Origin of the sequence: Phytohabitans aurantiacus (assembly GCF_027923225.1) — a bacterium.
Taxonomy (GTDB): Bacteria; Actinomycetota; Actinomycetes; order Mycobacteriales; family Micromonosporaceae; genus Phytohabitans; species Phytohabitans aurantiacus.
In genome coordinates this window covers 1-56,783 of the sequence record NZ_BSDI01000031.1, presented here as the reverse complement: position 1 = coordinate 56,783, position 56,783 = coordinate 1, and the positions used below count along the sequence as shown (strand labels likewise).

The 56,783-nt window shown below is 70.2% G+C and carries 51 protein-coding genes (1 of these 51 running past the window's edge); 22 read left to right on the top strand and 29 right to left on the bottom strand.

Going from position 1 to position 56,783, the window contains the following annotated elements:
* From QMG73_RS27565 to QMG73_RS27555, 3 genes are all read left to right on the top strand, one after another.
* Positions 1-770, top strand: partial view of a tyrosine-type recombinase/integrase gene (locus tag QMG73_RS27565; protein WP_281900408.1) — the 3' portion only. Its footprint begins 349 nt before the window's first position; 770 of the gene's 1,119 nt are visible here — the last part of the coding sequence; its start codon lies off the left edge, out of view; it ends in the stop codon at positions 768-770.
* A gap of 286 nt (positions 771-1,056) precedes the next feature.
* A complete protein-coding gene (locus QMG73_RS27560; RefSeq protein WP_281900406.1) occupies positions 1,057-1,800 on the top strand; it encodes a site-specific integrase in 744 nt (247 codons plus the stop codon).
* Between the two features lie 22 nt (positions 1,801-1,822).
* On the top strand, positions 1,823-2,476 hold the full coding sequence (locus QMG73_RS27555) for a class I SAM-dependent methyltransferase (RefSeq protein WP_281900405.1): 654 nt from the start codon (positions 1,823-1,825) through the stop codon (positions 2,474-2,476).
* Here the strand turns inward: QMG73_RS27555 and istA are convergent.
* From istA to QMG73_RS27520, 7 genes are all read right to left on the bottom strand, one after another.
* Positions 2,401-3,300: an IS21 family transposase gene (istA, locus tag QMG73_RS27550; protein ID WP_281900404.1), complete on the bottom strand. Its 900-nt coding sequence runs from the start codon at positions 3,298-3,300 to the stop codon at positions 2,401-2,403. The genes QMG73_RS27555 and istA overlap by 76 nt on opposite strands.
* Positions 3,301-3,722: 422 nt before the next feature.
* The gene (locus QMG73_RS27545) at positions 3,723-4,556 is read right to left on the bottom strand and encodes an alpha/beta fold hydrolase (RefSeq protein WP_281900403.1); all 834 of its coding nucleotides are present in this window, start codon (positions 4,554-4,556) and stop codon (positions 3,723-3,725) included.
* Between the two features lie 27 nt (positions 4,557-4,583).
* Positions 4,584-5,006, bottom strand: coding sequence for a DoxX family protein (locus QMG73_RS27540; RefSeq protein WP_281900402.1), 423 nt, complete (start codon positions 5,004-5,006; stop codon positions 4,584-4,586).
* A gap of 103 nt (positions 5,007-5,109) precedes the next feature.
* On the bottom strand, positions 5,110-5,955 hold the full coding sequence (locus QMG73_RS27535) for an ABC transporter permease (protein WP_281900401.1): 846 nt from the start codon (positions 5,953-5,955) through the stop codon (positions 5,110-5,112).
* Positions 5,952-6,917 (bottom strand): ATP-binding cassette domain-containing protein, encoded by a 966-nt coding sequence (locus QMG73_RS27530; RefSeq protein ID WP_281900399.1) that lies wholly within the window; start codon positions 6,915-6,917, stop codon positions 5,952-5,954. The genes QMG73_RS27535 and QMG73_RS27530 overlap by 4 nt, the downstream gene beginning before the upstream one ends.
* A 103-nt stretch (positions 6,918-7,020) precedes the next feature.
* The gene (locus QMG73_RS27525; RefSeq protein ID WP_281900398.1) at positions 7,021-7,662 is read right to left on the bottom strand and encodes a PadR family transcriptional regulator; all 642 of its coding nucleotides are present in this window, start codon (positions 7,660-7,662) and stop codon (positions 7,021-7,023) included.
* Between the two features lie 137 nt (positions 7,663-7,799).
* A complete protein-coding gene (locus tag QMG73_RS27520; protein WP_281900396.1) occupies positions 7,800-8,015 on the bottom strand; it encodes a hypothetical protein in 216 nt (71 codons plus the stop codon).
* A 176-nt stretch (positions 8,016-8,191) separates the two neighbouring features.
* On the opposite strand from QMG73_RS27520, the gene QMG73_RS27515 reads away from it, so the two are divergent.
* A complete protein-coding gene (locus tag QMG73_RS27515; RefSeq protein WP_281900394.1) occupies positions 8,192-8,884 on the top strand; it encodes a hypothetical protein in 693 nt (230 codons plus the stop codon).
* Positions 8,885-9,473: 589 nt separating this feature from the next.
* Positions 9,474-9,878: a hypothetical protein gene (locus QMG73_RS27510; RefSeq protein WP_281900392.1), complete on the top strand. Its 405-nt coding sequence runs from the start codon at positions 9,474-9,476 to the stop codon at positions 9,876-9,878.
* Between the two features lie 284 nt (positions 9,879-10,162).
* Here QMG73_RS27510 and QMG73_RS27505 read toward each other — a convergent pair whose 3' ends face one another.
* Complete coding sequence (locus QMG73_RS27505) at positions 10,163-11,206, bottom strand: LacI family DNA-binding transcriptional regulator (RefSeq protein WP_281900390.1); 1,044 nt, start codon at positions 11,204-11,206, stop codon at positions 10,163-10,165.
* A gap of 246 nt (positions 11,207-11,452) precedes the next feature.
* Between QMG73_RS27505 and QMG73_RS27500 the strand changes: the two genes are divergently transcribed.
* The 4 genes from QMG73_RS27500 to QMG73_RS27485 are packed head-to-tail and all read left to right on the top strand — an operon-like array spanning position 11,453 to position 16,492.
* On the top strand, positions 11,453-13,000 hold the full coding sequence (locus tag QMG73_RS27500; protein ID WP_281900388.1) for an ABC transporter substrate-binding protein: 1,548 nt from the start codon (positions 11,453-11,455) through the stop codon (positions 12,998-13,000).
* 17 nt (positions 13,001-13,017) lie between these two features.
* Entirely contained in the window at positions 13,018-13,959 is a 942-nt protein-coding gene (locus tag QMG73_RS27495) for an ABC transporter permease (RefSeq protein WP_281900386.1), read from the top strand.
* On the top strand, positions 13,956-15,659 hold the full coding sequence (locus QMG73_RS27490; RefSeq protein ID WP_281900384.1) for a dipeptide/oligopeptide/nickel ABC transporter permease/ATP-binding protein: 1,704 nt from the start codon (positions 13,956-13,958) through the stop codon (positions 15,657-15,659). Before QMG73_RS27495 ends, QMG73_RS27490 begins: the two co-directional genes overlap by 4 nt.
* Entirely contained in the window at positions 15,656-16,492 is an 837-nt protein-coding gene (locus QMG73_RS27485; RefSeq protein WP_281900382.1) for an ATP-binding cassette domain-containing protein, read from the top strand. Before QMG73_RS27490 ends, QMG73_RS27485 begins: the two co-directional genes overlap by 4 nt.
* A 657-nt stretch (positions 16,493-17,149) precedes the next feature.
* Here QMG73_RS27485 and uidA (QMG73_RS27480) read toward each other — a convergent pair.
* From uidA (QMG73_RS27480) to uxaC, 7 genes are read right to left on the bottom strand one after another with little or no spacing between them, the layout of a single operon-like run.
* Positions 17,150-18,925, bottom strand: a complete 1,776-nt coding sequence (uidA, locus tag QMG73_RS27480) for a beta-glucuronidase (protein WP_281900380.1) — start codon at positions 18,923-18,925, stop codon at positions 17,150-17,152.
* 5 nt (positions 18,926-18,930) lie between these two features.
* Positions 18,931-19,953: a Gfo/Idh/MocA family protein gene (locus QMG73_RS27475; protein ID WP_281900379.1), complete on the bottom strand. Its 1,023-nt coding sequence runs from the start codon at positions 19,951-19,953 to the stop codon at positions 18,931-18,933.
* 57 nt (positions 19,954-20,010) lie between these two features.
* Positions 20,011-21,846, bottom strand: coding sequence for a beta-glucuronidase (gene uidA / locus QMG73_RS27470; RefSeq protein ID WP_281900377.1), 1,836 nt, complete (start codon positions 21,844-21,846; stop codon positions 20,011-20,013).
* 14 nt (positions 21,847-21,860) lie between these two features.
* Entirely contained in the window at positions 21,861-22,676 is an 816-nt protein-coding gene (locus tag QMG73_RS27465) for an SDR family NAD(P)-dependent oxidoreductase (protein ID WP_281900375.1), read from the bottom strand.
* Positions 22,658-25,285, bottom strand: coding sequence for an alpha-L-rhamnosidase (locus tag QMG73_RS27460; RefSeq protein WP_281900374.1), 2,628 nt, complete (start codon positions 25,283-25,285; stop codon positions 22,658-22,660). The genes QMG73_RS27465 and QMG73_RS27460 overlap by 19 nt, the downstream gene beginning before the upstream one ends.
* Entirely contained in the window at positions 25,282-26,640 is a 1,359-nt protein-coding gene (locus QMG73_RS27455) for a mannitol dehydrogenase family protein (protein WP_281900372.1), read from the bottom strand. Before QMG73_RS27455 ends, QMG73_RS27460 begins: the two co-directional genes overlap by 4 nt.
* Positions 26,637-28,058 (bottom strand): glucuronate isomerase, encoded by a 1,422-nt coding sequence (uxaC, locus tag QMG73_RS27450; protein WP_281900370.1) that lies wholly within the window; start codon positions 28,056-28,058, stop codon positions 26,637-26,639. Before uxaC ends, QMG73_RS27455 begins: the two co-directional genes overlap by 4 nt.
* Before the next feature lie 99 nt (positions 28,059-28,157).
* Here uxaC and QMG73_RS27445 point away from each other — a divergent pair, with 99 nt between their 5' ends.
* The gene (locus tag QMG73_RS27445; RefSeq protein WP_281900368.1) at positions 28,158-29,390 is read left to right on the top strand and encodes a lactate racemase domain-containing protein; all 1,233 of its coding nucleotides are present in this window, start codon (positions 28,158-28,160) and stop codon (positions 29,388-29,390) included.
* Here the strand turns inward: QMG73_RS27445 and QMG73_RS27440 are convergent.
* Entirely contained in the window at positions 29,291-30,388 is a 1,098-nt protein-coding gene (locus QMG73_RS27440) for a LacI family DNA-binding transcriptional regulator (protein ID WP_281900367.1), read from the bottom strand. The two genes, QMG73_RS27445 and QMG73_RS27440, sit on opposite strands and share 100 nt — an antisense overlap.
* Before the next feature lie 105 nt (positions 30,389-30,493).
* On the opposite strand from QMG73_RS27440, the gene QMG73_RS27435 reads away from it, so the two are divergent.
* Positions 30,494-31,165, top strand: coding sequence for a TetR/AcrR family transcriptional regulator (locus QMG73_RS27435; protein ID WP_281900366.1), 672 nt, complete (start codon positions 30,494-30,496; stop codon positions 31,163-31,165).
* Here QMG73_RS27435 and QMG73_RS27430 read toward each other — a convergent pair.
* On the bottom strand, positions 31,049-32,377 hold the full coding sequence (locus QMG73_RS27430) for a glycoside hydrolase family 1 protein (RefSeq protein ID WP_281900364.1): 1,329 nt from the start codon (positions 32,375-32,377) through the stop codon (positions 31,049-31,051). The genes QMG73_RS27435 and QMG73_RS27430 overlap by 117 nt on opposite strands.
* 222 nt (positions 32,378-32,599) lie before the next feature.
* On the opposite strand from QMG73_RS27430, the gene QMG73_RS27425 reads away from it, so the two are divergent.
* Positions 32,600-33,928: an erythromycin esterase family protein gene (locus QMG73_RS27425; protein WP_281900362.1), complete on the top strand. Its 1,329-nt coding sequence runs from the start codon at positions 32,600-32,602 to the stop codon at positions 33,926-33,928.
* A 73-nt stretch (positions 33,929-34,001) separates the two neighbouring features.
* On the opposite strand, the gene QMG73_RS27420 is transcribed toward QMG73_RS27425, so the two are convergent.
* Positions 34,002-34,979, bottom strand: coding sequence for a helix-turn-helix domain-containing protein (locus QMG73_RS27420; RefSeq protein WP_281900360.1), 978 nt, complete (start codon positions 34,977-34,979; stop codon positions 34,002-34,004).
* A gap of 33 nt (positions 34,980-35,012) precedes the next feature.
* On the opposite strand from QMG73_RS27420, the gene QMG73_RS27415 reads away from it, so the two are divergent.
* Together QMG73_RS27415 and QMG73_RS27410 are read left to right on the top strand one after the other, a co-directional pair.
* The gene (locus QMG73_RS27415; protein ID WP_281900359.1) at positions 35,013-35,789 is read left to right on the top strand and encodes a class I SAM-dependent methyltransferase; all 777 of its coding nucleotides are present in this window, start codon (positions 35,013-35,015) and stop codon (positions 35,787-35,789) included.
* Positions 35,790-35,843: 54 nt separating this feature from the next.
* A complete protein-coding gene (locus tag QMG73_RS27410; protein ID WP_281900357.1) occupies positions 35,844-36,449 on the top strand; it encodes a dihydrofolate reductase family protein in 606 nt (201 codons plus the stop codon).
* On the opposite strand, the gene QMG73_RS27405 is transcribed toward QMG73_RS27410, so the two are convergent.
* Positions 36,410-36,688 carry a MarR family winged helix-turn-helix transcriptional regulator gene (locus QMG73_RS27405; RefSeq protein WP_281900355.1) on the bottom strand — a complete coding sequence of 93 codons (279 nt, stop codon included), beginning with the start codon at positions 36,686-36,688 and terminating at the stop codon, positions 36,410-36,412. The genes QMG73_RS27410 and QMG73_RS27405 overlap by 40 nt on opposite strands.
* A gap of 293 nt (positions 36,689-36,981) precedes the next feature.
* On the opposite strand from QMG73_RS27405, the gene QMG73_RS27400 reads away from it, so the two are divergent.
* From QMG73_RS27400 to QMG73_RS27390, 3 genes are all read left to right on the top strand, one after another.
* Entirely contained in the window at positions 36,982-39,738 is a 2,757-nt protein-coding gene (locus QMG73_RS27400; protein WP_281900353.1) for a helix-turn-helix transcriptional regulator, read from the top strand.
* Positions 39,739-39,851: 113 nt separating this feature from the next.
* Positions 39,852-40,505: a sigma-70 family RNA polymerase sigma factor gene (locus tag QMG73_RS27395; protein WP_281900351.1), complete on the top strand. Its 654-nt coding sequence runs from the start codon at positions 39,852-39,854 to the stop codon at positions 40,503-40,505.
* Positions 40,502-41,215, top strand: a complete 714-nt coding sequence (locus QMG73_RS27390) for an SDR family oxidoreductase (protein WP_281900350.1) — start codon at positions 40,502-40,504, stop codon at positions 41,213-41,215. Before QMG73_RS27395 ends, QMG73_RS27390 begins: the two co-directional genes overlap by 4 nt.
* 30 nt (positions 41,216-41,245) lie before the next feature.
* Here the strand turns inward: QMG73_RS27390 and QMG73_RS27385 are convergent, their stop codons facing one another.
* On the bottom strand, positions 41,246-42,394 hold the full coding sequence (locus tag QMG73_RS27385; RefSeq protein WP_281900348.1) for an AAA family ATPase: 1,149 nt from the start codon (positions 42,392-42,394) through the stop codon (positions 41,246-41,248).
* Positions 42,395-42,565: 171 nt separating this feature from the next.
* On the opposite strand from QMG73_RS27385, the gene QMG73_RS27380 reads away from it, so the two are divergent.
* Together QMG73_RS27380 and QMG73_RS27375 are read left to right on the top strand one after the other, a co-directional pair.
* Positions 42,566-43,888, top strand: a complete 1,323-nt coding sequence (locus QMG73_RS27380; RefSeq protein ID WP_281900346.1) for an extracellular catalytic domain type 1 short-chain-length polyhydroxyalkanoate depolymerase — start codon at positions 42,566-42,568, stop codon at positions 43,886-43,888.
* A gap of 31 nt (positions 43,889-43,919) precedes the next feature.
* Positions 43,920-44,747, top strand: a complete 828-nt coding sequence (locus QMG73_RS27375) for a PaaX family transcriptional regulator (RefSeq protein ID WP_281900345.1) — start codon at positions 43,920-43,922, stop codon at positions 44,745-44,747.
* A gap of 27 nt (positions 44,748-44,774) precedes the next feature.
* On the opposite strand, the gene QMG73_RS27370 is transcribed toward QMG73_RS27375, so the two are convergent.
* From QMG73_RS27370 to QMG73_RS27355, 4 genes are all read right to left on the bottom strand, one after another.
* Complete coding sequence (locus tag QMG73_RS27370; protein WP_281900344.1) at positions 44,775-45,353, bottom strand: GNAT family N-acetyltransferase; 579 nt, start codon at positions 45,351-45,353, stop codon at positions 44,775-44,777.
* A gap of 30 nt (positions 45,354-45,383) precedes the next feature.
* Positions 45,384-45,971 carry a hypothetical protein gene (locus tag QMG73_RS27365; RefSeq protein WP_281900343.1) on the bottom strand — a complete coding sequence of 196 codons (588 nt, stop codon included), beginning with the start codon at positions 45,969-45,971 and terminating at the stop codon, positions 45,384-45,386.
* Between the two features lie 150 nt (positions 45,972-46,121).
* Positions 46,122-46,637 (bottom strand): SgcJ/EcaC family oxidoreductase, encoded by a 516-nt coding sequence (locus QMG73_RS27360; protein ID WP_281900342.1) that lies wholly within the window; start codon positions 46,635-46,637, stop codon positions 46,122-46,124.
* Between the two features lie 109 nt (positions 46,638-46,746).
* Entirely contained in the window at positions 46,747-47,130 is a 384-nt protein-coding gene (locus QMG73_RS27355; protein WP_281900340.1) for a hypothetical protein, read from the bottom strand.
* Between the two features lie 644 nt (positions 47,131-47,774).
* Here QMG73_RS27355 and QMG73_RS27350 point away from each other — a divergent pair.
* On the top strand, positions 47,775-48,320 hold the full coding sequence (locus QMG73_RS27350; RefSeq protein WP_281900338.1) for an AAA family ATPase: 546 nt from the start codon (positions 47,775-47,777) through the stop codon (positions 48,318-48,320).
* A 71-nt stretch (positions 48,321-48,391) separates the two neighbouring features.
* Here the strand turns inward: QMG73_RS27350 and QMG73_RS27345 are convergent, their stop codons facing one another.
* Genes QMG73_RS27345 through QMG73_RS27335 form a run of 3 tightly spaced genes read right to left on the bottom strand, consistent with a single transcriptional unit; the run spans position 48,392 to position 51,546 of the window.
* Positions 48,392-48,991: a TetR/AcrR family transcriptional regulator gene (locus QMG73_RS27345; RefSeq protein WP_281900336.1), complete on the bottom strand. Its 600-nt coding sequence runs from the start codon at positions 48,989-48,991 to the stop codon at positions 48,392-48,394.
* A gap of 27 nt (positions 48,992-49,018) precedes the next feature.
* Positions 49,019-50,086: a hypothetical protein gene (locus tag QMG73_RS27340; protein ID WP_281900334.1), complete on the bottom strand. Its 1,068-nt coding sequence runs from the start codon at positions 50,084-50,086 to the stop codon at positions 49,019-49,021.
* Positions 50,083-51,546 carry an FAD-dependent monooxygenase family protein gene (locus QMG73_RS27335; RefSeq protein ID WP_281900332.1) on the bottom strand — a complete coding sequence of 488 codons (1,464 nt, stop codon included), beginning with the start codon at positions 51,544-51,546 and terminating at the stop codon, positions 50,083-50,085. The genes QMG73_RS27340 and QMG73_RS27335 overlap by 4 nt, the downstream gene beginning before the upstream one ends.
* Positions 51,547-51,656: 110 nt before the next feature.
* Here QMG73_RS27335 and QMG73_RS27330 point away from each other — a divergent pair, with 110 nt between their 5' ends.
* Positions 51,657-52,613, top strand: coding sequence for a hypothetical protein (locus tag QMG73_RS27330; protein WP_281900330.1), 957 nt, complete (start codon positions 51,657-51,659; stop codon positions 52,611-52,613).
* Positions 52,614-52,911: 298 nt separating this feature from the next.
* Here the strand turns inward: QMG73_RS27330 and QMG73_RS27325 are convergent, their stop codons facing one another.
* Together QMG73_RS27325 and QMG73_RS27320 are read right to left on the bottom strand one after the other, a co-directional pair.
* Complete coding sequence (locus QMG73_RS27325; RefSeq protein WP_281900329.1) at positions 52,912-54,381, bottom strand: leucyl aminopeptidase; 1,470 nt, start codon at positions 54,379-54,381, stop codon at positions 52,912-52,914.
* Positions 54,378-55,307 carry a DMT family transporter gene (locus QMG73_RS27320; RefSeq protein ID WP_281900328.1) on the bottom strand — a complete coding sequence of 310 codons (930 nt, stop codon included), beginning with the start codon at positions 55,305-55,307 and terminating at the stop codon, positions 54,378-54,380. The genes QMG73_RS27325 and QMG73_RS27320 overlap by 4 nt, the downstream gene beginning before the upstream one ends.
* A gap of 71 nt (positions 55,308-55,378) precedes the next feature.
* Here QMG73_RS27320 and QMG73_RS27315 point away from each other — a divergent pair, with 71 nt between their 5' ends.
* Complete coding sequence (locus tag QMG73_RS27315; RefSeq protein ID WP_281900326.1) at positions 55,379-56,272, top strand: LysR family transcriptional regulator; 894 nt, start codon at positions 55,379-55,381, stop codon at positions 56,270-56,272.
* Positions 56,273-56,783 lie beyond the last annotated feature (511 nt).

Here is a 56,783-nt window from a genome sequence, read left to right as displayed (position 1 = left end):
CCGGGACCGGGCCGTTGGTGAATCCGTTCCCGCTGGCCAGAGCCAAACGAGCGCACGCGCATCACAACCCGATGGATCGGTTCGAGCCGCAGCGTGCCGGTCTGTATCGGCCTCGGCAGCCCAAGCGGATTCCGCGGCAGATCCCGGATGAGGTTTTCAACGATCTGTTCGCGCGGTTATCCAGCGACCGGGACCGGGCCTTGGTCGCCTTCTGGGTGTCGACTGGGGCGCGGGCTGCGGAGCTGCTGGGTGTGCTGCGCAGCGGCGCGGATCCGGGCCAGCAGCTGATCACCGTGGTGCGGAAGGGATCCCGAGCGATGCAGCAGCTGCCGGCGTCGCCGGACGCGTTCGTCTGGCTGCGGCTCTACCAGCAGCAAATCCACGGTTTGGCGCCGGCGGGACCGGACGACCCGTTGTGGTGGACGCTGCGCAAGCCGTTGCGGCCGCTGACCTATCACGCGGCCAGGGCGATGTTCGTCCGAGCCAACGCGTTGCTGGGGTCGAACTGGTCGCTGCACGACCTGCGACACACGGCGGCCTACCGTCTGGCTCGCGACCCGGGCATGCCGATCACCGACGTCCAGTGGGTTCTCGGTCATGCGTCGTTGACCACCACCCAGATCTATACGACTCCGACCCCCGCGGACGTCATCGACGCGGTGGTAGCCCATCACCGGCGCCGAGCCGAGCCCCGGCCGTCTGCGGAACCCGAGCCGCTGGGCTATCGCAAGGAGAGCCTGGACGTGTTGTTCGGCCGGAGGGACTCGTGACCACAACCACCGTCGGCCTGCAGACGCCGCGGACCTGGCAGGTCAGCAGTGAAGCCCAAGCGCTCATGGAGAGGTTCCCGCCCCGCCCGGTTCCCGGCGCTTGGCCCAGGACTCGCGAGAGCCGGGTGGTTTGGTGGGACGCCACCGGCGCCGGCCGCGACGGCCAGCGCGCTGACCTTCATCAGCTCGAGGCAGTCGCCGATCGTCACGTTGCGAACCGGAACTGGCCGACGTGCTCTCCGCGATCGTCTGCCGGATCCGCAACCCTGACGGCAGCGTCCCCCTCGTGGTCGCCTACGACCACCACGAAAAGATCTGGAATCCACCGATCCCTCTGCTTTTCCAACGCACCATCGCCCTGGAAACCCGGCCCATCCCGATCTCCGGCATCCGAGTCCTGGTCAGTAACGCTCTTGCTCGCACCGGGCTCACCGACGTCACCGGCAAACCGCTGGACTTCGCACCCCACGACTTCCGTCGGATCTTCACCACCGACGCCATCATGAACGGAATGCCGCCCCACATCGCTCAGCTCCTCCTGGGGCACAAGGACATCAACACCACGATGGGCTACAAGGCCGTCTATCCCGAGGAGGCCATCAACGGCCACAGGGCCTTCATCGCCCGCCGCCGCGGCATGCGACCCAGCGAGGAATATCGGCACCCCAGCGACACGGAATGGGACGAGTTCCTCGGCCACTTCGAGCGCCGCCGCCTCGCCCTCGGCGACTGCGGACGCGCATACGGCACCAACTGCATCCACGAACACAGCTGCGTTCGCTGCCCACTCCTTCGCGTCGACCCTGCCCAGCGGCAACGCCTGCTCGACATCCGCGACAACCTCACCACCCGCATCGCCGAAGCAGAACGCGAAGGCTGGCTCGGTGAAGCCGATGGACTCCGGGTCAGCCTCGCCGCCGCGAAAGAGAAACTGGCCCAGGCTGACGCCAGCCTTCAACGCCGGGTCGTTGCTGTCGCGATCGGTATACCTAGCTTCCGTGATGTCGCGGCACGCACTGTTACAACGTGATCATCGACTACTGTGGCCGGTCATGAGCCCGGACAACTGGTTGGCCGATACCCAAACCTCCTACGACACGGTCGCCGTCAACTATGCCGACCTAGTTCGCAACGCGCTCTCCGAGCTTCAGTACCTACGCTCTGCTCTGGCGTTGTTCGCCGACGGCGTGCTTGCTGCGGGTGGCGGCCCGGTAGCGGACATCGGTTGCGGCCCCGGACACATCACCGCCCATCTGCACGAACGCGGTCTCGACGCCTTCGGCGTCGACCTGTCCCCGGGGATGATCGCCGTCGCCCGGCACGACCACCCGCACCTACGGTTCGAGGTGGGGTCGATGACCAACCTGAGCCTCCCGGCCTCCTCACTGGCCGGTCTGCTCGCATGGCAGTCGTTGATCCACATACCCGACGAGGACGTGCCAACCGTCTTCGAACACTTCCGTCGATCCCTACGCCCGGGCGGGCTGTTGCAGCTGCTGTTCCACACCGGCGACAGGTCGCGACTAATGACCGAGGGTTACGGCGGCCACCCGATGAAGGTTTACGTTCACCGTCGGCAGCCAGACAAGGTGACCGGCTGGCTGCGTGACACCGGATTCGCGGTCGAGGCTCAACTCCTGCTCAACAATCCAGACGGCGAGGTCTCACAAGCTGTTCTCTTCGCACGCCGCGAACTCGGCGTGTAGTTCAGAGAAGGGATAGGGACGAGGTGGTTCCGTCGGAACCAGCCGATCTGCCCCTCGACACCGCCCTTCTCGTGCGCACCTTGGATTCCGGGCTGGCAATAGAAGGCTTCGATGCCGTAGTGGGAACGGACGGCGGTCCACCTGTCGGCCTCGACCCGCTGGCGGGAGAACCCGATTACGCTCGCGACGGCGGCCTTGAGGTTGTCGTAGCGGATCTTCCCGGTCGGCACCCCGCCGAGCACCTTGAAGGCGTGGACGTGACCCTCGAAGAAGGCTTCCTGCCCAGCCGAGGCACTGACCCTGTGCACGGCCTTGCCCGAGTAGGAGAGCCGAAGGCTGAACAGCGCGCAGGTTACGAGCTCGCCGCGCAGGCGGATGGCGACGTCGCCGAAGTCAACCTCGGCCTCGCGGCCCGGGAGGTGCTCTTGCGGGATGAACGCGTTGGCAGGTTCCCGTCCGACCTCGACGCGAATCTCACGGCGTCGGGTGGCGACGTACTCGCGGACCATCCAGTACGACACCACCCCGGCCCCGTCATGTTCGTCAAGCAGGCGATCGAAGATCCGCTTCGCCGTGTGTCGCTGCTTCCGCGGCGCGTCGAGGTCCGAGCGCAGCCAGTCGTCGATCACCACTCGGTACGCGTCAAGCCGTGAGCCGCGTTTGGGCGGTTGCTTTCTCTCCTTCGGCCATGCAGATTCCAGCGCCGCTGTCACGGTTCGGAAGCCGACGCCGTGCTTGCGCTGCAGCGCGCGGTTGGACATCTCAGATCGGGCATCCCGTCGGATCGCCGCGTACAGGTCGACCCGGGAACGCGGCTGCGTCATCGGTGGCACTCCTGACGTGAGCACGCCGTGGGCACGACTTTCGGCACCGGGCCACCGCCCGGGAACGGTGACCGCATGCGACCACAGCCCGGAATGACTGGCCCCTACCGAGGTGCCTGGTCATGTGCTGCGCAGGGGTTCGGTGGGCGGTACTGAGGCGGCCCGGAGTGCGGGGTACGACCGACGACGGAGCCGATGAGCCGCGAGTAGGCCAGATCGAGTCCCACTGAAGCCCAGGTCAGTACGACGGCCCGGCCTTGCGTGGCGACGAAGACGTTGGTGACGAGCACGCCCAGGATCAGGCCTGTGATGCCGTCGACGACATCAACCTCGACACCACCTGTCCGCCCCGTGTCCCTGGCGCGACGAAGATCTGCTTGCGCGGTGCCTAATCGGTCTTCCCGCAACACCTCGCGGGCCCCTCAGTGTTCGCTGCTGAAGAACCGTAGCAACAGCGGGCCGACGGTCTGTGGGTCGACGACGTGATCCGGCCCCTCGAGGGTCTCCCGTTGAGCGTGGGGTAGTAGGTCTGCAAGCTCGTCGGCTGCGCGGTCGAAGAAGTCCGAGGGCAGGCCTGCCATATAAGGGACCGTGATCGGCCCTCCGGTGGTGACCAGGACCGGTTGGGTGACCGTTGCCAGTCGATCGGCCGGCAATTGGTAGTGGTTGAGGAAGACGCTGTCGTGGACCAGCGTGGGCGCGAGGGCGACCGAATCCGCCCAATGCGCCGTCTGCTTGCCTGCCGCTTTCCTGGCCGCGATGTTGTCGTCGGAGGCGCCGGTCATGCGCATGAACAGTTCGAGAACCTCCTCGTCTCGCCCGGCGTCGAAGGCGCGTCGGGTGTCTGCGATGTACTCCTCGAATCGCGGGCGTATGTCGTCCCCGACCGCGTAGGGCACCTCCCAGACGGCGATCGTGTCGATGGCTGACCCGGCTGCGGCGGCTTCCAGCGCCAGCGCGCCGCCTGAGGACGCCCCGAACAGGTGTGCCGAGCCGCCCGCCTCCGCGATCAACGCATCCAGGTCCTCGATCTCCCTTTCCACGGCGTACGGCTCGGTGAAGCCGCTCGCGCCGCGTCCCCGACGGGCATAGTTGTAGACCGTGAAGTGCTCGGCGAGAGCCGGCGCCAAGGGAGCGTTCTCCACCCCGTCGTCGAGTGCCCCGCCCACCAGAATGACGGCCGGACCGCTTCCTTCCCTGTCGTAGGCGATGGTGGTGCCATCGTTTGATGTCACGCGAAAGGCCATCTCGTTCATCTCACATCTCCGTTCGAGAGGTTTGTCTCAGCGCCTGAGCAGCGTGCCGACGACGGCCTCGGTGCGCGACCACCGCACCCTTGCGATCACGGCCGCCACGACGAGAAGGGCGAGCGGCAGCCAAGGGCTCTGCTCGAGCACGAACTGATCGGTGACGACAGCACCGGTCAGCAATGCCGCCAACCCGAGACTGGCCAGGCCCGCCAGAGCCGGGATCAGAAGTCCAACCCCTCCCGCGATCTCCAGCGCTCCGACCAGGTACCGGAGCCACTGGCCAGCCCCGATGTCGGCGAACATGTCCACCATGACGGGGTCGCCGGCGAGCTTCGAGATTCCGCCGCCGGCGATTATCGCCGCCAGCACGACTTGCAGAATCCAGACCCCGATGCTGGTCGCCCGCCCGGGCGTGTGCGCAACGGTTTCCGAGTTGTTCTTGGGGATGGTGCTCATTCGTCTCTCCTTGTCGTGTCCGGGCCTGGTACCGGTGATGGCGTTGGCCGAGTAGGCCGGGTTGTCGGAGTTGATTTCGACCAAGTGCTCGCGGTAGCGGCATCTACTTCTTGTTGCGGTAGAGGACCATGGTGATGGGACCGAAGACCGCGACGAGAAGTACGGACGAGACGAGCACCCAGCCGATTTCCCCGGCGGGCACCGAGCCGTGCATCAGGCCGCGTACCACGGTCGCCAGGTGGGTGATCGGGTTGACCTCGACGACCGCCTGCATCCACCCGGGCATCGTCTTCGGGTCCACGAAGATGTTGCTCACGAACGTCAGCGGGAACATCACCATCATGCTGACTCCCGCCACCGAGTTCGGCGTGCGCAGGATCAGGCTGAGCATCGTCCACAGCCACGACAGGCAGAACGAGAACACCAGCAGCAGCACCACCGAGAGCACCACGCCGACGGCGCCACCCTCCGGCCGGAACCCTAGGACCAGTCCGAGCGTGATGACGATCGCCGACCCGATCGAGTAGCGCACCAGATCGCCGAGCAGGGCGCCGACAAGCGGGGACGGTCGCCACACCGGAAGTGACCTGAACCTGTCGAACACCCCCTTCTGGATGTCGGTGTTCAGCGTTATGCCGGTGTTCATGGTGATCATGACGTTCGCCTGCACCAGGATGCCGGGCAGCAGGAACTGCAGGTACTCCTGAGTCGACCCGGCGAGCGCGCCACCGAACAGGTAGGTGAACATCAGCGTGAACATGATCGGGAACATGGTCACGTCGACGAGCTGCTCGGGCACGTGTTTGATCTTCAGCAAAGCGCGCCAGCCGAATGTCAACGAGGTGAGCACCGGGCCGGGGCTGGACGGCCGCTCGCCGGCCAACAGCACACTGCGCAGCGCGTCCTCGGTGACCGGCGCCGACGCCTGCTCCGCGGTCGTGGCATTCATGCGGCATCCTCCTCGGGTGTCTCCTCGGCGGCGTGTCCGGTCAGGGTGAGGAACACCTCGTCCAGGCTCGGCTGACCGAGCGCGAACTCGGTGACGTCGATGCCGCTGCGGAACAGCTCGGCCAGGGCGCGGGCGACCCGCTCGGGGTCGGAGATCCGCGCGGACAGCGCGGCCGGGTCGGCGGACGGCTCGGCCGGCACCTCGAGGACGCCGGCGAGGACCCGTTCGGCCTCGGCCCGCTGCTCGGGCGCACGTAGCCGTACGTGCAGCGAGCCGGCGCCGACCGATGCCTTGAGCTCGCCGCTCGAGCCCTCGGCGATCACCTTCCCGTGGTCGATCACCGCTATCCGGTCGGCCAGCTGGTCGGCCTCGTCGAGGTACTGCGTGGTCAGCAACACGGTGGTGCCCTCGGCGACCATGCCCCTGACGATTTCCCAGACCTGGTTCCTGCTGCGCGGGTCGAGCCCGGTCGTGGGTTCGTCGAGGAAGATCAGTTCGGGGGTGACGACCAGGCTCGCCGCGATGTCGATGCGCCGGTGCATCCCGCCGGAGTACTTCTTCACCTGCCGGTCGGCCGCCTCGGCAAGACCGAACGCGTCGAGCAGGTCGGTCGCCCGCTGCCTGCCTCGGCGGCGTGAGTAGCCGAGCAGCCTGGCGAGCAGCAACAGGTTCTCCACCCCGGTGAGGTCCTCGTCGACCGACGCGAACTGCCCGGTGAGGCCCACCCTGCTCCGCACCGCCTGGGCGTCACGCACGACGTCGTAGCCGAGCACTTGCGCCTCTCCGGCGTCGGGGCGCAGGAGCGTGGCCAGCATGCGGATCGTGGTGGTCTTGCCCGCCCCGTTCGGACCGAGCACGCCGTACACGCCCCCGGCGCTCACGGCCAGGTCCACACCGGCGACCGCGTGGGTCGTGCCGAAGCTCTTCTTCAACCCTCTCGTCTCGATCGCGAACTTTCCCATGGGTTCGATTCCTTCTCTCGGTGTTGCGAACGGATTGCTTGAGCTAGTCAAGTTTGACTACTTGGCCAGAGTGCACGAGGAGGAAACGTCTAGTCAAGGTTGATTAGACGGGCATCTTGAGGTGACCGGGGGCCGTTCGCCACGAACCCGGATCATCGGCCATGGTGTAGGCGCCCTCAGACAGTCGTTTGCTCAGGCTCTTCGCCCACTCCAGTTCGGTGCGTGCGTGTCCCGCCCACAGTTCGGCCTGATCGCGGACGTGTTCGGGAATGTCGGGGTTCGGGTTCTCCCACCCCTTGGCCTGCTCTACGAGCTCCGCTTCCAGGCGCGCGACCCGCTCGTTAACCTGCGCGATAGCATCTGTCCTGGTCAGCATGGGCAACATGGCGATGGCCGCGTCGAGCATGGTGGGGTCATGGGTGCGCCGCAGACCGTCGCGGACCAGTTCGACTATCTCGTCACGTCCCCGAGCTGTCGCGCGGTACAAAACGCGCTCCGGCCCAGAGTTGCCCGGCTCGGCGTGTTCGGTGAGGAGGCCATCAGCCGCCGCCTTCTTCAGCGCGTGATAAATCGAGCCGGGCTTGATCTTGGCCCAAATCTCCGCACCCCAGCTCTGCAGTTCGGACCGCACCTGGTAGCCATGCGCGCCGCCGGAGAGGTGCACGATACCGAGTACCAGGAGCTTCGTCGCCGACACGCGCCCACCTCCGCTCAACCCTCTCGTCTCGATCGCGAACTCTCCCATGGGTTCGATTCCTTCTCTCGGTGTCGCGAACGGATTGGTAGAGACTAGTCCAGTTTGACTACTCGGCCAGAGTACGCGAGGAGGAAACGTCTAGTCAAGGTTGATTAGACGGGCATCTTGAGGTGTCCGGGGACCGTTCACCACGAACCCGGATCATCGGCCATGGTGTAGGCGCCCTCAGACAGTCGTTTGCTCAGGCTCTTCGCCCACTCCAGTTCGGTGCGTGCGTGTCCCACCCACAGTTCGGCCTGATCGCGGACGTGCTCGGGGGCGTCCCGATTGGGGTGCTCCCGCCACTTGGCCTGCACTACGAGCTCCGCTTGCGCGCCCGCCAGGGTGGTGTCAACTCCCACCAACACTAGGGTGCCCTCCTGGTCCGGGTGGTGTCAGCACTGACCTACAAGCGGTGCTGGTGGGGGCCCCAAAGCCAGGTGGCTGAACAGTGCGACAGCCCATCCCGGTCGCGGTAGCCTCGCTCAGTCAACCAGGAGCACGTCTCGCCATGCTTCACACAGATGAGGGGCTCTCGATGAGTTTCGACCTCTATGTTTGGCACGAGCCCGCGGCGATCACGGCAGAGCTCGCGCGGACGAAGCTTGAGCGGTGGGCCGAGGGCGACACAGACGTCTTCCCGCCGCATCCTGCCGTACCGCTCATGCGTGACGCCCTCCTGGAACGCTTCCCCGCGCTGGAGTCACTCAGTGATGACGACATCGACGCCGGCGTCTGGAGTGTCACGCCGCAAACATCTGATTCACTGCTGGCATTGTCGTGCGTGTGGTCCCGAGCCGACGAGGTAGCCGCCGCCGTCCGGTGCCTGGCAGCCGACCACGGCCTGGTCTGCTACGAGCCCGGCTACCACATCCTCGACCCGAACGCCGCTGGCCACGTTCCCGAGTTCACTTTGACGTCCGCGACGCTGCCAACCGTGCCCGATCCGGACCAGCGGCGCGTCGAGTGGACCATCGGCAAGCTCGGCAGCGACAACCACTTCGCGATCCTCCAGCGCGCCGACGAATGGTATGCCCAGGTCGGCTACGGAGACCAGGTTGGCGCCCCGGCTGGAACGTACGTCTTGGAATACCGTGAAGGATCCGCCGACAGACACTTCCACACTCACACCCGTGACATTGTCGAGGCAACGCGGTTCCTGCAGGAGTTCCTCGCGGGCACGGAAAACTGGAAACGCCGTCATCTATGGCAACCGTTGACGGCACAGTAACGACCTCAAATGCGAGCAGCCGTCGAAGACCGCCCGCTCGGCCTCCTCGGCGATCAACTCGCGGAACCGCTTGACCTTGGGCGCTGTGATAGTCCTTCGGCGGGATGGAGCGGCCGGCGGGCAACTCCCGGTTGCTGAGGGTGGGGCTCAGTGCCAGCGTGTGCGCGCGCGGGACGCCTGCCAGGGAAACCCGCCACGGCATGGCGAGCACGCCGAGCGGGGCCTGTACCCGGACTCCTTCCGGGGTCGACTCAACCCGCGGCCAGCCGGCCCAGATGGCCGTCAGCTGAAGTCCGGTCGCCCCGACGCCCGCCAATCCCAGGGTCGTCGAGAACACGGGGGTCCAAGGCAGCGTCCACACTGGACAGCGTCCAGAACGGCGGCGCGATGCCGGGGAAGTCGCGGTGGCGGAGCAGGAGCGCCTTCCCTGCCAGCGTTTCGACTAGGCGAAATGGTTGCTTCGAATGCGCATTCTCACATGCCCCCTACGAATCATTGCGGCGAGCAGGAGCCCCTTCGTACCATTCCACGCAAGATCCATTAACGACCATTGTGGACACAGCCGTTCGTTCATGGGAGGAACACCATCATGTTCAAGTACAAGAGGGCTGCGGGCATCCTCGCCGGTGCCGCGTCCATGGTCGCCGTTCTCGCCGCGCCGGCGGCCGCGTTGGCAGACACCGTGACGTCGCCGATCGGCACGATCACCGCAGAGCAGTACCTCGGAAACTACTGCGATGACCACGGGGCCGACGTCCTGGTCACTGTCGCTGCTGGTCTCGCCGGAGCAACCTACACCGCCGACACCACCGGTGCACTCTCCGGTTCGGCGACCTTCGTTACCGACAGCAGCGGGAACGGCACCGTCCACCTGCACAACGTCAACACCGCAACCGGTGGCCTCAAGGGCATCGCCCAGGTGACCGTAAGCACCGCCGGCACGACCGTTACCGTTCCCGCCACCATCAGCTGCGAGAGCCAGCAGGGCGACTGACACACCGAACTACCGCGCGGACCGACCCACACCGGATCGGTCCGCGTGACCGTGAGGCGAGCTAAGGGCATGGCCGGCCAGCGGCAGACCCAGACGACAACCAGCCTCGGCTCGACCGCCCCATCGACCCGATCGGCAGGCGGCAACCGAGTCGAGCCCGTCCGCTGGCGCGAGCGTGTACAAGCTGCGGGTCACAGGTCAACGGCTGCCGCTCGCGGCCCTCGCTGAGGACGGCCGGGTCGAGAAGCCCGGCCCGGATAAACGAACAGCGCACGCGCCTTGTCTCATACGACCAGGGGCCGGCCGGGCGCCGCCGTCGACTCGCGCCGCACGAACTGGGCGCTGACACGCCGCGGCTCCGGGACGTCGCCCTCGCTGAGGGCCGCGACGATCTGGTGCACCGCCTCCTCACCGGCGAGATCGAGCGGCGTGCGGATCGTCGTGATCGGCGGTGAGGTGAAGTCGGAGCCGAAGATGTCGTCGAAGCCGACGATGCTCAGCTGCGACGGCACGTCGACGCCCGCGCAGCGGCAGGCGCGGAGCAGGCCGATCGCCATCAGGTCGTTGTAGGCCACCACCGCGCTGACGCCGGACGCCCGCACCCGCCGGAATCCCTCCTGTCCCCCATCGAGGGTTGGCGCGCCGGGACCGATTTCGACGATCGTCATGCCGCGGCGTGGCGCCTCGTCGAGCAGGGTCTCCCAGCGCACCCGGCTCATCCATGACACGCTCGGCCCGGACAGGTACGCGAGTGACGTGTGGCCCAGTACGGCGAGGTGGTCGAGCGCGTCGCGGATGCCGGGCACGACATCGGGAACCACGCCGGGCACGCCGTCGACCACGCGGTTGATCAGGACGAGGGGCTTGCGTTCCGCGAGCGCCCCTATCGACGCGTCGTCGAGGCGGGAGGCGACCAGGACCAATCCGTCGACGGATTGGAGCAACCGCTCCGCGCTCTCCGCCTCGAGCTCGCCGGACTCCTGCGACTCGGCGATGACGAGCGTGTAGCCGGCCGCGGCGGCGACCCGCTCCGCACCGCGTACGAGCGTGAAGTACACCGGGTTGGTGATGTCGGTGAGGATCAGGCCGAGGGTGTTGGTGCGGCCGGTGGGCAGGGCTCGCGCCATCGGGTTGGTCCGGTAGTTGAGCGCGGCCGCGGCTTCCCGGATGCGCTGTTCGGTCTTGGCGTTGACCCGCCCCGGTTTGTTGAGGGCACGCGAGACCGTCGACGGGCTCAGGCCGAGGTGCCGGGCGATGTCATAGATCGTGGCCGCTGGTTTCCGGTTGCCATGTCCGCGTCGCGCCGGGCCGGGCTGCTCCTGGTTCACCGCTCTCCCTCGATGCGCTGTGGGCTCCATGGTGGCGGGCCGCGCCCGGAATGGCAACCGGTTGGCAAAACGGCCCTGAACTCGTCTCGGCAACACCGTGCCTGATTATGGCAACCGGTTGACAGGAACGTCACGACATGCTGAGCTTGCGGCAACACGGGGGAAACAAGCGGGACCTCAGCTGGGTAATCGGGTCGCATGGCAACCGATTGCCTTGATGGCCCGTGTCCAGCCAAGGGAGTCTCGATGTCATCTACCGCTACGCGCGGCCGGGCGCTCCGCTCGGTCGCCTTCCTCGCCGCGACGGCCACCGCCACCGCCCTGGCGCTCACCGCGTGCTCGTCCGACGCCCAGGAGCCCACCGCCGCCGCCGCGCACAACCTCGCGCTCGCCGTCGTCACTCCCCCGAACTCGCTCGATCCGGCTCAACTCGCGGACGGCCAGCAGATGTTCGTGTGGGGGTCGGTCTTCGACACGCTCCTGTACAAGGAGAACAAGACCGGCGAGCTCAAGCCCAACGCGGCGGAGAGCTGGGAGTACAACGAGGACGGCACCCAGCTGACCCTCAAGCTCCGCAAGGGCATGACCTTCAGCAACGGCCGCCCCGTGACCGCGAAGGCCGTCGAGGCGACGATGCGGCGCACGATGACCACCCCCGGCGTCTTGAAGATCAAGTACTCGGCGGTGAAGTCTGTGACGGCCGTCGACGACAGCACGGTGCTGGTCGAGTTCACCCGCTTCGACCCGCAGTTCGTGCCGAACCTGACCCTCGGCGCGGGCGCGATCGGCGACCCGGACACGCTGGCCGACAAGCGCACCGCGACCGATCCGATCGGCTCCGGACCGTACACACTGGACACCGCCGCGACCGTGCCCGGGTCCAAGTACGTGCTGAAGAAGCGCAACGACTACTGGAACGCGAGCGCGTATCCGTTCACGACCCTCACCGTGCGCGTGCTGCAGGACCCGACCGCGTCGTTCAACGCGCTCCAGGCCGGCGAGATCAACGCCGGGACGGTACAGGCTCAGCTTCTCGGGCGCCTGGACAAGAACGCCTTCTCCACCACCAGGATCGAGGCGCAGGCGGTCATGTACGTCGACATCCTCGACCGCAAGGGCGAGAAGTGGCCGGCGCTCGGTGACGTGCGGGTGCGCCAGGCGATCAACTACGCCATCGACCGTGAGGGCATCCTGAAGGGCCTCCTGCAGGGCAACGGCAAGGTGACGAACCAGATCTTCAGCCCGTACGGGAAGGTCTACGACGCGTCGCTCGACAGCACGTACCCGCACGACGCCGCCCGTGGCAAGGAACTGGTCCGGGAGGCCGGATACGCGGGCACGACATTCAAGATCCCGAGCACGTTCCTGTCGACGTCTTTCGAGGCGAGCATCTCGCAAGCGTTCAAGGACATCGGCCTGGGTCTGGAGTGGGTGTCGGTGCCGCCCCAGCAGGCGCAGACGGCTCACCTGTCCGGCGACTACCCGCTCTCGTTCCAGATCACCGGGTTCAACTCCGATCCCGGCGACGCCAACCTCCACTTCGGACCCGACGGCTTCGCGAACCCGCGTCACTACAAGGACGCCACCACCGACGGCCTCTTCGGGACCATCAACACCACGGTCGACTTCGACAAGGCGCTGCCCGCGTACAAGCAGCTCAACGAGTACGCCGTCAAGCAGGCGTTCGAGGCGCCGATCGTCTTCACCGGCGGAACCTGGGCGACCGCCAAGGGAATCACGATGCTCGACGACGGCAAGGCCCCGTCGACCGCGAGACTGTTCGGCCTCGCCTAGCGCGATCGGGAGCGACAATGCTTGCCTACATCTCCCGCAGGCTCGCCGCCGGCCTGGTCCTGGCGCTACTGGTCACGCTCATCACCTTCCTGATGCTGAGCCTGTCGTTCCAGGATGTCGTCAGGACCATCCTCGGCCAGTCGGCGACGCCCGAGTCGGTCGACGCCATGACCAAGCAGCTCGGCTACGACCGGCCGGTACTGGTCCAGTACGGCGACTGGCTGCTGCACCTGTTCCGTGGTGACCTCGGCAGCTCGGTCTACACCTCGCTCCCGGTCGCCTCGTCGGTGCTCCAGCGGCTCGGCGTGACCCTGTCCATCATCGTCCCCGCCCTGATCATCACGGTGTTGCTGAGCACGTTCCTCGGTGTGTGGGCCGCCTCGCGCGGCGGCATCGCCGACCGCGTCGCGCAGGGCCTGTCGCTCGTGGGCTACATCGTTCCGGGCCTGCTGCTCGCGATCGCACTGGTCTACGTCTTGGCGGTACGGGCCAAACTGCTGCCGGCGACCGGGTACACGCCGCTCGCCGAGAACCCGGGAGCATGGCTGCGCAGCATCGCGATCCCGGTGGTCGTACTGGTCATCGGCGGCGTGGCGAACATGGCGGCGCAGGTACGCGGCCGCATGATCGACGAGCTGCGCCGCGACTACGTACGCACCCTGCGCACCCGCGGCATCTCCACCACGTCGATCGTGGTCAGGCACGCCCTGCGCAACGCCGCGAGCCCCGCGCTCACGGTGCTGTCGCTGGAGTTCATCCAGATGTTCGGCAGCGCGCTCATCATCGAGAACGTCTTCGCGCTCCCCGGCTACGGCAGCTACGCGTTCAACGCCTCCCTACAGGGCGACATCCCCGTCATCATGGGCATCACGATCTTCGGTGTGCTGCTGGTGACCGTCGTCAACCTCGGCACCGACCTGGCCAACGGCTGGCTCAACCCGAAGGCGAGAGTCCATTGAGCACTTGGCGCAAGCTGCTACGCGACCCGCAGGCCGCGGTCACCGGCTCCATCCTCATACTCATCTTCGCGGCGGGACTGTCGACGCCGCTCCTCGCGCAGCACGGCCCCAACGAGTCCGACCTCAGCATGGTCAACGCTCCGGCCGGCACACCCGGATACCTCCTCGGGGCCGACGAGAGCGGACGCGACATCCTCTCCCGGCTCCTGCACTCCATCAACACCAGCGCGGTCTCCGCGCTGATCGGCACCGGGGTCGCCCTCGCCGTGGGGGTGTCCGCCGGACTCGTGGGCGGCTACTTCGGCGCCCGCACCCGGGCGATAGCCGAGTGGGCGTTCAACCTCGTGATGACGTTCCCGGGCCTGTTGCTGCTCATCCTCCTGATGCCGGTGACCGGCGGCGACTACCGGTACACGATGCTGATCTTCGGGGTGTTGCTGTCGCCGGGCATCTACCGCATCGTGCGCAACCTCGTCCTCGGTGTGAAGAACGAGCTCTACGTCGACGCGGCCCGCGTATCGGGCCTGGGCAACGCGCGCATCCTCGGCCGCCACGTGCTGTCGGTGGTGCGCGGCCCCATCATCATCGCCGCGGCGTTCATGATGGGCGCGTCGATCGCCACCCAGTCCGGGCTCGCCTTCCTCGGCGTCGGGTCGAAGGAGATACCCAGCTTCGGCGACATGATCTCGTCCGGCTTCCGGAACCTCTACGTCGCGCCGACGCAGTTCCTCTGGCCCAGCCTGCTTCTCGGGCTCATCACGGCCTCGCTCGTGCTGCTGGGCAACGCCTTGCGCGACACCCTCGCGGGTTCGCGGCCCCAGCCGGCGAAGGTCGGCCAGGGGCAGCGCGCCGAGGTGACGCCACAACCGCCAGCGGCCGCCGACCCGGAGGCGCTGCTGGAGATCCGCGACCTCACGATCGCGTATCCCGGGCCCGGCGGGCAACCGCGCGAGGTGGTACGCGGGGCGACGCTCGCGATCCACCGTGGACAGACGGTGGGGCTCGTCGGCGAATCGGGGTCGGGCAAGACGCAGACCGCGTTCGCGGTGCTCGGCGTGCTGCCCGACGAGGCGGTCGTCACCCGCGGCTCCATCGTGTTCGAGGGGCGGGAGCTGATCGGGCTCTCCGACAGTGAGATGCGACCGCTGCGCGGCAAGCAGATCGCGTACGTCCCGCAGGAACCAATGTCCAACCTGGACCCTTCCTACACGGTCGGAGCGCAACTCGTCGAGGGCGTGCGGTCGGCCCTGGGCATCTCGAAAAGCGAGGCGAAGACCCGCGTCCTCGCGCTGCTCGAGCGTTGCGGCATCGCCGATCCCGAGCGGACCTTCGACTCGTACCCGCATCAGCTCTCCGGCGGCATGGCACAGCGCGTGCTGATCGCCGGCGCCGTCGCGAGCCGCCCCAAGCTGCTGATCGCCGACGAACCCACCACGGCCCTCGACGTGACCGTCCAGGCCGAGATCCTCGACCTGCTCCGCGACCTGCAGGCCGAGCTGAACATGGCGGTGCTGCTCGTCACGCACAACTTCGGCGTCGTCGCGGACATCTGCGAGCGCATCGCGGTAATGGAACGCGGCCAGATCGTCGAGTCGGGCGACGTGCTGGAGGTCCTGCGCGGTCCGCGGCACGAGTACACGCGGATGCTCCTGGACTCGATCCTCGACCACACCGCCCCGATCAGAGAGGCGAGCCGATGACCGGGCCGCTGCTCGACATCACCGACCTTCGGGTCGCGTTCCGTCCCCGCGGATTCCGCGCCCGCCCGCTGGAGGTGCTACACGGCGTCTCGCTCCAGGTCGGCGCCGGCGAGACCCTCGGCCTCGTCGGCGAGTCCGGCTCGGGCAAGACCACGATCGGCCGCACCGTGCTCGGCCTGGTGCGGGCCAGCGGCGGCAGCGTCCGCTTCGAGGGGCGCGAGATCGGCGGGCTGGGCGCGCGCCAGCGCCGCGCGCTCGCCAAGGACATCCAGGTCGTCTTCCAGGACCCGTACAGCTCGCTGAACCCGTCCATGACCATCGGCGACATCCTCACCGAACCGCTCGTGGTCCAGGGCGCGACCGCCAGGGAGGCCCGCACCCGGGTCCGCACCCTGCTGGACCAGGTCGGGCTCCCGTCCGACGCGGCCGACCGCCTCCCGCGCGAGTTCTCCGGCGGGCAGCGGCAGCGCATCGCCATCGCCCGCGCGATCGCCCCCGAGCCCAAGCTCATCGTCTGCGACGAACCCGTCTCGGCGCTCGACCTGTCGACCCAGGCGCGCGTGCTGGACCTGTTCATCGACATCCAGCGCCGCACCGGCGCCGCCTACCTGTTCATCTCGCACGACCTCGCGGTGGTGCGGCACATCAGCCACCGCGTCGCGGTGCTGTATCGCGGCGAACTCGTCGAGACCGGCCCCGCGGCCACGGTCACGAGCACCCCCGAGCACCCCTACACCCGCAGGCTCCTGCTCGCCGCACCGGTCGCCGACCCGATCGAGCAGCGCAAGCGCCGCGAAGCACGCCGCCAACTCACCCCCCACCCAACAACCTGACCCCGCCCCACCCCGCGCCGACCGGGCCGCGCCGGGCCGGCCGGGCCGCGCCGATCAAGGGCAATCGGATCGATCAAGGGCAAAAGCACGCGGAAATGAGATCCAACCGCGTGCGTTCGCCCTTGATCGGCGGAAGGGGCGTGGCGAGGCGACATGCCGTCACGGGCGCGCGGCAGCGCCGGGGGAAGGACCGGCGCGGGCTGGCTTGCCCCCTTTCACCCGCCTGCGGGGCAAGGGCTTCTTGATCGACGAGGCTGGGGCAAGGTCAACACCAGACCCGGGATCTGAGCTACCGCGACGTCCGCCGCGCGCATGACCGCTGCTCCCGCGGCCTCACCCTCCGCGACTCCACGACCAACAGCACATTCGGCGCGCGGCGGCGGCGGAATGGACATCGACATCGCCACGATCCACACCAAGCGTCGCCGCGGCGCGAGCAGCGCGCGGAGCGGAGTGAGGTCGCGCGTTGCTTTGCTCTGCTTCCGCGGAGGAAACACCTCGCGTCCGCTATCCGGACGCCGACCGCTTCCTATACGGAAGCAGAGCAAAGCAGGTCGCGACACCTGGCGACGGGGTGGGTTGTGGGGCCGCGGAGGGTGAGGCCGCGGGAGCAGCGGTCTTGCGCGCGGCGGGCGTCGCGGTAGCTCGGTGCTCGGATTAGATTTTCCGCCAGCGGCGGCGGATGGCGTGGGCGGCGGCCTTGGGGCGGCGGTCGCGGGTGAAGACGCCCTTCTTGTTGCCGTCGACGCGGATGATCGCCGTTTGGGTGGCGAAGTCGGCGAAGTTCCAGATGTGTTCGCCGACGACGGCGTCGACCCGGTCGAAAACGCGGTGGTACATCTCCAGCAGGCGGGTCTGGTACTCCTCGGACCATGGCGTGTCGACGACGGCGTGGAGGCCGGCGATGGCGTCCGCGCCGTACTCGCTGACGATGATGGGCTTGCCGTGCCGGTCGGCCCAGGCGCGCAGCTCGGCTTCCAGCGCGGGTTCGGCCAGTGCGAGGTCGCCGGTGTGCGCGTACCAGCCGTAGTACCGGTTGACCATGATGATGTCCGCGAGGTCGGACAGGGCGCACGTGTCCGGGCGGTCCGCGATCATGTTGGTGAACCCGACCGGTCGGGTGGGGTCGAGCTTGCGCGCCTCGGCGAACAGCGGCGCGAAGTAGTCGCGGGCCTCCTGGCCGGATGCGTCGGGCTCGTTGGCTACGCACCACATCACGACGCTCGGGTGGTTGCGGTCGCGGTCGATGAGCTCCCGCACCGCCTGGAGGTGGTTGCGCTGGGTCGCGGACCCGATGGTCTGCTCGGTGTACGTCGGGGGCATGTCGGTGCGGCCGTAGGTCACCAGCACGCGCAGGTTCATGCCGACGGCGGCGGTCTCGTCGATGACGACGATGCCGTGCCGGTCGGCGTAGTCCAGGACCTCTTCCGCGTACGGATAGTGCGCGGTGCGGAAGGAGTTGGCGCCGATCCACTCCATCAGCTCGAAGTCGTGCACCATGAGCGCGTCGTCGTGGCCCTTGCCCCGGATCGGCGCGTCCTCGTGCTTTCCGAAGCCGCGGAAGTAGAACGGCTCGCCGTTGATGAGAAACTCGGTGCCGCGTACCTGCACCGTGCGCACGCCGACGGGCTGGGTGTAGCTGTCGACGAGGTTGCCGTCCGCGTCGTGCAGGCTCGCCTCCAGCTCGTACAGGTAGCCGTCGCCCGGCGCCCAGGGGTGCACGTCCGGTACGGTCAGCGTCCCCTCGGCGCCCTCGGACTCGGCGACCTGGACGCCGTCGGCGTCGCGCAGGATCACGCGCGGCTCGGCGTTGCCCGTCTGCTGGATCGCGTACCGGACGGTGCCGGTGCCGCCGTCGAGCCCCGTGTCGACCGAGACGCTCGTGATGTGGGTCGGCGGCGTGGTGTAGAGCCAGACCGAGCGGTGCAGACCGGCGTAGTTGAAGAAGTCGTGGAAGTAGTTCTGGGTCCGCCCGTTGGCCGTCTGCTGCTGGATGCCCGGCGGCACGGACGCCCAGGAGAGCTCGTTGTTGACCACGACGGTGACGCGCACCGTGCCGCCCGGCCGCACGTGGTCGGTGATGTCGACCTCGAAGGGCGTGTAGCCGCCTTCGTGTTCGGCGACCGCGGCGTCGTCGACCCACACCACCGCGCGGTGCGTGGCCGCGTCGAACCGCAGGACGATCCGCTCCCCCGTCCAGCGCCGCGGCACCCGCACCGTCGTCTGGTACCAGGCGTCGCCGACGTGGTCCCGGACGGCGAGGTCGGGCACGATGTCGTTGTAGCTGGCCGGCACCGGCATCTCCCGGGCCTGGTCCAGCTTGGCGCGCCACCAGCCGGCGGTACGGCCCGCGCCCTCCGGGTCCAGCCGGAACGTCCACAGGCCGTTCAGGCACTTCCGCTCGCGGGTGGGACTGTCTTGGGGTCGAAGCATGGGCATCAGTAGGCCTCCGGCTCGTCCGTGCCAGCAAGCGGTTGCCGGCTGTTGCCGTCCAGTCGCGCGCGGATCGCGTCGAGGGTGCGGAAGACCTCGATGGTCGCGGCGGCGTCGTGGTCGGGGTGCTGTGGCCACCCGCGCTCGATGGCCTCGCTGACCGCGCGGAGCATCGGCACGAAGCCGTTGCCCTCCCGCGGCAGCTCCGTCGGTGGTGGGTTGCCGAACATCGCCTGCCACGAGCCGGCGTGCAGCGTGTACGAGGTCGTCGCCCAGAACATCGGTGGGATGCCGATCCAGCCCTGTGTGCCGTTGACCGCCGCGGACGGTTCCACGAACTCCACCATCGACGCGGCCAGGTGCGCGTAGCGGCCGCCGGTGTATTCGAGCGTGACGTGTTCGGCGACGTCGATGCCGTTCGCCAGCACCACGCCGGCCGCGTGTACGGCCTCGGGTGGCCCGAATACGGCGTGTGCGAGGGTCACCGGGTAGATGCCCTGGTCGAGCAGGGTGCTGCCGCCGCGCTCCGGATCCCACTTGCTGCCCGTGCCGTCGCCGGGCATCGGCAGGCCGAAGCCGGCGCGCACGCTGCGCGGCTCGCCGATGCGCCCCTCGGCGACCAGCCGGAGCACCTCCCGGAAGCCGGGGTTGAACTTCATCCACATCGCTTCCATGAGGAACCGCCCGCGCTCGGCCGCGAGGGCGAACAGGTCGGCCACCTCGGCGGCCGTGCGTGCGATGGGCTTTTCGACGAGTACGTGTTTGCCGGCTTCCAGTGCTGCTCGCGCCATCCGGTGGTGCGTCGCGAACGGCGTCGCGAGGTAGACGGCGTCGATGGCGGGATCGGCGAGCAGCGTGTCGTAGTCGTCGAACGCGGCCGCGATGCCGTGTTCGGCGGCGAAGGAGTCGGCTCTGGCGCGGCTGCGACCGAAGACCGCGGCGACGGCTGTGTCGGGCATCGAGAGCAGGTCGGGTACGAATCGTTGGGAGATCGTTCCGGTGCCGATGACGGCCCAGCGCACGGCCATGTGAGCTCCCTTGTTAGCTTGTTGGCAGTGGATTGCCAGGAATCGAGGGTGAGGTCGTCACGATGGGCGAACCGGTTGGCCTCGCTCCTCGCCTCGCAGCTGTCCACTCTGGAGATCACTCGACGGTTTGCGGCCGCCTAGTCGCTTCCAGCGCGCCCGCAGCGCGTGGGCGGCGGCCTTGGGCCTGCGGTCGCGGGTGAACACACCCTTCTTGTTGCCGTCGACCCGGTGGATGCCGTGCGAGGTCTGGAAGTCGGCGAAGTTCCACACATGCTCGCCGACGAAGGCGTCGATCCGGTCGAACACCCGGTGGTTCATGTCGAGGTAGGCACGCTGGTACTCCTCGGTCCACGGTGTGTCCCACACCGAGTGCAGCCCGGGCATGGTGTCGGCGCCGTACTCGCTCATCATGATCGGCTTGTGGTACTTCCCGGCCCAGCCGCGCAGGTCGTGTTCCAGGTACGCCTCCGCGGTCGCGAGGTCGCCGGTGGCCACGTACCAGCCGTAGTAGCGGTTGAGGCACAGCACGTCGAAGAGGTCGGCGATGCGGTCGTTCTCGTGCCGGGCGAAGATGACGGTCGCGTAGCACACCGGGCGGGTGGGGTCGAGCTTGCGGGTGAGCTCCACCAGCGGCTCGAAGTACTCGCGGGCACCGTCCTCATGAGACGACGGCTCGTTGGCGATGCACCACATCACGACGCTCGGGTGGTTCTTGTCGCGCGCGATCAGCTCCCGGATCGCGTCGGCGTGCGCCTCCCGGGTGGCCTCGCCGAAGGTCTCCGGCGAGAAGGTGGGGCGGGGCGGCACGCCGGTGAGCCCGCCCTCCACCGCCAGGTTGAGCCCGACCGCCGCGGTCTCGTCGATGACGACGATGCCGTGCCGGTCGGCGAACTCCATCACCTCCTCGGCGTACGGGTAGTGCGAGGTCCGGAACGAGTTCGCGCCGATCCAGTCCAGGAGCTGGAAGTCGTGGACGAGGTAGGCGTCGTCGTGGCCCTTGCCACGCACCGGAGTGTCCTCGTGTTTGCCGAATCCGGTGAAGTAGAACGGCTCGCCGTTGATGAGAAACTCCGTGCCGCGCACCTCGACCGAGCGCACACCGAACGGCTCGGTGTAGCTGTCGACCACCTGGTCGCCGTCGAGGACCTCGACGAGCAGGGCGTACAGGTAGGCGGCGCCGGGCCGCCACGGCGTCACGTCGGGGATCCGCAGGGTGCCGCTGGTCCCGTCCGCCGCCGCGACGGACGCACCGGTGGCGTCGAGCACGACGACCCGTACCGGGGCCGGCGCGCTGGTCTGTACCGAGTACTCGACCGTCCCGGTGCCCGCGTCGAGGCCGGTCACGATCGTGACGTCCTGGACGTGTGTGGCGGGCCGGCTGTAGAGCCACACCGAGCGGGCCAGGCCGGCGTAGTTGTAGAAGTCGTGCAGGTACGTCTGCTGGCGCCGGCCGTCCTGGGTGACCGTGATCGTGCCGGGCGGGATCGTCGTATTGGTCAGCTCGTTGTTGACGCCAATGGTGAGTCGGAACTCCTGCCCCGCGCCCACGTGCGCGGTGATGTCGGCTTCGAATGGCGTGTATCCGCCGACGTGCTCGGCCACCAGGACGCCGTCGACGTAGACCTTGCCCTCGTGGGTGGCGGCGTCGACGCGCAGCATCACCCGCTCGCTGGACCAGCCGCGCGGCACCCGCACCTCGCGCTGGTACCACGCCCAGCCGACGTGGTCGCGGATCGCGCTGTCGGTGAACAGGTCGTTGTAGCTGGCGGGTACCGCCGCCTCCAGCGCGCTGTCCAGCGGGCCGGTCCACGGCTGGTCACCGCCGACCGAGAAGCGCCACAGCCCGTCGAGGTTGACCAGCTCGCGGGTGGGGGTGGATCGGGGTTTCAACATCGAGCGAACTCCGTTCAGGCGGTGGTGCCGCCGTCGGCGAGCAGCGTGCTGCCCGTCATGAAGGTGGACAGGTCGGAGGCGCAGAACAGGACGACGCGGGCGATGTCGTCGGGTACGCCGGCGCGGCCGATCGGGCCGCTGAGCATGAGATCGGTCGGCGGGGCGTCGCCGAGCGGCAGGCCGGCGGCCGCGGCCGCAATCAGGTTGCCCTCGGTGGGTACGTAGCTCGGCGCGACGCCGAGCACGCGGATGCCCAGCGGGGCGAGTTCGAGGGCCATCTCCCGGGTGACGCCGCGGACGGCGTGTTTCGAGCCGACGTACGCGGCCAGACCCGGCGCGCTGGCGCGGAACCCGGCGGTGGAGACGATGTTCACGATGACACCACCGGTGCCGGCCGCCGCCATCCGCCGTGCCGCCTCGCGCGCGCCGAGGAAGACACCGCGGGCGTTCACGTCGAACACCTGGTCCCAGGTCTGCTCGCTCATCGCCAGCAGCGGGACGTTGGGGAAGATGCCGGCGTTGTTCACCCAGATCTCCAGGCCGCCGAGGTCGGCGAGCGCGCGGTTGGCCGCCGCGGCGACCGACGCCGGATCGGTGACGTCCATGGCGACGCCGACCGCCCGCACGCCGTGGCGTTCCGCGACGCGCTCGGCCGCGGTCACGGCGAGTCGCTCGTCGATGTCGCCGATCAGGATGTCGGCTCCCGCCTCGGCCAGCCGCGCCGCGATCGCCTTGCCGAGTCCGCGACCGCCGCCGGTCACGACCGCGCGCCGGCCCTCCAACGACACGAGCTGCGCCAGGGAGTGGCTCGCTACGTCCGCAGTGGACACGATGGTCTCCTTTCGTGAAAGCGACCCGGACCGGTACGGACGGTGCCGCCGTCCGGAAACCGGATCTGCGCTTCGGCGCCCCCGGGCACGTCGACCGAGATGTCGAAATGACCGTCCTTGATGGACCAGTCGACAGCGATGCGCCCCTGTGGACTGTCGAACGTGCCCCTGACCCACGTGACCGCCTCGTGGAGCACGGGAGCCACGACGAAGGAGGTCCACGCGACCGAGCCCGGTGCCTGCCGCAGGCCGAGGGTGTGGGTGTGCAGGAAGCGGACGACCGCGCCCTTGCTGTAGTGGTTCAGGGAAGCCGTGGCGGTGCCGTCGTCGGCGACGCCGTCCCAGTCTTCCCAGATGGTCGTCGCTCCCCGGTCGAGCATGCCCAGCCAGGACGGGGACGAGCGCCGCAGCAGCACGGCGTACGCGAGATCGGAGTAGCCGGCGTCGGCCAGGACCGGCAACAGGTCCGCCGTGGACAGGAACCCCGTGCCGAGGTGGCGGCCGGCGGCTTCGATCAGATCCGCGAGGTGCCGGGCCGTCCGTTCGCGCAGATCCTCGGGTACCAGGTCGAACGCCAGGGCGCGCACGTAGCTGGCCTGCGTGCCGGCTTTCGTCCGGCCCTCCTCATCGAGGAACTCGCGCTGCCAGGCGACGCGTACCTTCTCCGCCGTCTCGCGATAACCGGCGGCGTCACCGGTGTGCCCCAGCACGTCCGCGATCGCCGCGAGCGTGCGCACCGACCGGAACAGGTACGCCGTGCCCACCTCGCCCTTGTCGGCCATATACCAGGCGATCGGGTCGTCCGCGATGCGCTTCCCCGGCTCCAGCCACTCTCCCCAGTGGAAGGATCCGTCCCAGATGAACTCCTCGTGCGCGAGCGGCTCGGCCGAGCGCTCGACGCGCGACGGGTGCCTCGCGTCGCGGGCGGTCGCGAGGGCCCACTCGACCCATCGCCGCATCGCCGGCCAGTTCTCGGCAAGGGCGGTCGTGTCCCCGTACGTCTCGTAGAGCACCCACGGCACGAGCACGATGGCGTCGCCCCAACCGGCGGAACCGGTGATGCCGTCGACCATCGCGTCGTCGTGGACCTTCAGCCGGTTGGAGTCCGGTGAGGAGTTCACGATCCGGCCGTCGGGCAGCTGGTCGTCGCGGACCGAGCGCAGCCACTTGCGGCTGAAGCCGTCGACGTCGTACAGCCGTGCCGCCGTCGGCGCGAAGATCTGGTAGTCGCCCGTCCAGCCGAGGCGCTCGCGCGTCGGGCAGTCGGTCGGGACGTCGACGGCGTTGCCCCGAAAGCTCCAACGCGCCGCCTCATGCAGGCGGTTGAGGTCGTCGTCGCTACAGGCGAAGGTGGCGGTGGGTTCAAGGTCGGTGTGCACCACCCGCATGAGCACGCCCGCCGGGTCCAGGTCGCCGCCGTCGCGCCGGATCCGCGCGTACCGGAACCCGTGCACCGTGTGCCGCGGCTCGAAGACCTCGCCGGGGCGGCCGCCGGATACGACCTCGTCGCGCTGGACGAACGGGATCAGTGGCTCGCCCGGCTTCTGGCTGTCCAGATGCGCCGTCGTGAGGTCGCCGGTCGGGTCCAGGTGCTCGCCGTGGTCGATGACGGTGCGGGTGCCGGCCGGTCCCAGGTCGGTGAGGGCGATCCAGCCGGACGCGTTCTGTCCGAAGTCGACGATCCACGTGCCGCTGCCGTGCCGGGTCACTGAGCGCGGGGCAAGCTGATCGATTCGCCGTACCGGCGGCGCCGGTGACCAGCTGATCGGTGGGGCGGTGACGGCGTCCACGAGGACGGGGCGCGCGGACGCGGGTGGCGCCGTGAGGTCGGTCGTCTGGCCGTTCATGAGGTCGGCCGCGACGATGGTACTCGGACGCGAGGTCCAGCCTGGGCCGGTGCCGGCGACCACTTCCATGCCGTCGGCGTGGAGGACGTGGAGCTGGAGTCGCGCCCCGGTGGTGGTGCCCCACACGTCACGCCTGCGCCAGGTGCCGTTGGAGCCGCGGTACCAGCCGTCCGACAGCAGGATCTCCAGCTCGTTGGCTCCACTGTGGAGCAGCTCGGTGACGTCGGCGGCCTGTGCGTAGAGCGTGTCGCCGTACGATGTGGACCCCGGCGAAAGTTCCGTCGTGCCCACCCGCGTGCCGTTCACGAACGCCTCGTAGACGCCCAGGGCGGTGGCGTAGAGCCGTGCCCGCACGATGTCGTCGCGCAGAAGCACGTGTCCGGCCAGCACATAGGCCGGGCGGCCGCCCTCCTCGTGCGGGGAGATCCACCGTGCGGACCAGTCCTCGTCGAGCAGTCCGGCCTCGAACGCGTGCCATGGCGACCAATCCGACTGCCGCCCGCCGCTTCGTACCCGGACGCACCAGTCGACGGACTGCCGGCTCCGCAGCGGCGGCAGCGGCCACTCCACGAACAGGTGCCGGCCCGAGGCGACGTTCTCCACCGCGTGCTCGACGCCGTCGACGCGGATGCGAAGGTCGTAGCCGTCCTGGCCGGTCCAGGCGTGCGGCAGCTTCCACGACAGCGCCGGCCGCTGCTCCGCGACCGGGAACTGGTCGCCGCCGCTGGCGATCCGCAGATCGTAGGGAGCGCCGGCCGTCACGACGCCCCCCGCTCCCCGTCGAGCGCGGTCAGCTCGTTGTCGAGCGCGGTCACGAGCTCCCGGTCGGCGGCCAGCTGGGAGTCGAGCAGCGCGAGTACGTCCCGTGGGGAGCCGGCCGCGGCGGCGAACGGTGCCGCGCCGGCGTCGCGGATCGGCGTGGACCGGCCGCGCAGGTGCCCGATCCAGGCGGCCAGCACGTGTACGGCGCCGGCGGGCAGGTGTTCTTCGGCGCGGGACAGGCGCAGGACGGGCAGGATGCGGATCGGGATCTTCTGGGAGCCGTCCGCGGCGATCTGCGCCAGGCGGTGCTCGATGCGCGGGTTGGACCAGCGCTCCACGAGGGCGGCGCGGTACGCCGCGATCTCGGCAGCGGGCAGCGTCAGGTGCCGCGCCGCCTCGTCCCACCACCGCTCCAGGGCCCGCCGGCACACCGGGTCGGCCAGCGCCTGCGCCACGGTGGTGTGGCCGTGGGCGCCGCCCGAGTACGCCAGCAGCGAGTGCCCGCCGTTGAGCAGCCATAGCTTGCGCTGCTCGTGCGGCAGTACGTCGGTGACGAACCGGGCACCGATGGCGTCCCAGGCCGGGCGGCCGGCCGGGAAGTGTCCACTGAGGATCCATTCGTGGTAGGGCTCGGTGACGACCGGTACGGCGTCGGCGTTACCGGTCAGGCGTGTCACGGCGGCGAGGTCGGCCGGGGACGTCGCGGGCGTGATCCGGTCGACCACGGTCGTCACGAAGGACACGTTGTCGCCGATCCACCGGTCCAGTGCCGGGTCGGCGAGGCCGGCGAGCTCGTGCACGACCCGGCCGGCGACGTCGGCGTTGTCGGGCAGGTTGTCGCAGGAGACGATCGCGACCGGGCCGCCACCGGCCGCGCGCCGCGCCGCTAGCCCGGCGACCAGCCGGCCCGGCACGGTCCGCACGTCCCGCGGTTCGCCGGCGCGCAGGGCGGCGATGTCGTCCTGGACCGTGGCGTCGGTATCGTCCAGCCCGCCGTCGGCTCCACGCCGGTAGGCGGCCTCGGTGACGGTCAGGGTGGCGAGGGCGATCTCGGGCCGCTGCCAGAGCCGCCGCCACGCGTCGTGGTCGGTGCCGGCGTACACCTCGCTCAGCGACTCGGGCACCACCGTCTCATCGCGGTCGGGCCCGCGCACGACGAGGGTGTAGAGGGTGTCCTGGGCGCGCAGGATGTCAGCGAGCGCCGGAGAGCGCCCGGTGAACGCGGCGATGCCCCACCGTGCGGCGTCCGGGGCGGCGGCGGTGTACCAGGCCTGGTGGGCGCGGAAGAAGTTGCCGAGGCCGAGGTGGATGGCGCGGACGGGCGGCGCCGGTGTGGCGCGGCGCAGGGGCTTCACAGCTTGAACACCTTCCGTGGTTGTGCGCGGACGAGGCCGGTGAGGGTGTCCAGCGCCTCGTCCTCGTCGAGCCGGTGCGCGGCGACCAGCCCGGCCAGGTACCCGGCGTCGAGCCGGCGGGCCATGTCGTGGCGGGCCGGGATGGAGCAGAACGCGCGGGTGTCGTCGATGAACCCGGACAGCCGCCCGAACCCGGCGATCTCGGTGACCGACTCGTGGAAATGGCGGATGGCGGCCGGATTGTCGAGAAACCACCACGGCACGCCGGCGTACAACGACGGGTAGAAGCCGGCCAGGGGGCCGATCTCGCGGGCGTACACGGTCGGGTCCACGGTGAAAAGCACCAGGTGCAGGTTCGGGTGGGTGCCGAAGCGTTCCAGCAACGGCCGCAGCGCGCGGGTGAACTCCACCGTGGTCGGGATGTCGTGGCCGGTGTCCGGGCCGAACGCGGCGAGCGTGGCCGGATGGTGGTTCCGGTACACCCCCGGATGGAGGGTCATGACGAGGCCGTCCTCGCACGACATCCGCGCCATCTCGAAGATCATGTGGCGGCGGAACGCGGTCGCCGCCGCCGCGGTGACCTCACCGGCGAGGGCCTGGGCGTAGAGGCGGGCGGCCTCGGCGCGCTCCAGCGGGATCGCCGCCGCGTCGGCGTGGCCGTGGTCGGCGGATACCGCACCGTGCGCGACGAAGTACCGCCGGCGCTGTTCGAGCGCGGCCAGGTACCCGTCGTAGTGGCCGGTGTCGACGCCGGCGACCGCGCCGAGGTTTTTCACCGCGTCGACCCATCCGGCGCCGGCCACCTCCAGGTACCGGTCGGGGCGGAACGTGGGCGCCACGCGGGTCCGCACGGACGGGTCGGCGGCGAGCGCGGCGTGGGCGTCGAGCGGGTCGGCGGGATCGTCGGTGGTCGCGAGGAACGTGATGCCGAAGCGGTCCAGCAGCGCCCGGGGGCGGTTCCGGACATCGGACAGCTGGGCGGCGATCTGGTCGTAGAGGGCGTCGGGATCCGCGGTGTCCGGGCGGTCGGTGACGCCGAAGATGCCCGCGAGCTCGCTGGCGAGCCAGTACTGCACCGGAGTGCCACGGAACAGCGGCCAGTTGGCGCAGAACAGCCGCCACGCCTCGCGGGCGCGCTCCTCCGGCAACGGTCCTTCGCCGACACCCAGCCGGTCCAGCGCCACGCCACCCGCGTGCAGCAGCCGGGTCACGTAGTGGTCCGGCTGGATGAACAGCGCGGTCGGGTCGGTGAACGGCGTGTCGTCGCGCAGAATCCGGGCGTCGACGTGCCCGTGCGGGGAGATGATCGGCAGGTCACGCACGGCCGCGTAGAGCCGGCGGGCGATCGGGCGCACGGCGCCGCCGACCGGCAGGAGTCGGTCGGGGTGCGGCGTCAGGGGTACTCGCGCGGTCACCATGCCCGGAGCATCTGGCCCGGGCGGAGGCGGCGCCAAGCGGTTGCCACCTGTTGCCGGCGGTCCTTGCCTTGACGGCGTCGTTGTGGTCAAGGTGGGACGGTGGCGGTTGATGTTCTTGGCGGTGCCGGGCAGATCCTCGACGACCAGGCAGTGCGCGCCTTCGTCGCCGAGCGGTTGGCCGCGGCCGACCTCGACGGGCGCAGCGTGTGCCTCGTGGTCCCGGACGCCACCCGCAGCTGCCCGCTGCCGCTGCTGCTGGGCGCGGCCCACGAGGCGCTGCGCGGGCGGGCCGCACGGGTGACCGTCCTGGTGGCGCTCGGCACCCACGCCCCGATGAGCGAGGCGCAGCTGCGCGACCACCTCGGCGGCCCGTACCCCGGCTGGACGATCCGCAACCACGAGTGGTGGGATCCCGCCGCCCTGGTGTCGCTGGGCTTCATCGACGCCGACCGGGTGGCGCAGCTGTCCGAGGGCCGCATGAAACGCCCCGTCGAGGTGGTGCTCAACCGGGCCGTCGTCGAGCATGACGTGTGCATCGTGATGGGCCCGGTCTTCCCGCACGAGGTGGTCGGCTTCTCCGGCGGCAACAAGTACTTCTTCCCCGGCGTCGCCGGCCAGCAGATCATCGACTTCTCGCACTGGTTGGGCGCCCTCATCACCAGCGCCGCCATCATCGGCACCCGCGGCACGACGCCGGTACGCGCGCTCATCGACGAAGCCGCCGCCCTGATCCCGAGCCGGCGGCTCGCGCTGTGCCTGGTGGTCCGATCCGGCACCGGTACGCTGCACGCCGCCGCGTTCGGCCCACCGGAACAGGCGTGGGCGGCGTGCGCCGGCGTGTCCGCCGAGGCGCACGTCTCCTATATGGACACTCCGGTGCGGCGGGTGCTGTCGGTCATCCCGACCAAGTACGACGACATGTGGACCGGTGCGAAAGGCTTCTACAAGGTCGAGCCGGTCGTCGCCGACGGCGGCGAGGTCATCCTCTACGCCCCGCACATCACCCGGCTGTCGGCCATGCACCCCGAGATCGAGCAGATCGGGTACCACTGCCGCGACTACTTCCTCGGCCAGTGGGACCGGTTCGCCCACCACCACTGGGGCGTACTGGCCCACTCCACCCACCTGCGCGGCGCCGGCACCTGGTCGGCGGCGCACGGCGAACACGGCCGGGTCACCGTCACCCTCGCCACCGGCATCCCCGAACACGTCGTGCGCGGCGCCAACCTCGCCTATCGCGACCCGGATACCGTCAACCTCGACGACTTCGCCACCGACCCCGACACGCTCGTCGTCCCCCAGGCCGGTGAGGTCCTGTTCCGCCTCCGGTGAGCGGTCGACGCGCGCACGACGAGCCGGGACGGCAGCATCACCGGCTCCCGGGCGTGCGGCCTGGCACCGCGAATGACCGCGAGCAGGTTGCGGACGGCGGTGAGCCCCATCGCGTGCAGGGGCGCGGCCACGGTGGTGAGCGCCGGCGTCACCAGCTCGCCGGCGTACACGTTGTCGAACCCGACGACGCTGACGTCGCGCGGCACCGCTACCCCGCGCGCGGCGAGCGCCTGGATCAGGCCGATCGCGACGAGGTCGTTGTAGGCGATCACCGCGGTGCTGGGATGCCGCGACAGCTCCGCCGCGGCCGCCGCGCCGCCGCCGATCGTCGGCTCCAGCGGGCCGATCCGGCGCGCCTGCAGGCCCATCTCCGTCGCCGCGGTGCGCAGTGATCGCCAGCGCACGCCGTCCGCCCACGAGGCTTCCGGCCCGGCGGCGTACGCGATGCGCTGGTGTCCCAGCGCGGCCAGGTGCTCGACCGCGCGGCGCATGCCGCGCGGGTTGTCTGTGACGATGCACGGCACGTCCGCGATCGCCCGGTTGAGCGCGATCAACGGTCGCTGCTTGGCCATCGTGCGGATCGCCGCGTCGGGCATCCGCGAGGTCGCCAGCACGACGCCGTCGACGGTGGAGATCGACCGTTCCAGTACCTCGCGCTCGCGCAGGACGGACTCCTGCGCGTCGGCGAGCAGCAGCGAGTACCCGGCCTCGGCCGCGGCGGCGTGCGCGCCGTGGATGATCTGGTTGGAGAACGGGTTGGTGATATCCGAGATCACCAGCGCCATCATCGACGTGCGGCCCGCCGGCACCGCCCAGCCGATCGGGTTGGCGTGGTAGCCGAGCTCCACGGCGACACGCCGGATCCGCTCGGCGGTCTCGGCGCGTACCCGTCCGGGTCGCGAGAAGGTTCGGGACACGGTCGACGCGGCGACCCCCGCGACGCGGGCGACGTCGTAGATGGTGGGCGCCCGGCTGGCGCCGTTCGACTGGTCCGTCATCGCCCCAGCTAACCCGACCTCGCGGCTTTTGGCAACCGATTGCCAACAAACGAGGCTCGGCACGCCTAGGATGGGGCGGACAGGGCCGGTGAACGGGAGGTACGTGTGTCAGGCGGGCACGATGAGGTCGTCGGCCGTGCGGACGGCCAGACCCGGCAGGTGGGCCGGCCCCCCATAACCGAGCGGCAGAAGGCGGAGGTCCGGCGGGAGATCGCGCGGCAGGCGGTGCGGTTGTTCACCGAGAAAGGCGTGGCCGCCACCTCGGCCGAGGAGATCGCCGCGGCGGTCGGGATCTCCGTCCGGAGCCTGTGGCGCCACTTCCCCAACAAGGAACGCTGCGTGCTGCCGCTGCTCACCGAGCCGCTGGGGGTCACCGTGCGGGCGTTGGGCCGGTGGCGGCCCGGCGACGACATCGGCGAGTTCTACGAGACCATGGAGCGGGACACCGCCGACGCGATCGCCGCCGACCAGATGGGCGCCGACATCCCCGCCATCCTCGACCTGGTGCGGCTCACCCGCACCGAGCCCGGCCTGCGACTGGTGTGGCTGCACTCCCAGGACGACGCCGAGCCGCTGCTGGCCGAGGCGCTCGCCCGCCGCGCCGGCCGGTCCGCCCCCGACCTGACCATCCGGGTACAGGCCGCCACCATCAACAGCGCGCTACGGGCCGCCATGGAGCACTACGCGTTCAGCACCGACCCGGCCGACAGCGACCCGGTGGCTCTGCGCGACACCGTCCGCGACGCCCTGGTGATCGCCGCCCGCGGCCTGAACTGAAGCCGGCCCACTTCCGAGCGCGTTGCGGCCGGCCACCTCCCCCAGCCACGCCAGGCTCGGCTTCGGGGTCCGCGCGAACGTCTCCCGGTCGACCGCGATCAGACCGAACGTGGGCCCCCAGTGCCCCCACTCGTAGTTGTCGAGCAGGCTCCAGTGCAGGTATCCGCGCACGTCCACGCCGTCGGCGATCGCCGCTCCCAGGTGCCGCAAGGCCTCGCCCGTGTACGCGACCCGCCGGCCGTCGTCGCCGGTCGCGATCCCGTTCTCGGTGACCAGGACCGGGATCCCACCGGTCGCCTCCCAGGTGTGGCGCACCGCGATCCCGAGCGCGTCCGGCCGGTACGCGGTCCCGACCAGCGTGTTGTCCGGGCTCGGCGCGGCCGGCTCGATGCCGGTCTCGTTCACCCACTGGCTGGAGTACGACTGCACGCCGACGAAGTCGTCGCCCTTCGCGCCCTCCAGGTACAGGTCCTCCCGGACGTACTGGAGCTCCTTCAGCTTCTCCTCGCCGCCCGGCCGCGCGACCAGCGCCTGGCTCGCGACGGTCCAGCCGACCGCCGCGCCGGTGCGCTCCCGTACCAGGTCACGGACGGCATGATGCGCCTCGACCAGGCGGCGCCCGATCCGCGGGTCGGGGTCCGGGAGTACCGGCCGCACGCCCTCGTCGACGGTCGGGCTCTGCCACTGCGCCGCCAGCTCCGGGTCGGCGGCGAACCGAGCCATCATGGTCATCAGCGCGAGCATGTTCGGTTCGTTCATCGTGCACACCCACGGCACGCCGTCGAGAATCCCGGTCACCACCTCGACATAGGCACGGAACCGGTCGACCGCCCGCTCCCCCATCCAGCCGCCCTCGTCGGCGAACCAGCGGGGGTTGGTGAAGTGGTGCAGCGTGACGACGGGCGTCACCCCGAGTTCGAGCGCCGTATCGATCATGCGCCGGTAGTGGGCCAGCTCCGCCCGAGAGACCATGCCCGGCTCCGGCTCGACGCGGGCCCACTCGATGCCGAACCGGTAGGCGTTCAGCCCGGCGCCGGCCAGCAGCCGCATGTCCTCGGCGTACCGGTGATAGCTGTCGCAGGCGTCCCCGCTGCGCTCCATGCCCGGCACCCGGCCCTCGGCGAGCCAGAAGTCGCTGTTGACGTTGTTGCCCTCGATCTGGTGCGGTGCCGTGGCCGCTCCCCAGAGAAAGCCGTCCGGGAACGTCGTCATCGGTGTTCCTCCGTCGCGTGGGTGGTAGACCCATCCGACCGGCACCCGGAACACCGCGTCCACTGGTTGCCGCTTGTTGCCGTCCTCGTCGACGCGTCAGGTAGTGCTGTCACTACCTCGGATACGGGTAGTCGTGTCATTTCCCCTGCGCTCCGGCGCGGGCACGCTGGTGGATGTCCGTTTTCCACTTCAGAAACACCATCTGGGGGATCGATGGCATCCTTGTCAATACGACGTCCGTTGCTGGGTTTGGCTTCGCTGTGCCTGGCGGCGGCGGTGGTCGTCGCGCAGCCGGTCGCGGCGCACGGCCACACGGATGATCCTGTCGCCGCGCTCGGCCGGGACGCGCGACCGCTGCGCAGCATGGAGCCGCACGGGGATCTGCGTGACCTGCGGCCGTTGGGCGGGATGGTCGGCGACGCCACCGTGGTGGGGCTCGGTGAGGCCACCCACAACTCCCGCGAGTTCTTCACCATGAAGCATCGGGTCTTCCGTTACCTGGTGGAGGAGAAGGGGTTCACCACGTTCGCGTTGGAGACCGGCTGGAGCGGAGGCATCCGGCTGAACGAGTACGTGCTGTACGGGAAGGGCGACCCGGACCAGATCATGCGTGAGGAGTTCCAGGGCGCCTACCAGTTCTGGCGCACCACCGAGTACCGGGAACTCATCGCGTGGATGCGCGACTACAACGCCCGGTACGGTCCGCGGCTACAGTTCATGGGCAACGACCTCGGGTATGCCGGCCCGGAACTGTTCGATCGGGTCACCGGCTACGTCCGCGAACACCATCCCAGCCTGCTGCCGCAGTTTCAGGACGCGTACCGGGACGTGCGTCCCGCGACCGACGCCGGGACCTGGATGGCAACCTATCCCGGGCGGCCTTTGGCGCAGCGGCAGGCTTCCGCGGCGAAGGCACAGCGGGCACTGGACGCGCTGGCGGCCGTGAGCCCCGGCACGTCGCGTCACATGTGGACGGTCCAGCACGCGCGCGCCATCGCCCAGGTGGCGACTCTGTACGCGTTCGACCTGGACGATCCGGCGCAGGTGGCGCTCGCCATGCGCTACCGGGACCAGGTCATGGCCGACAACACAGCTTGGTGGCACGAGCAGACCGGTGCGAAGATTCTGCTCTCCGCCCACAACGCGCACGTGGGGTACGTGTCGGCCGATCCTGAACAGTATCCACGGATGCAAGGCGCCTTCCTGCGCGACCGGATGGGCGCCCGCTACGTCAGCATCGGCTTCACGTTCGACAGCGGCTCCTTCAACGCACAGGACGAGAACGACCAGATGGGCACGTTCACGGTCGGCCCGGCGGCACCCGGCAGCAACGAGTACACATTGGACAAAGTACGTCCGCGCGACTACCTGCTCGACATGCGCGGCGTCACCGCGCAGGCACGGGCCTGGCTGCGAGAGCCCCGGCCGACCCGCTCGATCGGAACAGGCTGGCCCGAGTCCGACAAACTGATCTCGCTCGGGAAGACTTACGACATCCTGATCCACCGCCACCACGTCCGAGCAGCCCGCCTCCTCATCGCGCCGAAGTAGGCGTCGGGAGCAAGGGACTGTCGTGGGTCAGCGGTCGATGTCGACGAAGAAGGCATCTCCGGCCGCAGCGCCGTCATGCCCTGGTGGGGCGTGTTTCGGTCTCGGCGCGCAGCACGGGCGCGAATGACGCCGAATGATCGTGCCCGCAGGCGCAGGCCCGTTGTGTTTCGGCGATGAAGATCCGCGGCGAGACGCCGGTGAGCCGGACGCACTCGCGGGTGAGGTGGGACTGGTCCGCGTAGCCGGTGCGCAGGGCGAGCAGTCCGAGCCCGTCGTCCGTCGCCGGGCGGCCCTGGGCGATCGCCTGCTGGACGAGTGCGAGGAAGCCCTGAAAGCGCAGCATCCGCTGCAGTGCCTTCGGTGCGAGCCCGATCGCCGTTCGGCAGCGACGCCGAAGCTGCGTCTCGGAGATGTGAAGAGACGCCCTCAGCGACGTCACGTCGACCGTGCGCCACGGCATGAGACCGCGCACCGCCTCGGACACCAGCGGGTCCCGGGGCTGGCCGGCGCTGGCGCGCTCCTGCGCGTACAGCTGCACGGCGGCGAGCGCTTCCTGGGGCGAGGCCGCCGTGCCGACCGCCTCGCCGAGGGCGGCGGCCGAGCGGCCCCACAGCTGTTCGGCGTTCAGCGTGAGTCCGGCGACCTCCGAGGCGGGCTGTCCCGCGACCACCGGGAAGGCGCCCGGCACGAAACGCAGGCCGACAATCGTGGTGCCCGGCTTGAGGATCTCGAGCAGCGGCTCGGTCAACGGGCCGATCACCTGCGGCGCCGCGCCGACCGTGCATACAAGTTCGACAGCGCCGTTGGGGATGCGCCGGTGGACGTACGGCGCGGCGTCGGGCTCGACCTGCTGTACCCATACCGACGAGAGGAGCTCGCGCAACGCCGGAGCGGGCGGGCGCTCGACGTAGCTCTGCCCGCCCGCGGCGGGGACGGAGGACGGGGCGCCGGTCACGTGACCCAGTATGTCGCGCGCCGGTTGGCCGGCCGCGAGAAAGACGCCCGGTTTGTTCAAGAGCGCGCGGCGGCTCCGCTCGTACGGTTTGGCCATGTTCAACTTCATACCCCTCCGCGGGAGCACACCGTGAACGCGAGCGTCCAGGGCCGGCTCTGGAGCAGCGATCCGCAGGGCTGGGCGGAGAGCGCGGAGGGCCGCATCCGGCCGCTGTACGAGCGGGTACTCGATCGCCTCGACCTTCGCCCCGGCATCCGGCTCCTCGACGCTGGCTGCGGCTCGGGCCTGTTCGCGGAGCTGGCCGCCCAGCGCGGCGCGGACGTCGTCGGGTTGGACGCGGCCCCGGGACTCGTGGAGTACGCCCGCCGCCGGCGCCCGGCGGCCCGCTACGTCGTCGAGGACCTTGAGCACATGCCCTTCAGCCACGGCGGCTTCGACGTCGTCACCGCGTTCAACTCGGTACTCTACGCGGCCGACCCCCGCCACGCGCTCGCCGAGATCGCGCGCGTGACCGCCCCCGCGGGCACCGCCGTCGTGACCGTGGGCGCCGGTCCCGAACAGGCCCAGAGCGCAGCACTGATCAATCCGCTGGCCCCACCCGACGAAGTACCCGACCGCGACACCCTCGATCTCACCGACACGGACGCCGCTCGCAGCGCCCTGCGCGACGCCGGGTTCGCGTCCGTGGCAACGACCGACGTCGCCTTCGACATCGAATTCACGAACCAGGACGAGGCGATCGCCGCCCAGCTGCCGGCCGGCCCGGTCGCCGCCGCGGTCCGCCACTCCGGCCGCGCGGCAGTCGAAGCCGCGCTGCGGTCCTTCTTCGCGGCGCGATCACGGGCCGACGGGACCGTACGCATGGGCCTGGTCTTCCGCTGCCATCTCGCGCAGCGGGCGCGATGACCGCGAGTTCGATGTGGACGGCCCGGCCCTACCAATGAGAAGGGAAACACGATCATGAAACTGACGACCACCACGCAGGTCTCCCTCGACGGAGTGATGCAGGCAAACGGCGGGCGGCATCCGATCCTCGACCCTGGAATGGAGCGCGGCGGATGGGCCCGGCCGCTTTTCGACAACGAGGCCATGACGTTCGTCGACCAGACGTACCAGCGCGCCGACGCGTTCCTGTTCGGCCGGCGGACCTACGAGCTGTTCGCCGGCTACTGGGGCGTGCGGAAAGATCTCGAAAACCCCATCGTCGGTGCCTTGAACACCAAGCCCAAGTACGTCGCATCGACCACGCTCACCGAACCGCAATGGGCGAACACGACGGCCCTCTCCGGCGACCTCGCGGCGGCCATCCGGGAGCTGAAAGCCAAGCCGGGCGGTGAGCTGCAGGTGCACGGCAGCGCCATCCTGACCCGGTGGCTACTTGAGAACGACCTCGTCGACGAGATGAACCTGCTCATCGTCCCGGTGGTCGTCGGCCAAGGCATGCGGCTGTTCCCCGATAACGGCCCAGACATCGCGCTGGACCTGGTCGACTCGCGAGCCTTCCCGAGGGGCATAACGCTCCACGTCTACCGGCCCACCGGGCGCCCGCAGTACGCCACCACCTGAAGCCGCTGCCAGCGAACGCCCAGCGGCTCGTAGTACCGGGCCACCCGCGCGACCCGCTCCGGCACAACGCGCACCAAAATCCGCCGCCGGTCCGCGGGATCCGGCTCCCGCCGCACGTACCCCGCCCGTTCGAGTCGGTCGACCAGGCGGGTCACCGCGCTGGTGGTCATGCCCATCAGATCGGCCAGCCGTCTCACCCCGGCCGGGCCGGTCTCCAACAGCGCCGCGAGCCCGTGCACATCGGAAACCGACCCACCCCTCCAACTCCGCCCGCGACAGTCGTCGCCCCGACCGTAACGATCAAACGCGAGATCGCCGCGCGCGCCACCCGCCCCTAAAAGTTGAGCTACCGCGGCGTCCGTCGCGCGCCATGCCGTTGCTCCCGCGGCCTCGCCGTCCGCGGCACAAGACCCGACCCCACCCCTCGACGGCCGTCCCGCCGTGGCGCTACCGGCACGCATCCTCGCAAGGCATGATGAGGGCTATCTGAGTCGATCACGGCCTGGCTCACTGACCCGCGCGGTGGTGATGGATGTCGAGCAGCGCTCCTCGGCGCGGGCTGCTGGGCAGGCGTAGCGAGTGCCAGGCGCTGGATCGGCTGGTGAGCGACGCCAAGGCGGGTCAAAGTCAGGTGCTGGTGCTGCGCGGCGACGCGGGGGTCGGCAAGTCCGCGCTGGTGGATCACCTCGTGGGTGCCGCGACCGGATGTCAGGTGCTGCGGGCGGCCGGCGTCGAGTCCGAGATGGAGCTGGCGTTCGCCGGGCTGCACCAGCTGTTCGTACCGGTGATGGGGCATCTGGATCGCCTTCCCGGACCGCAGCGTGACGCCCTGGCCACCGCGTTCGGACTGCGAGCGGGGAGCGCGCCGGACCGGTTCCTGGTCGGCTTGGCGGTGCTCAGCCTGCTGGCCGAGGTGGCCGAGGAGCGGCCGCTGGTCTGCGCCGTCGACGACGTGCAGTGGCTCGATCGGGTCTCCGCGCAGACGCTGGCCTTCGTCGCGCGACGGCTGCTCGCGGAGCGGGTGGCCATCGTGTTCGCGGTGCGGACGCCGGCGCCCGGTGAGGGCGACGACCCCCTGGCAGGGCTGCGGGAGCTCGAGGTACGGGGCCTGGGTGACGGCGACGCGCGTGCGCTGCTGGACTCGGTGTTTCCCGGGCGGTTGGACGAGCGCGTCAGGGACCGGATCGTGGCCGAGACCCGCGGCAACCCGCTGGCCCTGCTGGAGTTGCCACGAGGGTTGACAGCGGCGGAGGCGGCCGGTGGATTCGGGCGTCCGGACGCGCGCCCGCTGGCGAGTCAGATCGAGCAGAGTCTGCTGCGGCGCATCCGCTCGCTGCCGGCCGCGACGCAACGGCTTCTGCTGGTGGCGGCCGCCGAGCCGGTGGGCGACGTGTCGTTGCTGCGACGGGCGGCGGAGCGGCTCGAGATCGGGGCGGACGCGGCCGCGGAGGCCGAGGCGGCCGGGTTGATCGAGTTCGGTGCGCGGGTGCGGTTCCGCCATCCGCTGGTGCGTTCGGCGGCGTACCGCACCGCCAGCCCCGCGGAGCGCCGCGACGCGCACCGCGCGCTGGCCGCGTCGACCGATACCGAATCCGACCCGGACCGCCGGGCGTGGCACCGCGCGCACGCGGCCGTCGAACCCGACGAGGCCGTGGCCGGCGAGTTGGAGCGGTCAGCCGACCGGGCCCAGGCCCGCGGCGGAATCGCGGCGGCGGCCGCGTTCCTGAGGCGGGCGACCGAGCTGACGCCCGATCCGGCCAGGCGTGGAACGAGGGCGATGGCCGCGGCGCAGGCCACGTTCGAGGCCGGGGACCCCGACGCGGCGCTCGAACTCGCCGCCGCCGCCGAGATGGGCCCGCTGGACCCGCTCCACCGCGGGCGGCTGGCCCGGCTCCGCGCCCAGATCGCATTCGCCCGCAGGCGCGGCGGTGACGCCCTGCCGTTGCTACTCGACGCGGCAAGACAACTGGAGGCGCACGACGGCGAGCAGGCGCGTGAGGGATACCTTGAGGCGATCGGGGCATCGGTCTTCGCCAGCCGCCTCAGCGGCGGCTACGGAGCGCGGGAGATCGCCGAGGCCGCCCGCGCCGCACCGCGCGGACCGCGACCGCCACGGCTTGTCGACGCGCTTCTCGACGGCCTCGCGACGCGGTTCACCGAAGGCTATGTCGCGGCGGCGAAGCCGTTGACGCGCGCTCTGCGGATGATGCGGCGGGACGCCGACGAAGGCGACATCATGCGCTGGCTCTGGCTGGCCTGGCCGGTCGCCGGCGACCTGTGGGACGACGAGGCGTGGCATGAGTTGACCACGCACGGGGTCCGGACGGCCCGCGAGGCCGGCGCGCTCAACTTCCTCCCCCTGGCCCTGACCTACCGCGCCGCCGTACACATCCACGCCGGAGAGTTCGACGCCGCCTCGGCGCTGGTGGAGGAGGCCGACGCGATCACGGCGGCGACCGGCAACTCGCCCCTCGGCTACGGCCCGCTGCTGCTCGTCGCCTGGCGTGGCGAGGATCCCCAGGCGTCGGAGCTGATCCAGGCGAAGGCCGATTGGGCGACCACCTGGGGCGAGGGCCGCGCGATCGGGTTGGGCCACTACCTGACCGCGGTGCTCAACAACGGCCTCGGCCAGTACCAGGCCGCCCTGACCAGCGCGGAACGGGCGTGCGAGCACGACGACCTGTCCGTCTCCGGCTTCTGCCTGCTCGAGCTGGTCGAGGCGGGTGTGCGCTGCGAGGCGCCCGAGGCGGCTGCGGTCGCCCTGCGGCAACTGGCGGAACGAGCCACCGCCAGCGGCACGGACTGGGCCCTCGGCGTACTGGCCCGGTCGAGGGCGCTGCTCAGCGAGGGCGTGGCCGCCGAAGCCTCGTACCGCGAGGCACTTGAACGCCTGGGCCGCAGCCGGATCGCGGTTCACCTCGCCCGCACCCACCTGGTTTACGGCGAGTGGCTCCGTCGCGAGAACCGCCGCCTCGGCGCGCGCGAGCAGCTGCGCACCGCGTACGAGATGCTGCACGGTTTCGGCGCCAGCGCTTTCGCCCAACGCGCCCGTCGCGAGCTGCTGGCCACCGGCGAGACGGTACGCCCACGCGAGGTCGAGGCGCGTCCGTCGCTCACCGCGCAGGAGGCCCAGATCGCCCGGCTGGCCGCGGACGGAAAGAGCAACTCCGAGATCGGCGCCGAGCTGTTCATCAGTACCCGCACGGTCGAGTGGCACCTGCGCAAGGTGTACACGAAGCTAGACGTCAACTCGCGGAACAAGCTCCGTAGTGTGCTGACCGGCGCCTGAGTCACCCCAGGCCGCGATGGGCCACCGGTACGGGGGTACGGGGCCCGGGGACCAGTACCCCGACTACGGGTTCTACGGGCGCGAACGGGACCGAACCGCGGGACGGTGCTCATATGTTGAAGTCCGGCTCGTTGAGTGTGAGCACCAACGGGAACGTGCCTATGGCCGAGGCGACGGCCGCGTTCCAGAACGTTCGGTCCCGACTGTTCGGTATCGCCTACCAGATGCTGGGTCGGGTGAGCGACGCCGAGGACGTCGTCCAGGACGTGTGGATCCGCTGGCAGGGCACGGACCGGGCGCAGATCCGGGATCGGGTCGCGTTCCTGGTGACCGTGACGACGCGGATCGCCCTCAACACGACGACCTCCGCCCGTACGCGCCGGGAGATCAGTGCCGGCGGTCACCTGCTCGAGCACGACCTCGCGGCCGCCGATCCGGTGCTGGAGGCGGAACGCGGCGAGGAGCTCGAGGTCGCGGTCCACCTCCTGATCGAGCGCCTGTCTCCCGTCGAACGCGCCGTGTACGTGCTCCGGGAGGCGTTCGACTACCCGTTCCGCGACATCGCGGAGGCGCTGGCGATCAGCGAGGCCAACGCCCGGCAGCTGGCACATCGAGCGCGCCAGCGTCTTGCCGCACCGCGACCGGCCCCGGTCGATCCGGCAGAGCGAGACGGCCTCCTGAGTGCCTTCCTCCACGCCGCCCGAGCCGGCGAGATGGCGCGCCTGATCGACATGTTCACGAGTCACGGGAAAGGACGGACGCGATGAAGATGGCGGTGGCCGGGGGAACCGGCTGGGTCGGAAAGCTGGTGGTCGAGCGGGCGCGCGAGCGCGGCCACGAGGTCGTGGTGATCTCCCGGTCGGGCGGCGTCGACCTGATGACGGGTGCGGGACTGGATGACGCGCTGCGCGGTGTGGACGTCGTGATCGACGTGGCGAACGTGACGACGCTCAGCCGCAAGGCGTCGGTGGCGTTCTTCGAGACCGAGACCCGTAACCTGCTGGCGGCGGAGCAGCGGGCGGGCGTACGCCACCACGTGCTCCTGTCGATCGTCGGGGTCGACCGGGTCGACTCGGGCTACTACATCGGCAAGCGCCGCCAGGAAGAGCTGGCGCTGGCCGGCCCGATACCGGTGACGCTCCTGCGGGTGACGCAGTTCCACGAGTTCGCGGCGCAGATGCTCGACAAGGTGCCTGGCCCGGTGAAGGTGGCGCCGTTGATGTTGAGCCGGCCGGTCGCCGCCTCCGAGGTCGCCGCCGAGCTCGTACGCCTGGCCGAGGGGCCCGCCCAGGGCCGGGCGACCGAGCTGGCCGGCCCCGAGGTGCTGAAGATGTCGTCGATGATGCGCCGCCTGGCCAAGGGCAAACTGGTGCTGACGGTGCCCGTGGGCAGGGCGATGGCGAACGGTGGCGTGCTGCCGACCGGCGACTTCCGCACCGGGAAGATCACCTTCGAGCAGTGGGCGGCGTCCCGATGACGCGGGTAGCGCGTGTCGCCGGGTCTGGAGTCAGTTCGCTCGCGTGCCGCAGAAACTCGGCCACGGCTCATCGGCGCCGGCGGCACCGTGCGCCCGGTGCCAGGCGCGCCGATCGGGGTCGGTGGCGGGATCGGTCGCCGCGGCCAGGGCCCGGTGCACGTCGCGACGGTCGGCGGGCGTCGCCGCGCGGTAGACCGCCGACCGCACCAGCGGATGCCGGAACCGTACCCGCAGACCCAGCTCTATCAGCCCGGCCGCCTCCGCCGGCACGACCGCGCTCATCGAAAGGTCCAGCAGCTTCGTCGCGCGCAGCAGCACCGTCACGTCACCGACCGGTTCCGCCGCCGCCGTGAGCAGCACCTTCCGCGTCGGCGGTGGCAGCGATCCCGCCCGCGCGGCGAAGCTCCGCTCGATCCGGCTCCACTCCGGTCGTGGGTCTGGCCGCATGAATCCGCCGGCTATCCTGGCCGCGGTCAACCCGCGCGGCAACTCCAGTAGCGCCAGTGGATTGCCGCGCGTTTCGGCGACGATCCGATCCCGCACCCTTTCGTCGAGCCGCCCGGGGACGAGCGAGTCCAGCAGCGCGCGGGCGTCCTCGTGGGCCAAGCCGCCGACGACCAACTCCGACAGACCCTGCCACGCCACCCCGTTCGCAGGCTCCCGGATCGAGAACACCACACCGATCCGCTCGGCATGCAGACGCCGAGAGATGAACGCCAGCGCCTGCGCCGAACCCTGATCCAGCCACTGCGCATCGTCGACCACGCACACCAAGGGCCTGTCCCCCGACGCCATCGCCAACAGACTCAACACGGCCAACCCGACCAGGAATCTGTCCGGCGGACCGCCGGCGCTGTAGCCGAACCCGACCGCGAGTGCCTCACGCTGCGGCACCGGTAATCGATCGCGAAGGGCCAGCATGGGCAGGCACAACCGATGCAAAGCCGCGAACGGCAGCTCCATCTCGGATTCGACACCGGTGGCGCGCGCGACCCCGCATCCGGTCGAACGCCCCACGACGTAGTCGAGCAGAGCCGACTTCCCCACACCCGCGTCACCACGGACCAGCACGGCCCGCCCGTGGCCGGACCGTACCTCGGCGAGCATCCGGTCCAGGACGGCGCATTCCCTCGCCCGGCCGCGCAGCCCGTACACCCGGCCGGTGTTCGTCACGGCCATGACATGTCTCCTCGTCGGGCGTCGGGCCGGTATCGGTACAAGGACCGCGCGGCGCCGGGGCTTGTGACACCGGCCGCTTCGCGCCCGCGGTCCTTGATGTTGTGCACTCTGTTGACGGTCGTCGCTGTTTCTCCTACCGTTTTCAGCGACATCCTTCGATGGAGGTGGCTCATGAGACGGATCAAGGCCGCAATAGCGGCCGCCGCCACCGGCGTGCTCGCGACAGCCGCGGCCGTCGCCCTGTCCACGCCGGCGTCCGCGGCGTCGCTGGTCGAGGTGACGGGCTTCGGCAGCAACCCGGGCGGCATGCGGATGCACATCTACGTGCCGGACAATCGGCCCGCCAACCCGGCGATCGTGGTGGCGATGCACGGCTGCGGCGGATCAGGCCCCGGCTTCTACTCCGGCAGCGAGTTCGCGTCACTGGCGGACCGGTACGGGTACATCGCCATCTACCCGACCGCCACGCAGCAGGCGGGGTTCGGCAACTGCTTCGACGTCTGGTCGGAGGCGTCCAAGCGACGCGGCGGCGGCAGCGACCCGGTGTCCATCATGTCGATGGTCACGTACGCCCAGCAGCGCTACGGCGGCGATCCGAACCGGGTGTACGCGACAGGCAGCTCCTCCGGCGGCATGATGACCAACGCCATGCTGGCCCTCTACCCGGACGTGTTCAAGGCGGGCGCCGCGTTCATGGGAGTGCCGTTCAACTGCTTCGCCAACGCGGCGGACTTTCCACCCAGCAACAGCCAGTGCACCGGCGGCAACATGAACCGTACGCCGCAGCAGTGGGGCGACGCGGTCCGTCAGGCGTACCCTGGCTACACCGGCGCCCGGCCGAGGATGCAGCTGTGGCACGGCACTAACGACACGCTCGTGCCGTTCCAGCTGTTGCAGGAGGAGGTCGACCAGTGGACGAACGTCCACGGGCTGAGCACCACACCGACCACAACGGACAGTCCACAGTCGAACTGGACCCGGCGCCGGTTTGGCACCGCGGTCGAGGCGATCAGCGTCAACGGTGCCGGGCACAGCCTGCCGATGACCGGCATGGCCGCCCGCGCCATCACGTTCTTCGGCCTCGACGGAGGTACTCCACCGACCTCAGCCCCGCCGACCACACCTCCGCCTACCTCTGCCCCGCCGACCTCAGCGCCGCCCACGTCTCCCCCGCCCGGCGCGGCGTGCCGCGTCACCTACACGGCCAACAGCTGGAACAACGGCTTCACCGCCACCGTGGCCGTCACCAACAGTGGCGCGACCGCCATCAACGGCTGGACGGTGCAGTGGACCTGGCCGGGCAACCAGCAGGTGACCAACGCCTGGAACGCCACCGTGACGCAGAGCGGCAGCCAGGTCAGCGCCCGCAACGTCGCCTGGAACGGCACCATCGCCGCCGGCGCGAGCACCAGCTTTGGATTCCAGGGCACCCACGGTGGCACCAACAGCCCGCCGACCCAGTTCACAGTGAACGGTTCCGCCTGCGCTACCTGACCGCCGCCTCAGGGAGCCCTATCCTGGCTCGATGACGACCGCGCCGGCGCCCCCGGTGGGCATACGCCCACAGACGCTGATGCTGACGTTCCTCGGCAACGCCGTACTCGGCCGTGACATCGCGGTGTTCTCCGGCAGCTTCATCGCGGTGATGGAACGGCTCAACGTCGCCGAGCAGGCCACCCGGTCGACCCTGACCAGAATGGTCGACCGGGGCCTGCTCGCCCGCCACCGCCAGGGCCGCAAGATGTACTTCGGGCTCACCCCCCACGCGGCGGAGGTCCTCACCGAGGGCGAGCAACGGGTATGGCGGGCGGGCGCGGTCAACGGAGACGAGCGGCAACGCTGGACTCTGCTCGGCTTCTCCCTGCCCGAGTCCCGCCGCGACGACCGCCATCAGATCCGGTCCCGGCTGCGGTGGGCCGGATTCGGGATGCTCCGCAGTGGACTGTGGATCGCGCCCGGCACCCCGGACCTGGCCACGGTCCTGCCCGACCGCCGGCTCCTGGACGACGTGCTGGCCTTTCGCGCCGAACCGGCCGAGCCCACCGACATCGACCAGCTCGTGCGGCAGGCATACGACCTGGAGGCCATCGCCTCCGGGTACCACCAATTCGTCCGCCGCTGGGACCGCGCGCGGCCGTTGCCCAGCGCGCCGGACGATCTGGCCAGGCTGCTGTGGCTGCTCAGCGAGTGGTTCCTCCTGCTGCGCGACGACCCCCGCATACCGTTGCGGCACCTGCCCGCGGCGTGGCCCGCCGTGGCCGCCGAGAAGCTATTTCACCGCCAGCACACCCGGCTGGTGAAGTCGGCCCGCCGCATCACCGACACGGTGCTCGACTCGGTGCCGCTGGCCTGACGCCACCCGCCGCGGAGCTGTGTCGAGTCACCGATCCTGAGCGGCGCGGTGGGTCGGCCACTCGTCGGCGAGCATGGCGAAGTCGAGTTCGGTGCTCCACTCCCCCTTGAACATCTCGTTGCGCACGAGGCGGGCCTCCTGCCGCATGCCGAGCCGGCGGGCGACCCGCGCCGAGGGCTCATTGCGCTCCTCGATGCGCGCGATGATGCGGTGCAGGCCAAGCTCCTCGAACCCGAGCCGCAGCAGCGCCCGAGCCGCCTCGGTGGCATAACCATGCCCGCCGAAGGCCGGGTTCACGACGTACCCGAGCTCTCCCCCGCGATGCTCGCGGCTGTGCCAGAACAGCACGACGTCGCCCACCAACTCGCCGGTCTCGGTGAGCTCGACGCCGAGCGTCAACGCCTGCCCCTCGTCGGTGAGCGCGCTGAGGGCCCACTGGCCGGCGAGCCGTTCGGCGATCACCTGCCGGTCCATCGGCTCGAACGGCACGTAGCGGCAGACGTCGGGCTGGCTCCGGTACGCCAGCAGCGCGTCGATGTCGCCGGAGGTCAAGGGCCGCAGCGACAGCCGCCTGGTCCGTACCGGATACACGGGCCGTAGCTCCATTTCATGATCTTTTGACACGCTCCCATCATGTCAGCCGTGCGTGGTCAACCAGGCGGCGAACTGGTCCAAGGTGCGTACGCCGTCGTCGAGGACCGCCGCGTAGACCTGTACGCCGCCGACCGGGTTCGGGTATGCGCCGCGCCTGTGCCACTCGTCCTTGATTCGCAGGATCGCGACGCGCTGTTCGGCGGTGATGGTGTCGCGCAGCGTCTCGTGCCATTCGGTGATGTTCGGGTGCGGGTCGTTGAGCCACAACGTCAGGTCGACCTGCCATGCCTGGCCGGACCGCTCGGCGGCGATCGCCACGTGATACCGCTCGTCGCGGGTGGTGCCGGTCGGTGACCGGGCACCCCGTTCGTCGCGGTAGTCGAAGCCGACCACGCCGGGCCGCTCGATGATCCGGCGCAGGAGCCGCAGCACGCTCTGCGGCGAAAAACGCGGGCCAACGTGCACCATCACGTCGACCTCGGGCCAGCTCATCAGGCCCGACACGTAGCTGCCGGCCAGCAACACCGGGCCGATATCGGCGGTGAGCTTTGCCAGGTCGAGGTCGGCCAGGAGCGCCTCCGCCTCCGCCTGCAGAGTGTCCTGTCGGGCAAGCAGATCCGCGTCATCCATGGACGCAGGCTAGCGGTCCGAGATCGCAAAGGTTCGCTACGCGGGATTGCACCAGATACCCCTCCAGGGTTGGGCTCATACCGCCCGCCGGCCGTGTCACCTGGACCCGCCCCCACCTCGTCCTACCCACCTAGCCGCACTGGGGAAGCCTTACGGAAGCGGCACGACCCGGGTGTTCTGGAACGATGTCTGCAGCCACTGGCCGTGCCGCTTGCGAAGCACATTGGTGTTTCTGGAGTCCGAGCCGGCGCGGCAGTCGTCTTCCCCCGCGTTGATGATGCAGGTGTCGCGGACGATGACCACGAGATCCGGCTCCACATATCGGATGTGCTCGTCGAGCCGCACGATCCGGCTCGGCGGGATGTAGTTGTCGAAGGCGTGCTGCAGCCCGGCCGCGATGCTGTGCCGGCCCACAAAATAGTCGCCGTTGAACGTGACGAAGTCGGCGTCCTCCGTGAACGTCGCGGCGAACGCCCCGCCATCTTCGGCCGCCCACGCGACTTCCTGCTGTTTAGCGATACGCTCGAACGCGGCCAGGTCGCCGCGCCGGTGCTCGTCAACCGCCTGAGGGGCGGTGCCCTCGGTCGCGGTAGCCGCGGCCGGGACCAGACCGGTCACCAGCACAGCCGCCAGTGCCGCCAACCATGCCATACGTCGTGTCGTCATCGGTCGCACCTCCGTCGTCGATACGCGAGCCGCCAACATATGGCCGTCGATTCGATGTCCACGACGCCCCGCGGGGTGATTCCCGGTTCCCCCCACAGGAGGACCACCACTACCCCGCGCGGCGCTCCCGCCTGGTCGCCGCCACACCGGCCACCAGCGCGGCGCCCACGCCGATCAACTGGATGACCGTGCCGATCACACCGCCGGCCCCCGCGTCACCGGTCAGGTTGTCCGTGCCCGCGCCGCTCGCAACGCTGCTCGCCACAAACCCGACGATCACGAACAGCCCGAGAAACGCGCCGACAGCGGGCGCCCACGTCTGCCTCACCAGCGCGACGAAGACCGCGCCGGCCGCCAGAATCAGCAGCCCAGGCGGCGGGTAGAACGGAAAGTCCACGCCCGATGCCCACAGTGTCGCGATACCGATCGCGCCGACCGCGAGACCCCACACGGTGAGTCCGCGCGGCGAGGTCGGCGCCAGCATGCCAGCCATAACGTCCTCCCGAAATCCGTCTCCCTGAACGGACTTCAGCCTGCCGCCGGTCGCGACCGGAGACGTCGGCCGGGAAGCGGCGATCGGCCTACGCCGGCCGACGTACGACGCACATCTCGAAGCCCCAGCGCCGCCAGGACCGAGCACCTTCGAGGAAGTGCCGCGTCCTGGCCGGCGTGTCGCCACGCCCCGCGCGCCACACCCCACACCCCGCGCGCCACACCCCACGCGCCGCGCGCCACACCCCGCGCGCCGATCAAGGGCAAACGCACGCGGTTCGATCTCTCCTCCCCCGCGCGTCCGCCCCCAGGCCAGCCCGACACGGCGTGTCGCCACGCCGCTTCCACCGATCAAGGGCAAACGCACGCGCTTGGATCTCATTTCCGCGTGCATCCGCCCTTGATCCATGCGAATGCCCTTGATCGGCGCGCGGTAACGCGGCGGCACGCCGCCGCCAAGCCCCTCAAACCCCGGCAGCTGGCCCGGCCACGACGGCGCGCCGCCGCCCGGCACGGCGCGCCGCCGCCCGGCACGGCGCGCGCAGCACGGTCCGGCACCGCGCGCGCAGCACGGTCCGGCACCGCGCGCAGCACGGTCCGGCACGGCGTGCGCAGCGCGACCCTGGCCCGGCGGACAATGCGAGCATGGTCGGCGACGTGCACGCGCGAGTGGTGAGCCTGCTCGCTGACCGACCACCGCGCGCCGGCCGGGTGAAGGTGCTCGCCATCGAGGGGCGCTCCGGAAGCGGCAAGTCCACCCTCGCCACAGCCGTCGCCGCCGAGCTGGCCGCGCCCGTGGTCCGGATGGACGACCTGTACGCCGGCTGGGACGGCCTGCTTGACGGTGTCGACGCGCTGGTGCGGTGGATACTCGACCCGCTGCGGCGCGGCGAGGAGGCGCGCTGGCAGCGGTACGACTGGCATCTTGGCCAGTACGCGGAATGGCATCGTGTGCCTGAGACGGACACGCTGGTGGTCGAGGGTACGGGTGCCGGCGCCCGCGAGACCGCGCCGTACCTGAGCGCCCTGGTCTGGTTGGACGCCCCCGACGAGGTCCGTCGCGAGCGGGCCCTGGCCCGCGACGGCGACGTTTACGCGCCACACTGGGACCGGTGGGCGCGGCATGAAGACGCCTTCTACAGCGACCACGACGTCCGCGCTCGCGCCGACCTCCTGATCCCAGGCGCCTGACGAGCTACGGCGGCCCCAGACGCCGCCTGGAACCACCCCCGGTCACGGCCGGATACAGCACCCGGCAGGCCCTACCCGCGCAGAGCCGGTCCGATCCAGCGCCGGACGAGGGCCCGCAGTTGGTCGTCGGTGAGCGGTGGTGTCGACGGGTACCGCAGGAACGAGATGAACAGTCGCATGAGGATCTCGGCAAGGCCGCGCAGGTCGGCGTCTGTGGTGACGCCGACCGCCGACCAGTTGACGGGCAGGTTGCCGAGGATTCGCGCGCCGAGGGAGAACGAGAGCGGTGAGGTGACTCCCGCGGTGAAGGAGTCGGTCTCGCCGGCCTGGAGGAGCAGGCCCATGTAAGGCTCCCTGGGGATGGTGCGGACGGCCCACACGACGGACTCCACGGCGGCTTCTTCCGGGGTCTTGAACGAGGCGAGGTGGTGTTCCATCCGTTCGGCGAATTCCTCGGCGCCCGCTTCGGCGACGGCGGTGAGGATGTCGGCGAGGCTCGGGAAGTAGCGGTAGACGGTCTGTCGGGTGACGCCGGCCTCGGTCGCGATGTCGGAGAGGCTGGTCTTGGCGAGCCCGAGCCGGTCGATGCACGCCGTCGCCGCCTCGACGATACGGCGGCGTGCCTCGTTTTCGGTGCCGGGTGGGTTGCCCTGCCATCCGTGGTACCCCATGCGCCCATCTTTCCCGAACGCCGCAGGTCAGACGGCGGCTGGGGCGGTGCGGCGCCGGTGGAGCGCGATGAGCAGCAGCCCGGCGCCGGCGAAGCAGGCGAGGGCGTAGGGCCCGCTGCCGATCGGTGTGCCGTCGCTGGTGACGCCGTTGTCCGCGGCGAGGTAGGCCGGGAGCGCGCTGAGCCAGATGACCGCCATCGCACCGAGGTAGGCGGCTGGGTAGTACCGGGCGAAGGTCGACACGTCCGGGGCGCGGTCGGTGGAGCGCAGGCAGGATACGACGATCCAGCTGCCGACGAGCCAGAGCAGGGCCAGCTCGACGCCGAGGACCCATGCCTGCGCGGTGCTGTTTCCCTTGAAGAAGCTCGCGGGTATGCCGGCGATCGCCATGGTCGGCGGCGTCAGCACACCGGCCACCAGGATGCTCGGCACCAGTGGCCACCGGCTGGCCAGGCGCACGACGAGGTACGTCATGGCGCCCATCGAGACCGAGGCGAACAACACCATGCTGTTCATGGGCACCGACGCCAGCGCGGGGTGGTTGACGATGTCGTTGTCCATGTTCCAGGCCCACCATTGAAGCTGCGGTCCGATGTGGTCGAACACCTCGTAGAAGACCTGGCAGGTGAAGGCGACGGCCACCGATCCGGTCAGCGCGCCGCGGCGGTCGAAGATCCCGAGCGACCGGACGAGCTCGTACGCGAGCTGGCTGAACGCCGGGTAGAACGCCACGATGTAGAGCGGCAACCTGTCCCACATGAACTGCACGGTGAACCGGTTGTGGGCGAAGATGAATCCGTAGACCTGGTCGAGGCCGAACCATTCCGGGAAGTACAGCGGCGGCTCGGTCACGAAGAGGTAGACCAGCGATGCGAACCACAGCGCCAGGTTTGTCGGATCGCCGGCGCGGTGCCGCCGGATGGCGTGTACCAAGGCGAAGACCGCGCCGCCGATGATGGTCACTTCGAGCAGCGGCATGGTCCAGTTGTCGAGCTCCCACGGGAAGCGGACCGAGACCATCGGGGAGACGTCGTGGCAGTCGAAGCCGAGCTCGCGGGTGACGGCCTCCGCCCCGGGCCCGCAATCGGCGCTCACCGCACCGACTCTGTCGCGGTGGCCGACGAGTAGTCCGTGGCGGGCGGCTCGGCGTTGGGGTCGAACCCGTAGGGAACCCGGCGCCGCCCCAGCGCGGCGCGGATGCCGTGGCGCACGAGTCGGGCGAGCACACCAGGGTTGCCCAGCATGTCGCCGAGCGACTCGTCGAGGTTGAACACCTTGGCGAAGTGCGCGTCGATCACCGGATCCTCACGGGCGGCACCGACGATGAAGCTGAACGCGGGATCGGACACCGCGGCGAGGAGGCGACGGCGCCATTCGGGCGGCTTCTCGGTGCCGACCGCGCACGCGTAGCCCTGGTCGCGTGCCATCGCCAGGCGCCACGGCACGCCGAGCAGCTTGCGTTGTGCCGCCAGGAACCGCGAGAAGAAGGTCGCGTCGAGCCGGTCGGCGCCGGCTAGGTGCTCGCGCAGCAGCAGCGCGGACAGCGACGCCGAGCTGATGCCCTGGGCGTAGAACGGGTTGAAGGCACAGATCGAGTCGCCGACGAACGCCAGCCCCGTGGGCGGCGTCGCCCACCGGTCGTAGCGGCGCCAGACGTTGCCGGTCGACCGTGTCAGATGGACCTCCGAGGTGGGCGTACACCGATCCATCGCGGCCGCGAACAGCGGCGCCCGTACCCGCCGGGCCGACTCGACGAACGTGTCGTCGGTACGCGGCATGGCGTGTCCCCACGACCCCATGCACGCGATGACGCGGTTGCCCTCGATCGGGAAGAGGTTCACCAGGAACTCGTGCTCCGCCGGGTGCTCGCCCTTCTCCCTGGTCGGCATGATCACGAGGTGCTGCCACCACCAGCTCGGCGGTCGCTGTGCGGGCAGCTCGTACCAGCGGGAGGTGTACGTGACCTTGGCGTCGAGGGTCAGTGTTTCGAGCGTGGGCCAGCCCGCCGCCGCCAGCCAACCGCTGACCGAGGAGCCACGCCCCATCGCGTCGACCACGAAGTCGGCGTCGACGTGCTCGTCACCGGTCGACGTGGTGAAGTGGACACCGGTGACGGCGCCGTCCCGGCTGCTCAGCCCGCTTACGCTGACGCCCTCACGGATGGCCACGTTGGACAGTCCTCGTACCTTGTCGCGCAGCACCCGCTCGATGAGGACGCGCGAGCTGTAGATCATCGTCATCGCGCTGCGTTTGCGCGCCGACCAGCCTTTCCCGTCAAGGTAGGCCGCGTCCATCGACGGCATCAGGTGCAACCCACCCGCCGCGACGAGCTCGTCCTCGAACCCGGGGAACAGCTCCCCGATCGCACGCCGCCCCGAGTTCAACAGGAAATGCGGATGCTTGCTCTGCGGCACACCGCGCCGATGCTCGGCGTCCGCGGGAAGCTCGTCACGCTCCAGTACCAGCACCTGGTTGAAGTACGGGGCGAGTGCACCAGCGGCACAGAGGCCAGCGGCACTCCCACCGAGAACGACGGCAGTCGTGCCGAGCTTCATCGCTCACCAACTCCCACGCCATTCATACAGATGGACCTCGAATGTATGAATGAACCGTGGTCGATGTCAAGGCGCGACCGCGTTTGCGTCGCCATCGTCAAATGGGAGGCGTGGCTGACGACATCGAGCGACGGCTGGCCTCGGCCGCCGAGGCGCTCCGCGAGTACGAGGTGACCACGTCACGCAGCACAGATCTACGTGGCCGGATCGACGAGATGGCCACCCAGCTCACCGCGCTGCGCACCCGGCACGACGACGAGCTCAAGGACGTCGAGCGGCTGGAGGGCCTGTCCCTGACCCGGGTGCTCGCCTCGTTGCGCGGCTCCCGCGACGAGACGCTGGAGCGCGAACGTGCCGAGGCCGACGCCGCCCGCTACCGGGTGGCCGAGGCCGAGAGCCGGCTCGACGCGCTGCGCCGGGAGCAGAGCGCCGCGCAGGCCCGGCTGGACCAGCTCGCGGCCGCCCCGGGTGACTACGCCGCCGCGCTCGACGCCAAGGACCACCACCTGCGCCAGTCCGGCGACCCGCGCCGTACTCGGCTGCTGGCGCTGGCCGAGGAGCGCGGACGGCTCACCGGCGAGATCCATGAGGCGGCCGAAGCCCTGCGGGCGGCGGGCACGGCGACGCAGGCTCTGTCGCGGGTGCGGGAGACGCTGGACAGCGCGGACGGCTGGTCCACATTCGACACGTTCGGTGGCGGCGGCCTGCTCACCAGCGCGATCAAGCACTCCCGGCTGGACGAGGCGGCGGAGGAGGCGGCCCGCGCCGACCGGTCCCTCGCCGCGCTGCGGACCGAACTCGCCGACGTGCCCGGCGCGGCGCTCACCGCCCCGCAACTGGCGATCGGCGAACTGACCCGGTTCGTCGACGTCTGGCTCGACAACATCTTCACCGACCTCGCCGTGCAGGATCGCATCAACCAGGCCCAGGAGAACGTCGAACGGTCAACCCAGCTCGTGCACGAGGTGCGGACCCGGCTGGAACAGCGGATCGCTCAGGCCCGCGCCAGGCTCGACGCGATCGACAGCGAACGCCACGCGCTCCTCATGCCGCTCGGCCAGTACTAGCGTTCGCTTGGACGATCTATTCCAAGGGGGGATCTGGTCCAACCCAGGATCTGAGCTACCGCGATGCCCGTCGCGGGCCTGACCGTCGCTCCCGCAGCCTCACCCGCCGCGCACAGTCACGCTCAAGAACCCGACAGTATCCGGGATTTTGTCGCCTCAACCGCTCCCGGAGGCAGCAACATCCGGGATTTCGCTGCCACGTCCGGGCGGGTCGTGTGGCCACGGACGGTGAGGCCGCGGGAGCAGCGGTCCTGCGCGCGGCGGACGTCGCGGTAGCTCAAATATCCCTTGGAATAGATCATCTTACAGCGTCCTGCGCCGTCTGGACCAGGGTCCGGACCGCGCACCCGGTGCCGCCGTTGGGTGTGTACCCATAGGGCTCGCCCTCGTGGAAGGCCGGTCCGGCGATGTCCAGGTGTGCCCAGGGGATGCCGGCCGGCACGAACTCCTGGAGGAACAGGCCCGCCACCAGGCCGCCGCCCATCCGCTCGCCGTAATTGGCGATGTCGGCCACCCGCGAGTTCAGGCTCTTGCGCAGCTCCTTCGGCAGCGGCATCGGCCAAGCCCGCTCGCCGGCCCGGGCGGCGGCGTCCACGACCCGGTCGCGGAAGGCGTCGTCGTTGGACATCACCCCGAACAGGTGGTTGCCCAGGCCGAACCGCATCGCGGCGGTGAGGGTGGCCACGTCGACGATCGCGTCGGGCCGCTCCTCGCCCGCGCGGACCAGCGCGTCGGCGAGTACCAGGCGCCCCTCGGCGTCGGTGTTGAGCACCTCGACGGTCCGGCCGCCGTACACGCGCAGCACGTCGCCGGGGCGCAGGGCGCTGCCCGACGGCATGTTCTCGGCCATCGCGAGCCAGCCTGTGACGTTGACCCGCAGGCCCAGCCGGGCCGCGGCCACGACCGCGGCGAACACGGCCGCCGCGCCGGACATGTCGCGCTTCATGATCTCGTTGGCGCCGACCGGCTTCAGGGAGATGCCACCCGAGTCGTAGGTGATGCCTTTGCCGACGAAGGCGAGACTCGCCGTCGCCTCGGGGTGGGTGTGCGCGATACGCACCAGCCGCGGCGGTCGGACCGAGCCCTGCCCGACGCCGAGGATGCCACCGAACCCGCCCGCCGCGAGCGCCCGCTCGTCCAGCACCTCCACCGCCAGCCCGTACTCCCGGCCGGCGCTGGCCACGACGTCCGCGAAGCTCTCCGGGTACAGGTCGTTGGCCGGCGTGTTGACCAGGTCTCGGGCGCGATTCACCTCCTGGCCGAGCACGCCCGCGCGCCGGACGGCGGCCTCGGCCGCCGCCTGGCCGTCCCGGCCGGCGAGGATCGCCAACTCGCGGACCGGAGCCGCCGCGCGGTCGCCGGTGCGATAGGAGCCGAAGGTGTACGCGCCGAGCAGGCCACCGGTCGCCACCGCCTCGACGGCCTCGGCGGTACCGGCCGGCAGCGCCACGGTGACCCTCCGGGCGCCGGCGAGCGTCCTGGCCGCGACCCCGGCCGCCCGGCGCAACGCCTCGACGTCGTACCCGTCGTCGCCGGCGGCGCCGAGGCCGACCGCGAGCACCAGCCGGGCCCCGGAGCCGGCGGGTGCGGGAAGCTTGACCGCCTCGCCCTCGGCACCGGTCACGCCGACGGTGCGCAGGAGCTCGATCAACGTCCCGTCGAAGTCCGCCGCGCCGGGCGCCAGTACCGGCCCGTGGGGGCCCTGGGCGATCCCGATCACGACGCAGTCCGCGTGCGTGGGGGTCGTGCTTACCGTCAGTGCGGTCACCGGAGTGCGGCCTGCTCTTTCCGTGAGAGGTGGGTGTGCGCCGGAGCCGACGGCGGTCGCCCCTTGCGGCGCGTCAGTGCGACGCCGACGAGCACGACCAGCATCCCGGCGGCGATCCGGAGGCTGAGGTCTTCGCCGAGCACGATCGCGCCCAGCGCCACCGAGACCACCGGCAGCAGGTAGCCGACCGTGGCGGCGTTGGTGGCGCCCTCGGCGGCGATGATCCGGTACGTGAGGTGGAACGTCGCGCCGGTGGCGACGACGCCCAGGATCACGACCACGACCAGCGTCTTCGGGCCGATCTCGATCGCGGTCAGACCGCCGGCCGGCAGGGTCAGCGCGGTCAGACCGGTCGCCGCGATGAGCTGCGCCGCCGACAGCGAGATCGTCGGGATGCCCTTGCCGACCAGGTGGCGGCCCATGTACGCGAACCCGATGGCGTAGCTGGCCGCCGCGACCACGATCGCCAGCGCGCCCCAGCCGACCGTCCCGGCCGCCCGCCACGGCGCGAAGATCAACACGACCCCGGCGAAGCCGGCCAGGAGCCCGGCCACCCGCACCGGCCGCAGCCCGCGCTCGGAGCCGATGGCGAGGCCGATCAGCAGCGACCACAGCGGGGTCGTGGCGTTCAACACACCCGCCACTCCCGAGTCGATGGTCCGCTGGCCAAGGCTGAACATGGCGAACGGCAGGGCGTTGCAGAAGAACGCGGCCACCACGACGTGCCCCCAGATCGCCCGGCCCCGCGGCAGCCGCCGGCCGGAGGCGAAGCACGCCACCAGCAGGGCCGCCGCTCCGAGCACACACCGGCTGAAGGTGACCTGCACCGGCGTCAGCGCGTCGAGGGCCAACTCGATCCAGAGGAACGTCGAACCCCACAGCAGGGCCAGCGCACCCACCTGCGCCCACGTGCGTAGCTTGCTCACACCTCACACAGTGCCGGAACAAACCCTGAAGAAAAAGCGAAAGATTCTGTACGAGAGTTAAGCTCTACTACATGCTCGATGTGAGACGGATGCAGGTACTGCGGGCGGTCGTCACCAGCGGTTCGGTCACCGCGGCGGCGGCGCACCTCGGCTTCACCCCCTCGGCGGTCAGCCAACAGGTGGCGGCGCTGGAAAAGGAGGCCGGAATCGCGCTGCTCCAACGCGCCGGCCGAGGCGTACAGCCAACGGCGGCGGGCCGGCTGCTCGTCGGGCACGCGGCCATCATCAGCGAACACGTCGCCGCCACCGAGGCCGCCCTGGCCGACCTGCGCGCCGGCCGCACGGGGCGGCTGACGGTCCACTACTTCGCCTCGATCGGACCGACCGTACTGGCGCCCGCGATCGCCCGCCTCCGCACCGAACACCCCGGCGTCACCGTCGACCCCAGGCTGACCGAACCGCACGACGCCCTGCTGGACGTCGAGCGCGGCAACGGCGACCTGGCCCTGATAGTCCGCCGCCCGGACGCCGGCGACCGCCCCGGCATCCGCCTCGTACGCCTGCTAGACGACCCGTACCGGGCGGTGCTGCCGGCCGGGCACCCGCTCGCCGCCCGACCGGTCGTCGACCTCACCGACCTCGCCGCCGAACCGTGGGTCGGCGGCGAACCACCCGGCCCCTGCCTGGAACCCATCCTCGACGCCTGCGCCTCGGCCGGCTTCACGCCAAACTTCGTGGCAAAGTCGGAGGACTACGCCACCGCTCAGGGCTTCGTCGCCGCCGGCCTCGGAGTCACCCTCATCCCCCAACTCGGCCTGGGCGCCGGCCACCCCGGCACCACCGTCCGCCCGATCCGCCACCCCGAGCCGACCAGGACCATCTACGCCGCGATCCGGGAGATCTCACTGGCCCAACCCGCACTACGCACCCTGATCGACGCCCTCACCAAAGCCGCAACCACCTAACCCACCCCACCCCACCGCACTCCCGCCCACCACCGCACCACCGCGCGCCGCGCCGACCGCGCCACGGCGCCGACCGCCCGTGACGGCGTGTCGCCGCGCCCCGCTCGCCGATCAAGGGCAAACGCACGCGGTTCGATCTCATCTCCGCGCACGTCCGCCCCCAGACCAGCCCAGCAAGCCCGCGTCCGTCCTCTCCCCGGCGCCGCCGCCCGCCCGTGACGGCGTGTCGCCGCGCCCCGCTCGCCGATCAAGGGCAAACGCACGCGGTTCGATCTCTTCCCCGCGCACGTCCGCCCCCAGACCAGCCCAGCACGGCGTGTCGCCACGCCGGGTGCGCCGATCAAGGGCGAATACACGTGGTTCGATCTCAAAACTGCCAGCGGACACGAAAAAATCGGAGCTGGCGGACAGTTCGCTCCGGGCTGGTGGACATGAAAACTCCGGGCCGGTGGTCACCGGATCTCCGGACACGCCTGACTGTTGTCGGTGAACAGGCGGGGTCTCTCCCTGC

Excerpts from the sequence above, each read along its gene's own strand:
- QMG73_RS27555 (WP_281900405.1), top strand. The coding sequence starts at position 1,823 with ATGAGCCCGGACAACTGGTTGGCCGATACCCAAACCTCCTACGACACG.
- istA (WP_281900404.1), bottom strand. The coding sequence starts at position 3,300 with ATGACGCAGCCGCGTTCCCGGGTCGACCTGTACGCGGCGATCCGACGG.
- QMG73_RS27545 (WP_281900403.1), bottom strand. The coding sequence starts at position 4,556 with ATGAACGAGATGGCCTTTCGCGTGACATCAAACGATGGCACCACCATC.
- QMG73_RS27540 (WP_281900402.1), bottom strand. The coding sequence starts at position 5,006 with ATGAGCACCATCCCCAAGAACAACTCGGAAACCGTTGCGCACACGCCC.
- QMG73_RS27535 (WP_281900401.1), bottom strand. The coding sequence starts at position 5,955 with ATGAATGCCACGACCGCGGAGCAGGCGTCGGCGCCGGTCACCGAGGAC.
- QMG73_RS27530 (WP_281900399.1), bottom strand. The coding sequence starts at position 6,917 with ATGGGAAAGTTCGCGATCGAGACGAGAGGGTTGAAGAAGAGCTTCGGC.
- QMG73_RS27525 (WP_281900398.1), bottom strand. The coding sequence starts at position 7,662 with ATGGGAGAGTTCGCGATCGAGACGAGAGGGTTGAGCGGAGGTGGGCGC.
- QMG73_RS27515 (WP_281900394.1), top strand. The coding sequence starts at position 8,192 with ATGAGTTTCGACCTCTATGTTTGGCACGAGCCCGCGGCGATCACGGCA.
- QMG73_RS27510 (WP_281900392.1), top strand. The coding sequence starts at position 9,474 with ATGTTCAAGTACAAGAGGGCTGCGGGCATCCTCGCCGGTGCCGCGTCC.
- QMG73_RS27500 (WP_281900388.1), top strand. The coding sequence starts at position 11,453 with ATGTCATCTACCGCTACGCGCGGCCGGGCGCTCCGCTCGGTCGCCTTC.
- QMG73_RS27495 (WP_281900386.1), top strand. The coding sequence starts at position 13,018 with ATGCTTGCCTACATCTCCCGCAGGCTCGCCGCCGGCCTGGTCCTGGCG.
- QMG73_RS27485 (WP_281900382.1), top strand. The coding sequence starts at position 15,656 with ATGACCGGGCCGCTGCTCGACATCACCGACCTTCGGGTCGCGTTCCGT.
- uidA (WP_281900380.1), bottom strand. The coding sequence starts at position 18,925 with ATGCTTCGACCCCAAGACAGTCCCACCCGCGAGCGGAAGTGCCTGAAC.
- QMG73_RS27475 (WP_281900379.1), bottom strand. The coding sequence starts at position 19,953 with ATGGCCGTGCGCTGGGCCGTCATCGGCACCGGAACGATCTCCCAACGA.
- uidA (WP_281900377.1), bottom strand. The coding sequence starts at position 21,846 with ATGTTGAAACCCCGATCCACCCCCACCCGCGAGCTGGTCAACCTCGAC.
- uxaC (WP_281900370.1), bottom strand. The coding sequence starts at position 28,058 with ATGGTGACCGCGCGAGTACCCCTGACGCCGCACCCCGACCGACTCCTG.
- QMG73_RS27440 (WP_281900367.1), bottom strand. The coding sequence starts at position 30,388 with ATGACGGACCAGTCGAACGGCGCCAGCCGGGCGCCCACCATCTACGAC.
- QMG73_RS27430 (WP_281900364.1), bottom strand. The coding sequence starts at position 32,377 with ATGACGACGTTCCCGGACGGCTTTCTCTGGGGAGCGGCCACGGCACCG.
- QMG73_RS27420 (WP_281900360.1), bottom strand. The coding sequence starts at position 34,979 with ATGGCCAAACCGTACGAGCGGAGCCGCCGCGCGCTCTTGAACAAACCG.
- QMG73_RS27410 (WP_281900357.1), top strand. The coding sequence starts at position 35,844 with ATGAAACTGACGACCACCACGCAGGTCTCCCTCGACGGAGTGATGCAG.
- QMG73_RS27400 (WP_281900353.1), top strand. The coding sequence starts at position 36,982 with ATGTCGAGCAGCGCTCCTCGGCGCGGGCTGCTGGGCAGGCGTAGCGAG.
- QMG73_RS27395 (WP_281900351.1), top strand. The coding sequence starts at position 39,852 with ATGTTGAAGTCCGGCTCGTTGAGTGTGAGCACCAACGGGAACGTGCCT.
- QMG73_RS27390 (WP_281900350.1), top strand. The coding sequence starts at position 40,502 with ATGAAGATGGCGGTGGCCGGGGGAACCGGCTGGGTCGGAAAGCTGGTG.
- QMG73_RS27385 (WP_281900348.1), bottom strand. The coding sequence starts at position 42,394 with ATGGCCGTGACGAACACCGGCCGGGTGTACGGGCTGCGCGGCCGGGCG.
- QMG73_RS27380 (WP_281900346.1), top strand. The coding sequence starts at position 42,566 with ATGAGACGGATCAAGGCCGCAATAGCGGCCGCCGCCACCGGCGTGCTC.
- QMG73_RS27375 (WP_281900345.1), top strand. The coding sequence starts at position 43,920 with ATGACGACCGCGCCGGCGCCCCCGGTGGGCATACGCCCACAGACGCTG.
- QMG73_RS27370 (WP_281900344.1), bottom strand. The coding sequence starts at position 45,353 with ATGGAGCTACGGCCCGTGTATCCGGTACGGACCAGGCGGCTGTCGCTG.
- QMG73_RS27365 (WP_281900343.1), bottom strand. The coding sequence starts at position 45,971 with ATGGATGACGCGGATCTGCTTGCCCGACAGGACACTCTGCAGGCGGAG.
- QMG73_RS27360 (WP_281900342.1), bottom strand. The coding sequence starts at position 46,637 with ATGACGACACGACGTATGGCATGGTTGGCGGCACTGGCGGCTGTGCTG.
- QMG73_RS27355 (WP_281900340.1), bottom strand. The coding sequence starts at position 47,130 with ATGGCTGGCATGCTGGCGCCGACCTCGCCGCGCGGACTCACCGTGTGG.
- QMG73_RS27350 (WP_281900338.1), top strand. The coding sequence starts at position 47,775 with ATGGTCGGCGACGTGCACGCGCGAGTGGTGAGCCTGCTCGCTGACCGA.
- QMG73_RS27345 (WP_281900336.1), bottom strand. The coding sequence starts at position 48,991 with ATGGGGTACCACGGATGGCAGGGCAACCCACCCGGCACCGAAAACGAG.
- QMG73_RS27335 (WP_281900332.1), bottom strand. The coding sequence starts at position 51,546 with ATGAAGCTCGGCACGACTGCCGTCGTTCTCGGTGGGAGTGCCGCTGGC.
- QMG73_RS27315 (WP_281900326.1), top strand. The coding sequence starts at position 55,379 with ATGCTCGATGTGAGACGGATGCAGGTACTGCGGGCGGTCGTCACCAGC.